This window comes from Sphingomonas sp. 10B4, assembly GCF_035019905.1.
GTDB lineage: Bacteria > Pseudomonadota > Alphaproteobacteria > Sphingomonadales > Sphingomonadaceae > Sphingomonas > Sphingomonas glacialis.
This window is the reverse complement of sequence record NZ_JASJVC010000008.1, coordinates 1-54,607: the sequence shown is the minus strand read 5'-3', so window position 1 is coordinate 54,607 and position 54,607 is coordinate 1. Positions and strand designations below refer to the sequence as shown.

62 protein-coding genes, 1 tRNA gene, 1 pseudogene and 1 riboswitch (1 of these 65 cut by a window edge) are annotated in these 54,607 nt (G+C 66.3%); of the genes and pseudogenes, 34 read left to right on the top strand and 30 right to left on the bottom strand.

Annotated features, from left to right (window positions below):
- On the bottom strand, positions 1-58 hold the 5' portion of the coding sequence (locus QN347_RS04180) for an ABC transporter ATP-binding protein/permease (protein ID WP_322161583.1). It extends 1,766 nt beyond the left edge of the window; 58 of the gene's 1,824 nt are visible here — the first part of the coding sequence; the start codon lies at positions 56-58; its stop codon lies off the left edge, out of view.
- A gap of 94 nt (positions 59-152) precedes the next feature.
- Between QN347_RS04180 and QN347_RS04175 the strand changes: the two genes are divergently transcribed.
- Positions 153-383: a hypothetical protein gene (locus QN347_RS04175; RefSeq protein ID WP_133191303.1), complete on the top strand. Its 231-nt coding sequence runs from the start codon at positions 153-155 to the stop codon at positions 381-383.
- Between the two features lie 81 nt (positions 384-464).
- The gene (locus QN347_RS04170) at positions 465-845 is read left to right on the top strand and encodes a hypothetical protein (RefSeq protein WP_323493972.1); all 381 of its coding nucleotides are present in this window, start codon (positions 465-467) and stop codon (positions 843-845) included.
- Positions 846-852: 7 nt separating this feature from the next.
- Here the strand turns inward: QN347_RS04170 and QN347_RS04165 are convergent, their stop codons facing one another.
- From QN347_RS04165 to crtY, 5 genes are read right to left on the bottom strand one after another with little or no spacing between them, the layout of a single operon-like run.
- Positions 853-1,068, bottom strand: coding sequence for a hypothetical protein (locus QN347_RS04165; RefSeq protein ID WP_322161579.1), 216 nt, complete (start codon positions 1,066-1,068; stop codon positions 853-855).
- Between the two features lie 56 nt (positions 1,069-1,124).
- Entirely contained in the window at positions 1,125-2,105 is a 981-nt protein-coding gene (locus QN347_RS04160) for a phytoene/squalene synthase family protein (RefSeq protein WP_322161577.1), read from the bottom strand.
- The gene (locus tag QN347_RS04155) at positions 2,102-2,683 is read right to left on the bottom strand and encodes a TIGR00730 family Rossman fold protein (protein WP_133191300.1); all 582 of its coding nucleotides are present in this window, start codon (positions 2,681-2,683) and stop codon (positions 2,102-2,104) included. The genes QN347_RS04160 and QN347_RS04155 overlap by 4 nt, the downstream gene beginning before the upstream one ends.
- A gap of 1 nt (position 2,684) precedes the next feature.
- Positions 2,685-4,190, bottom strand: a complete 1,506-nt coding sequence (locus QN347_RS04150; RefSeq protein ID WP_322161574.1) for a phytoene desaturase — start codon at positions 4,188-4,190, stop codon at positions 2,685-2,687.
- Entirely contained in the window at positions 4,187-5,389 is a 1,203-nt protein-coding gene (crtY, locus tag QN347_RS04145; RefSeq protein ID WP_133191298.1) for a lycopene beta-cyclase CrtY, read from the bottom strand. The genes QN347_RS04150 and crtY overlap by 4 nt, the downstream gene beginning before the upstream one ends.
- A gap of 126 nt (positions 5,390-5,515) precedes the next feature.
- On the opposite strand from crtY, the gene QN347_RS04140 reads away from it, so the two are divergent.
- The 6 genes from QN347_RS04140 to thiC all read left to right on the top strand — a co-directional run bounded on the left by QN347_RS04140 (position 5,516) and on the right by thiC (position 12,031).
- Positions 5,516-6,313, top strand: coding sequence for a sterol desaturase family protein (locus QN347_RS04140; protein ID WP_322161572.1), 798 nt, complete (start codon positions 5,516-5,518; stop codon positions 6,311-6,313).
- Positions 6,237-6,674: a DUF2141 domain-containing protein gene (locus tag QN347_RS04135; RefSeq protein WP_322161570.1), complete on the top strand. Its 438-nt coding sequence runs from the start codon at positions 6,237-6,239 to the stop codon at positions 6,672-6,674. The genes QN347_RS04140 and QN347_RS04135 overlap by 77 nt, the downstream gene beginning before the upstream one ends.
- 70 nt (positions 6,675-6,744) lie before the next feature.
- The gene (locus tag QN347_RS04130) at positions 6,745-7,620 is read left to right on the top strand and encodes a MipA/OmpV family protein (protein ID WP_322161569.1); all 876 of its coding nucleotides are present in this window, start codon (positions 6,745-6,747) and stop codon (positions 7,618-7,620) included.
- A 189-nt stretch (positions 7,621-7,809) separates the two neighbouring features.
- Positions 7,810-8,835 (top strand): ferritin-like domain-containing protein, encoded by a 1,026-nt coding sequence (locus tag QN347_RS04125; protein WP_322161568.1) that lies wholly within the window; start codon positions 7,810-7,812, stop codon positions 8,833-8,835.
- Positions 8,836-8,892: 57 nt separating this feature from the next.
- A complete protein-coding gene (locus QN347_RS04120; protein WP_322161567.1) occupies positions 8,893-9,933 on the top strand; it encodes a ferritin-like domain-containing protein in 1,041 nt (346 codons plus the stop codon).
- Positions 9,934-9,963: 30 nt separating this feature from the next.
- Positions 9,964-10,074: riboswitch (TPP riboswitch) on the top strand.
- Positions 10,075-10,114: 40 nt separating this feature from the next.
- A complete protein-coding gene (thiC, locus tag QN347_RS04115; RefSeq protein WP_322161565.1) occupies positions 10,115-12,031 on the top strand; it encodes a phosphomethylpyrimidine synthase ThiC in 1,917 nt (638 codons plus the stop codon).
- Positions 12,032-12,074: 43 nt separating this feature from the next.
- Here the strand turns inward: thiC and QN347_RS04110 are convergent, their stop codons facing one another.
- From QN347_RS04110 to QN347_RS04085, 6 genes are all read right to left on the bottom strand, one after another.
- Positions 12,075-12,902, bottom strand: coding sequence for a ParB/RepB/Spo0J family partition protein (locus QN347_RS04110; RefSeq protein WP_416194514.1), 828 nt, complete (start codon positions 12,900-12,902; stop codon positions 12,075-12,077).
- Positions 12,903-12,970: 68 nt separating this feature from the next.
- On the bottom strand, positions 12,971-13,765 hold the full coding sequence (locus QN347_RS04105; RefSeq protein ID WP_133191285.1) for a ParA family protein: 795 nt from the start codon (positions 13,763-13,765) through the stop codon (positions 12,971-12,973).
- A complete protein-coding gene (locus tag QN347_RS04100; protein ID WP_322161563.1) occupies positions 13,762-14,376 on the bottom strand; it encodes a 16S rRNA (guanine(527)-N(7))-methyltransferase RsmG in 615 nt (204 codons plus the stop codon). Before QN347_RS04100 ends, QN347_RS04105 begins: the two co-directional genes overlap by 4 nt.
- Positions 14,373-16,217: a tRNA uridine-5-carboxymethylaminomethyl(34) synthesis enzyme MnmG gene (mnmG, locus tag QN347_RS04095; RefSeq protein ID WP_322161561.1), complete on the bottom strand. Its 1,845-nt coding sequence runs from the start codon at positions 16,215-16,217 to the stop codon at positions 14,373-14,375. Before mnmG ends, QN347_RS04100 begins: the two co-directional genes overlap by 4 nt.
- Before the next feature lie 61 nt (positions 16,218-16,278).
- Positions 16,279-17,562, bottom strand: a complete 1,284-nt coding sequence (mnmE, locus tag QN347_RS04090; protein ID WP_322161559.1) for a tRNA uridine-5-carboxymethylaminomethyl(34) synthesis GTPase MnmE — start codon at positions 17,560-17,562, stop codon at positions 16,279-16,281.
- Between the two features lie 6 nt (positions 17,563-17,568).
- A complete protein-coding gene (locus QN347_RS04085) occupies positions 17,569-17,793 on the bottom strand; it encodes a DUF6489 family protein (RefSeq protein ID WP_189676511.1) in 225 nt (74 codons plus the stop codon).
- Positions 17,794-17,842: 49 nt separating this feature from the next.
- Here QN347_RS04085 and QN347_RS04080 point away from each other — a divergent pair, with 49 nt between their 5' ends.
- Positions 17,843-18,322: a methylated-DNA--[protein]-cysteine S-methyltransferase gene (locus QN347_RS04080; RefSeq protein ID WP_322161556.1), complete on the top strand. Its 480-nt coding sequence runs from the start codon at positions 17,843-17,845 to the stop codon at positions 18,320-18,322.
- A 117-nt stretch (positions 18,323-18,439) separates the two neighbouring features.
- On the opposite strand, the gene rho is transcribed toward QN347_RS04080, so the two are convergent.
- The 3 genes from rho to hemE all read right to left on the bottom strand — a co-directional run bounded on the left by rho (position 18,440) and on the right by hemE (position 21,423).
- Positions 18,440-19,696, bottom strand: a complete 1,257-nt coding sequence (rho, locus tag QN347_RS04075) for a transcription termination factor Rho (RefSeq protein WP_133191273.1) — start codon at positions 19,694-19,696, stop codon at positions 18,440-18,442.
- A gap of 243 nt (positions 19,697-19,939) precedes the next feature.
- Positions 19,940-20,395 (bottom strand): CopD family protein, encoded by a 456-nt coding sequence (locus QN347_RS04070; protein ID WP_322161553.1) that lies wholly within the window; start codon positions 20,393-20,395, stop codon positions 19,940-19,942.
- Positions 20,392-21,423, bottom strand: coding sequence for a uroporphyrinogen decarboxylase (hemE, locus tag QN347_RS04065; RefSeq protein ID WP_322161552.1), 1,032 nt, complete (start codon positions 21,421-21,423; stop codon positions 20,392-20,394). Before hemE ends, QN347_RS04070 begins: the two co-directional genes overlap by 4 nt.
- Positions 21,424-21,738: 315 nt before the next feature.
- Between hemE and QN347_RS04060 the strand changes: the two genes are divergently transcribed.
- The 11 genes from QN347_RS04060 to QN347_RS04010 all read left to right on the top strand — a co-directional run bounded on the left by QN347_RS04060 (position 21,739) and on the right by QN347_RS04010 (position 28,695).
- On the top strand, positions 21,739-22,566 hold the full coding sequence (locus QN347_RS04060; RefSeq protein WP_133191269.1) for a pyruvate, water dikinase regulatory protein: 828 nt from the start codon (positions 21,739-21,741) through the stop codon (positions 22,564-22,566).
- Entirely contained in the window at positions 22,563-23,159 is a 597-nt protein-coding gene (locus tag QN347_RS04055; RefSeq protein ID WP_189676515.1) for a Maf family protein, read from the top strand. Before QN347_RS04060 ends, QN347_RS04055 begins: the two co-directional genes overlap by 4 nt.
- Positions 23,156-23,968 carry a shikimate dehydrogenase gene (locus tag QN347_RS04050; protein ID WP_322161550.1) on the top strand — a complete coding sequence of 271 codons (813 nt, stop codon included), beginning with the start codon at positions 23,156-23,158 and terminating at the stop codon, positions 23,966-23,968. The genes QN347_RS04055 and QN347_RS04050 overlap by 4 nt, the downstream gene beginning before the upstream one ends.
- Positions 23,965-24,579 carry a dephospho-CoA kinase gene (coaE, locus tag QN347_RS04045; RefSeq protein WP_322161549.1) on the top strand — a complete coding sequence of 205 codons (615 nt, stop codon included), beginning with the start codon at positions 23,965-23,967 and terminating at the stop codon, positions 24,577-24,579. Before QN347_RS04050 ends, coaE begins: the two co-directional genes overlap by 4 nt.
- Before the next feature lie 4 nt (positions 24,580-24,583).
- Complete coding sequence (gene dnaQ / locus QN347_RS04040; protein ID WP_322161548.1) at positions 24,584-25,276, top strand: DNA polymerase III subunit epsilon; 693 nt, start codon at positions 24,584-24,586, stop codon at positions 25,274-25,276.
- Between the two features lie 84 nt (positions 25,277-25,360).
- Positions 25,361-25,948: a ribosome hibernation-promoting factor, HPF/YfiA family gene (hpf, locus tag QN347_RS04035; RefSeq protein WP_322161546.1), complete on the top strand. Its 588-nt coding sequence runs from the start codon at positions 25,361-25,363 to the stop codon at positions 25,946-25,948.
- A 115-nt stretch (positions 25,949-26,063) separates the two neighbouring features.
- Positions 26,064-26,531, top strand: a complete 468-nt coding sequence (locus QN347_RS04030; RefSeq protein WP_322161545.1) for a PTS sugar transporter subunit IIA — start codon at positions 26,064-26,066, stop codon at positions 26,529-26,531.
- A complete protein-coding gene (locus QN347_RS04025) occupies positions 26,521-26,991 on the top strand; it encodes a PaaI family thioesterase (protein WP_189676520.1) in 471 nt (156 codons plus the stop codon). The genes QN347_RS04030 and QN347_RS04025 overlap by 11 nt, the downstream gene beginning before the upstream one ends.
- Complete coding sequence (locus QN347_RS04020; RefSeq protein ID WP_322161543.1) at positions 26,988-27,329, top strand: DUF1491 family protein; 342 nt, start codon at positions 26,988-26,990, stop codon at positions 27,327-27,329. Before QN347_RS04025 ends, QN347_RS04020 begins: the two co-directional genes overlap by 4 nt.
- Positions 27,330-27,481: 152 nt before the next feature.
- Positions 27,482-28,132, top strand: coding sequence for a cell wall hydrolase (locus tag QN347_RS04015; RefSeq protein ID WP_322161542.1), 651 nt, complete (start codon positions 27,482-27,484; stop codon positions 28,130-28,132).
- A gap of 50 nt (positions 28,133-28,182) precedes the next feature.
- A complete protein-coding gene (locus tag QN347_RS04010) occupies positions 28,183-28,695 on the top strand; it encodes an MmcB family DNA repair protein (RefSeq protein ID WP_322161540.1) in 513 nt (170 codons plus the stop codon).
- 34 nt (positions 28,696-28,729) lie between these two features.
- Here QN347_RS04010 and QN347_RS04005 read toward each other — a convergent pair whose 3' ends face one another.
- Positions 28,730-29,347: an ankyrin repeat domain-containing protein gene (locus tag QN347_RS04005; protein ID WP_322161538.1), complete on the bottom strand. Its 618-nt coding sequence runs from the start codon at positions 29,345-29,347 to the stop codon at positions 28,730-28,732.
- Positions 29,348-29,422: 75 nt separating this feature from the next.
- Between QN347_RS04005 and QN347_RS04000 the strand changes: the two genes are divergently transcribed.
- The 3 genes from QN347_RS04000 to QN347_RS03990 are packed head-to-tail and all read left to right on the top strand — an operon-like array spanning position 29,423 to position 31,130.
- Positions 29,423-30,031, top strand: coding sequence for an SCO family protein (locus tag QN347_RS04000; RefSeq protein WP_322161536.1), 609 nt, complete (start codon positions 29,423-29,425; stop codon positions 30,029-30,031).
- On the top strand, positions 30,028-30,459 hold the full coding sequence (locus tag QN347_RS03995; RefSeq protein WP_133191243.1) for a YcgN family cysteine cluster protein: 432 nt from the start codon (positions 30,028-30,030) through the stop codon (positions 30,457-30,459). Before QN347_RS04000 ends, QN347_RS03995 begins: the two co-directional genes overlap by 4 nt.
- Positions 30,456-31,130, top strand: a complete 675-nt coding sequence (locus QN347_RS03990; RefSeq protein WP_322161534.1) for a SprT family zinc-dependent metalloprotease — start codon at positions 30,456-30,458, stop codon at positions 31,128-31,130. The genes QN347_RS03995 and QN347_RS03990 overlap by 4 nt, the downstream gene beginning before the upstream one ends.
- Here QN347_RS03990 and QN347_RS03985 read toward each other — a convergent pair.
- The 6 genes from QN347_RS03985 to QN347_RS03960 all read right to left on the bottom strand — a co-directional run bounded on the left by QN347_RS03985 (position 31,106) and on the right by QN347_RS03960 (position 36,891).
- Positions 31,106-33,298: a PBP1A family penicillin-binding protein gene (locus QN347_RS03985; protein ID WP_322161532.1), complete on the bottom strand. Its 2,193-nt coding sequence runs from the start codon at positions 33,296-33,298 to the stop codon at positions 31,106-31,108. The genes QN347_RS03990 and QN347_RS03985 overlap by 25 nt on opposite strands.
- A gap of 56 nt (positions 33,299-33,354) precedes the next feature.
- Entirely contained in the window at positions 33,355-33,777 is a 423-nt protein-coding gene (gene msrB / locus QN347_RS03980; protein ID WP_189676528.1) for a peptide-methionine (R)-S-oxide reductase MsrB, read from the bottom strand.
- A gap of 16 nt (positions 33,778-33,793) precedes the next feature.
- Positions 33,794-34,912: an NAD(P)/FAD-dependent oxidoreductase gene (locus QN347_RS03975; protein WP_322161531.1), complete on the bottom strand. Its 1,119-nt coding sequence runs from the start codon at positions 34,910-34,912 to the stop codon at positions 33,794-33,796.
- A complete protein-coding gene (locus QN347_RS03970; RefSeq protein WP_322161529.1) occupies positions 34,891-35,577 on the bottom strand; it encodes a methyltransferase domain-containing protein in 687 nt (228 codons plus the stop codon). The genes QN347_RS03975 and QN347_RS03970 overlap by 22 nt, the downstream gene beginning before the upstream one ends.
- Complete coding sequence (locus QN347_RS03965; RefSeq protein WP_322161527.1) at positions 35,574-36,647, bottom strand: type III polyketide synthase; 1,074 nt, start codon at positions 36,645-36,647, stop codon at positions 35,574-35,576. The genes QN347_RS03970 and QN347_RS03965 overlap by 4 nt, the downstream gene beginning before the upstream one ends.
- Positions 36,648-36,804: 157 nt before the next feature.
- Positions 36,805-36,891 (bottom strand) — tRNA-Leu (locus QN347_RS03960).
- 110 nt (positions 36,892-37,001) lie between these two features.
- Here QN347_RS03960 and QN347_RS03955 point away from each other — a divergent pair.
- Positions 37,002-38,360 carry an MATE family efflux transporter gene (locus tag QN347_RS03955; RefSeq protein ID WP_322161525.1) on the top strand — a complete coding sequence of 453 codons (1,359 nt, stop codon included), beginning with the start codon at positions 37,002-37,004 and terminating at the stop codon, positions 38,358-38,360.
- Here the strand turns inward: QN347_RS03955 and QN347_RS03950 are convergent.
- Entirely contained in the window at positions 38,332-39,039 is a 708-nt protein-coding gene (locus tag QN347_RS03950; RefSeq protein WP_322161523.1) for an MJ0042-type zinc finger domain-containing protein, read from the bottom strand. The genes QN347_RS03955 and QN347_RS03950 overlap by 29 nt on opposite strands.
- A 165-nt stretch (positions 39,040-39,204) precedes the next feature.
- On the opposite strand from QN347_RS03950, the gene ftsE reads away from it, so the two are divergent.
- The 4 genes from ftsE to QN347_RS03930 are packed head-to-tail and all read left to right on the top strand — an operon-like array spanning position 39,205 to position 42,042.
- Positions 39,205-39,912, top strand: coding sequence for a cell division ATP-binding protein FtsE (ftsE, locus tag QN347_RS03945; protein ID WP_133191228.1), 708 nt, complete (start codon positions 39,205-39,207; stop codon positions 39,910-39,912).
- Entirely contained in the window at positions 39,909-40,802 is an 894-nt protein-coding gene (locus QN347_RS03940; protein ID WP_322161521.1) for a cell division protein FtsX, read from the top strand. Before ftsE ends, QN347_RS03940 begins: the two co-directional genes overlap by 4 nt.
- On the top strand, positions 40,799-41,335 hold the full coding sequence (locus QN347_RS03935) for a YdcF family protein (RefSeq protein ID WP_322161519.1): 537 nt from the start codon (positions 40,799-40,801) through the stop codon (positions 41,333-41,335). Before QN347_RS03940 ends, QN347_RS03935 begins: the two co-directional genes overlap by 4 nt.
- Positions 41,332-42,042 (top strand): lysophospholipid acyltransferase family protein, encoded by a 711-nt coding sequence (locus QN347_RS03930; protein ID WP_133191222.1) that lies wholly within the window; start codon positions 41,332-41,334, stop codon positions 42,040-42,042. The genes QN347_RS03935 and QN347_RS03930 overlap by 4 nt, the downstream gene beginning before the upstream one ends.
- A gap of 109 nt (positions 42,043-42,151) precedes the next feature.
- Here the strand turns inward: QN347_RS03930 and QN347_RS03925 are convergent, their stop codons facing one another.
- On the bottom strand, positions 42,152-43,060 hold the full coding sequence (locus QN347_RS03925; protein ID WP_165954585.1) for a prephenate/arogenate dehydrogenase family protein: 909 nt from the start codon (positions 43,058-43,060) through the stop codon (positions 42,152-42,154).
- A 96-nt stretch (positions 43,061-43,156) separates the two neighbouring features.
- On the opposite strand from QN347_RS03925, the gene QN347_RS03920 reads away from it, so the two are divergent.
- The 5 genes from QN347_RS03920 to QN347_RS03900 all read left to right on the top strand — a co-directional run bounded on the left by QN347_RS03920 (position 43,157) and on the right by QN347_RS03900 (position 47,355).
- On the top strand, positions 43,157-44,725 hold the full coding sequence (locus QN347_RS03920; protein ID WP_322161516.1) for an NAD(P)/FAD-dependent oxidoreductase: 1,569 nt from the start codon (positions 43,157-43,159) through the stop codon (positions 44,723-44,725).
- 26 nt (positions 44,726-44,751) lie between these two features.
- Entirely contained in the window at positions 44,752-45,885 is a 1,134-nt protein-coding gene (gene metX, locus QN347_RS03915) for a homoserine O-acetyltransferase MetX (RefSeq protein ID WP_322161515.1), read from the top strand.
- A complete protein-coding gene (locus QN347_RS03910; protein WP_322161513.1) occupies positions 45,882-46,307 on the top strand; it encodes a GNAT family N-acetyltransferase in 426 nt (141 codons plus the stop codon). Before metX ends, QN347_RS03910 begins: the two co-directional genes overlap by 4 nt.
- The gene (metW, locus tag QN347_RS03905; RefSeq protein ID WP_322161511.1) at positions 46,304-46,900 is read left to right on the top strand and encodes a methionine biosynthesis protein MetW; all 597 of its coding nucleotides are present in this window, start codon (positions 46,304-46,306) and stop codon (positions 46,898-46,900) included. Before QN347_RS03910 ends, metW begins: the two co-directional genes overlap by 4 nt.
- A gap of 68 nt (positions 46,901-46,968) precedes the next feature.
- Entirely contained in the window at positions 46,969-47,355 is a 387-nt protein-coding gene (locus QN347_RS03900; protein WP_133191210.1) for a response regulator, read from the top strand.
- 37 nt (positions 47,356-47,392) lie between these two features.
- Here the strand turns inward: QN347_RS03900 and QN347_RS03895 are convergent.
- The 6 genes and pseudogenes from QN347_RS03895 to QN347_RS03870 form a co-directional block, all read right to left on the bottom strand.
- A pseudogene (locus tag QN347_RS03895) lies at positions 47,393-48,916 on the bottom strand (PAS domain-containing protein).
- A 32-nt stretch (positions 48,917-48,948) separates the two neighbouring features.
- Positions 48,949-49,524, bottom strand: a complete 576-nt coding sequence (gene ssb / locus QN347_RS03890) for a single-stranded DNA-binding protein (protein ID WP_322161510.1) — start codon at positions 49,522-49,524, stop codon at positions 48,949-48,951.
- 26 nt (positions 49,525-49,550) lie between these two features.
- Positions 49,551-51,413 (bottom strand): ferrous iron transporter B, encoded by a 1,863-nt coding sequence (feoB, locus tag QN347_RS03885; protein WP_133191204.1) that lies wholly within the window; start codon positions 51,411-51,413, stop codon positions 49,551-49,553.
- 1 nt (position 51,414) lies between these two features.
- Entirely contained in the window at positions 51,415-51,681 is a 267-nt protein-coding gene (locus QN347_RS03880) for a FeoA family protein (RefSeq protein WP_133191202.1), read from the bottom strand.
- 87 nt (positions 51,682-51,768) lie between these two features.
- Positions 51,769-52,449: a COQ9 family protein gene (locus QN347_RS03875; RefSeq protein WP_322161508.1), complete on the bottom strand. Its 681-nt coding sequence runs from the start codon at positions 52,447-52,449 to the stop codon at positions 51,769-51,771.
- Between the two features lie 9 nt (positions 52,450-52,458).
- On the bottom strand, positions 52,459-53,352 hold the full coding sequence (locus QN347_RS03870) for a DMT family transporter (RefSeq protein WP_322161507.1): 894 nt from the start codon (positions 53,350-53,352) through the stop codon (positions 52,459-52,461).
- 50 nt (positions 53,353-53,402) lie between these two features.
- Here QN347_RS03870 and QN347_RS03865 point away from each other — a divergent pair, with 50 nt between their 5' ends.
- Positions 53,403-54,491, top strand: a complete 1,089-nt coding sequence (locus QN347_RS03865; protein WP_322161506.1) for an alkene reductase — start codon at positions 53,403-53,405, stop codon at positions 54,489-54,491.
- Positions 54,492-54,607: the final 116 nt, after the last annotated feature.

Below are 54,607 nucleotides of genomic sequence, written 5' to 3'. Positions count from 1 at the left end.
GCGTAGGCAGCATCGGCCGTTCGGGCGTGGTCGAGGTGGTGGCTGTATCGGGGGGCATCTGTCCTTCATGTAGGCGCAGTCAAGCGCGACCGAAAGCGTCTCATGGAACAAGCAAGGCAGTTCGTCGGTTTTTGCTACGAACGGAGACGGTTATGGACCCGCTTTTCTACGTCATGGCGATCATGGGATGCGGCGACGGCAGCTCGGCCTGTCAGCAGGCGCGCGTCGAACAGGTGCAATATCGTTCGATCGGCGAATGCCAGCGCGCAATGCCAGCAGCGCTCGCACGCAACAGCGATGTCGACTACCCCGTAGTGACTGCATCGTGCCGCGCAACGGGCGAGCGCATGGCGCAAACCAAGGCAAGCGTGACACGCGGATGATCGCCATCGCGCGATAGCCTGCTATAGCCCGCACGACAGGGGCGCGCCGTGCGGAAATTGACTGCAATAATCATCGGAAGCTTGGTATCGCTCGCGCTCGTTGCCGCGATCGAGAGCCTTAGCGCGACGCTTTACCCCGTTTCGGGCGACATCGCCGCGGCCGACCGTGCGACGCTCCTCGCGATGATCACCGGAATCCCGCTCCCGGCGAAACTCATCATTGTGGCAGGTTGGCTGATCGCCCCGTTCGCCGGGGTCTGGTTGTGCCTGCGCATCGGGGACTGGCCGATCGGAGGGTGGCTGGTGACAGCCATCTACCTAGCCGCCGCGATCGCCGGGCAAATCAACGTGCCGCACCCTGCGTGGATGGCACTGTGCGCGGTGCTCTTCCCGTTGCTCGGCGCGTGGCTCGCACAGCGTGCTCACCGCAAACCCTATCCCGGTGAGCCCTTGCTCGGATAAACGGGGGTCAGCCCTCCGGGTCGATCGTCCCATTGCCATCCTGGATCGGCAGCGCCCAGCGGATCTGCTCGCGCAGCAACGATTCGAGGTCCTTCGCACCGACAACATGCGCGGTCGCGCGTTTGCGCAACAAGGCGGCGAGCAGCGAAGCGCGGCTGTCGGGCGCTTGTGCGACGCGTCCGCGCGACAGGGCTTTGGCGAACTGGACGGAGAGCGCGGTCATCGAATCAAGGCCTTTATCCAGGCCCGTGACCTAAGCTTGCAGACGTGCAGAACGTCTCACCGAAAGGGGTTAGCGCCGCCTTCAGCGTTGCGCGGACGAGTCCAGAGCGAGCGATCACGCGGCGACGGAGGATAGGCCTGCGCGCGGCGCCGCGCCGCGAAGTATGCCTTGCCGATCATCGCGAGCTTCGCCGCGCTCGACGTCGTCACGCGACCATCCCACGCGCGCGGCCCCAACGCCGCGACACCGCGCGCGATCGCGCCATAGATGTCGGCCGCCGCCAGCACCGCCCAGGCCGAACGAAACGACAGCGCCGGGGTGCCGTGGCGTGCGCTCGCCTCGTAGCCCGCCGCCAGATCCGCAAGCCGCACGCCAAGCACGCCAAGCGCCGCGCGATGTTCGGGGGCAAGCAGCGTGTCGGGGCTCAGGCCCATTTCGTCGAGCCACTCCTGCGGCAAATAGCACCGCCCGGCGCGCGCATCTTCGGCGATGTCGCGCGCGATATTGGCGAGCTGGAACGCCATCCCCAGGTCGCACGCGCGATCGAGCGTGGCTTCGTCGCTTGGCGCGACCCCCATCGCGATCGCCATCATGCACCCGACCGCACCCGCGACATGGTAGCAATATTGGTAGAGATCGGCCTCGCTCCCCGGGCGCCAGCCTTCGGCATCGAGCGCGAAGCCCGCGATCAGATCGTGCGCGAGGGCAGGGGGCAGTGCGGTCTCCGTCGCGAACAGCCGGAGCGCGTCGAACGCCGGATCGCCGACAACCTCGCCCGCGAGCGCAATGTCGGTCTTCGCAGTGATTTCCGCGAGGCGTGCGGGACCATCGTCGACCCCGGTCATGTCATGGCCGTGATCCTGGCCATCGGCGATATCGTCGCACGCGCGGCACCAGGCGTAGAGCAGCCAGGCGCGTTCGCGCGTCGGCCGATCGAACAACTTGCTCGCCGCGGCAAAGCTCTTTGATCCGCGCGCGATCGATTCCTGCGCGGTCGCGACGATCGCATCGCGACTGGGCAAGGCGGTGTTGCTCACAAGTCTTTCGCGCCGATCTTGGTGATCGTCACGATCGGCTCGTGCGCGGCCATCTGGTCGAGCAGTCCGTCGAGCGCGGTGTCGATCAGCAGGATGCCGTGGTGCTGCGGGCGCAGGAAACCGACCTCGCCCATATGGCGATAGAAAGCGACGAGATGGTCGTAATAGCCCGCGATGTTGAGCAGTCCCACGGGCTTGGCGTGATAGCCGATCTGCGCCCAGCTCAGGGCTTCCCACAATTCGTCCATCGTACCGGTGCCGCCGGGCAAATTGACGAACCCGTCGGACAGATCGGTGAACGCCTGTTTGCGCTGGTGCATCGTCTCGACGACGTGGAGCTCGGTCAGCCCGCGATGCGCGACCTCGGCGTCGACCAAAGCCTGCGGGATGATCCCGATCACCTCGCCACCGGCTTCGAGCGCGCTATCGGCGACCGCGCCCATCAGCCCGAGCTTGCCGCCGCCATAGACGACGCCGATGCCGCGCTCGGCGAGCGTCCGCCCGACCTGGCGCGCGCAGTCGATATAGACGGGATCGGCCGGGGTGGCCGATCCGCAATAAATCGCGAGCCGCTTCATTTTATCGTTCGCCTTCCAGCATTAGCGCCGCGGTCGCCTTGGCGCTGCCCACCACGCCGGGAATCCCGGCGCCGGGGTGCGTGCCGGCACCGACGAAATAGAGGTTCGGAATATGATCGTCGCGGTTGTGCACGCGGAACCACGCGCTCTGCGTCAGTAGCGGCTCGAGCGAAAAGGCGCTGCCGAGATGCGCGTTGAGATCGGCCGCAAAGTCGTTCGGCGCATAATGGAATTTGGTGACGATCCGCGAATGGATATCGGGGATCAGCCGTCGCCCGATCTCGTCGAGAATGCGCTTTTCGAGGATCGGCCCGATCTCGTCCCAATCGACCGGGAACTTGCCCATGTGCGGCACCGGCGCGAGCGCATAGAAGGTCGAATGCCCCTCGGGCGCCATCGACGGATCGGTGACGGTAGGGTGGTGGAGATAGAGCGAGAAATCCTCGGGCAGCACGCCGTGATCGTAAATGTCGCTGAGTAGCCCCTTATAGCGCGGCCCGAACAGGATCGTGTGGTGCGGGATCCCCGGCCACGTGCCCGTGATCCCGAAATGGACGACGAACAGCGAGGGCGAATAACGCTTGCGCGCGAGTGCCTTCCTGGTGCGCTGCGCACTGCGCGAGGATTTGAGCAGATCGCGATAGATGTGCATCACGTCGCCATTGCACGCGACCATGTCGGCATCCTGGTGCCAGCCGCTCGCGGTGGTAACGCCGGTCGCGCGGTCGCCGAGCGTCGCGATGTCGACCGCGGCGTCGCCCAGTCGCAGCACGCCGCCGAGCCGTTCGAAATGCGTGACCATCGCGTCGATCAGCTTGCTGGTGCCGCCCATCGCGAACCACACGCCGCCGTCTTTCTCGAGCTTGTGGATCAGCGCGTAGATCGCGGATGTGTTCATCGGGTTGCCGCCGACGAGCAGCGTATGGAACGACAGCGCCTGGCGGAGATGCTCGTCCTTCACGTAGGACGACACGATCGAATAGACCGAACGCCACGCCTGATATTTGGCGAGCGCCGGCGCTGCCTTGATCATTGCGGCGAAGTCGAGAAACGCGACATGGCCGAGCTTGCGATAGCCCTCTTCATAGACGCCGGCCGCATAGTCGAGGAACTTGGCATAGCCCGCGACATCGTCGGGGTTGAGCTTGGCGATCTCGGCATTGAGCGCGGGCTCGTCGTTCGAATAATCGAACACCGTGCCGTCGGGCCAATTGAGCCGGTAGAACGGCATGACGGGCGCGAGCGTCACGTCGTCGGCCATGTCGCGCCCGGTCAGCGCCCACAATTCCTGCAGGCACGGCGGATCTGTGATGACGGTCGGCCCCGCGTCGAACACGAAGCCGTCTTTCTCCCAGACGTAGGCGCGGCCCCCGGCCTTGTCGCGCGCCTCGAGCAGCGTCGTCTCGATCCCCGCCGATTGCAGCCGGATCGCGAGCGCCAGCCCGCCAAACCCGGCGCCGATGACGATCGCGGTCCGCGCCGGTGCGCGCACCGGATGCGAGCTCATGCCTTCACCCCGCCCGGCAGCACGCCGATCGCGCGCAAAGCGCGGCTGATCGGTACCGGCGGCTTGCCGGTCAGGATCCGTGCCTTGTCCATCATCGTCGAGCGTCCTGCATAAAAGCGCCGCACCAGGCGCTGGTCGAGCCGGTAAAAGCGTTCGAGAACACGATAGCGTTCCTCGGGCTCGGCGGCACGAAAGAGCATCTTGTCGAGCATACGGTAGAAGCCGCGCGCCTGCCACGTCCGTTTTGCATAGGCATGCGTCAGCGTATGCAGTCCCTCGCCCGACAGGTCGCGCGCCGTAGCGATCAGCGCGGCGAGCCGTACCGCATCGGGTAGCGAATAGCCGGTCGTCGGGTGAAACAGTCCCGCACGCATCCCGGCCTTGGCGACCTTGTTGCCGCCAGACTGCCAATAGGCCTCGAAATCGCCGCCCATCGTCACTGGCAGGACGCCCGATTCCTCGCGGATGACCGTATGCGTCGCCCAGCCATGCGCCGCGGCATAGGCGCGTACGCGATCGGCGATCGGGTCGGCGTTGTTGCCGCTGCCGGGTTGCGGCCGGTACAGATCGGGGGTGTCGCTGTAATAGGTGTCTTCGATGAACAGCCGGGTCGGCGACAGCGGCAGCGTGTAGACGAAGCGATAGCCGTCGATCTGCTCGACCGTCGCGTCCATCACGATCGGACGCGTGAGCCCGTGCGGCGTATCCAGCTCGAACTCGATCCCGACAAACTTCTGCCAGCCCAGATCGAGCAGCCCGAGATCGCCCGGCCCGCGCGTGTCGATCACGCCCTTGGCCTCAAGCCGGTCGCCGTCGGCGAACACCACTGCGGTCGGTCCCGCCGCGAGCACCTTGCGACCGGTCATCAGCCTGTGTGCCGGCAATTCGGCGCGCAGCGTCGCATCGAGCCGCTCGGATTCGATCGAATAATAGGCGCTGTCGAGCGTCCGGCGGTGCGCCGGAAAGGCAATGTCATAGCTTTTCCAGCCATAACTGACGAGCGGCGCGACGATCCAGCGATCGGCATCGCGCACGTCGCTGGCGAAGAACGACCAGAGATGGTTGCCACCGAAGCGATCGGATCGCTCGACGATCCGTACGTCGAGCTCGGGCCGCTGCTTGGCGAGCGCCAGGGCGATCAACCCACCGGCAAGCCCGCCACCGACGATGGCGATGTCGCAGGAGAGAGTCTCTGGCATAGCCATTGCGATAGCCGAAATGTGGCAAGGTGCAAGCGCGGCGGGCGATCGTGGGACACGCCGCAGACGCTGGCCGGTGCGGCGAATCTCCCTGACTTGCGGGGCCGGCTGCGCTACACCGCAGGAATGTTGCTCGCGATCCTCGCCGCCACGCTCGTCATGTCGCTGATCGTCGGCGTGCGCTATCTGATCGTCTCAGGCGCATTCGCCGCGGCAACGCGCGTCAGGCATCCCGGCCTCTACGACGGCCTTACGCCGCAGATCCGTCGCGAGATTGGCTGGAGCCTTGCCTCGGCGGTGATTTACGGCGTGCCGGCGGGCGTCGTCGCGTGGGGATGGCAGAATCTCGGCTGGACGCGGATCTACACCGATTTGCACAGCTACCCCTTATGGTATGCGCCGGTGTCGGTGCTGCTGTACCTGATCGCGCACGACACATGGTTTTATTGGACGCATCGCTGGATGCACACGCCGCGCGCGTTCAAGCTCGCGCATGCGGTGCATCACGACAGCCGCCCGCCGACAGCGTGGGCGGCGATGGCGTTCCATCCGATCGAGGCGATCACCGGCGCTGTGATAATTCCGCTACTTGTCTTCCTTATTCCCATCAATATTGGCTGCCTCGGCTTGGTCCTCGCGATCATGACGGTTATGGGGGTTACCAATCATATGGGTTGGGAAGTCTTTCCCCGGTTCATGTGGAATGGACCATTGGGGGCATGGCTGATCACCGCCAGCCATCACCAACGGCACCACGATCTCTATCGAGGAAATTATGGTCTCTATTTCCGTTTCTGGGATCGGCTCTGCGGCACCGACAAAGGTGTCGGCGATTTTGTCAAAGCGCATGCGCAGGCTCGCGTGCGTCGGCGGCGCGTCGGCGGTGGTGTTGCTGGCGCTGCCGGGGGCGGTGGCAACGAGTGACCTGTCGGTCGATCTCACCAATCTGCGGTCGCACAAGGGATCGGTCCGCGTCTGCCTGACCGCCGACCCGCAGAACTTCCCCGCGTGCATCGACGATGCTCAGGCCGTGACGCGCTCCATACCCGCGACAGCCGGCAGCTTGCGCTTCGATGGGCTGGCGCACGGCGATTATGCCGTCGCGGTGATCCATGACGAGAACAACAACCGCAAGCTCGACACCTTCGCCGGGATTCCGCGCGAAGGCTTTGGTTTTTCTCGCAATCCCGCATTGAGCTTTGGCCCGCCGCGCTTTGCTGCGGCCCGCTTCACGCTGACAGGTGATGCAGATCGGCAACAGATCAAAATGCGTTATCTGCTCTAGTCTACATTTTCGGACCCAAAGCGTTGCGCGAGCGTTACGGCCCCAAATCCTTAGATTCTGGAGCTACCCCGTGATCGATCGTCGCTTTCTTATATCCGCCGCCACCCTGCTGATCGCCAGTGCGGCCCCGGCGTTTGCCCAAAGCGCGCCGCCCGCCCCGGCGGACAACGACCAGATCGCCGCCGACTTCAACAAGGACTCGGTCACGGTCGGCATCGGTGGCGCCTATCTTCCCGATTATGACGGCTCGAACGAGTATCGCTTCGTGCCGGCGCCCGCCGCGATCGGCTCGGTCAAGGGCTTCAACTTCTCGGTGATCGGCAACCGTGCCAGCATCGATCTGATCCCGAACCGCCCGGGCCAGTCGATCGATCTGCAATTCGGTCCGATCGGCGTGATCAATTTCGACCGCTCGAGCATCAAGAACATCGACGACGTCCGCGTCCGCGCACTCGGCAAGCGCAGCACCGCGCTCGAGCTCGGTGGCTATATCGGCATCGGCAAGACCGGCGTGATCACCAGCCCGTATGACAAGATTTCGGTCTCGGTCAGCTATCGCAAGGGCGTGACCGGCGCGCACAATAGCGGGATCTGGCAGCCGAGCTTCACCTATCTGACGCCACTCAGCCGCAAGGCCGCGGTCGGCATCCTCGCCTCGGCACAGCATGTCGGGCAGGGCTATGCCGACACCTATTTCAGCATCACGCCAACGCAGAGCCTCGCGAGCGGCCTTCCGACGTACGCGGCACGCTCGGGCTGGAAGAACTATTCGGTCGGCGGTTTTGCGACCTATTCGCTGACCGGCAATTTGCTCCACGGCGTCAAGGTCGTCGCCGGCGGTACCTATTCGCGGTCGCTGGGGGACTTCTCCTACGCCCCGATCGTTCGCATCGCCGGCTCGCCCAACCAGTGGCTGGGCGCCGTCGGGCTTGCTTACACCTTCTAACCCCGGCGCAATTCAGCGCAGGTTCAGGATCCGCCGTGGAACACAACTCGTGATTCCACGGCGGGTTTTCGTTTGCGCGCGGATCGTCGGGAATGGCCGACTCTCCAGCTATTCGGGTCTTGCGCCGTCGCGCGCGAGGTGCCACGCCAGCGCCGCACTATAGCGTTTCCAGCAAAAGGGTTCGCCCCAATGACCGACACCGAAGACCAGCTGATCGAGCGCCTCGAAGCCCGCGCCGACCGTCGGAATGAGCGCCGCGAATTCTTCCGCACAGCCCTTGGAGCCGGTGCCGTCGCCGCAGTCGGCGCCGCCGCCGTCGCGGTCGGGACCAGCGCATCGGCGCAGGCGACGTCGGAAACCGACATCCTCAATTTTGCGCTCAACCTCGAATATCTCGAGGCGCAATTCTATTCCTACGCCGTCTTCGGTTCGGGCTTGCCCAACAGCCAGCTCACCCCGGGCAGCGCCAGCACGACGACGCAGGGAACGGTCACGGGTGGCCGCCAGGTCAGCTTCAGCGATCCGCTCGTCGCGCAATATGCGCGCGAAATCGCCGGTGACGAAACGCAGCACGTCGCCTTCCTTCGCAGCCAGCTTGGCACCGTCGCCGTCGCGCAGCCCGCGATCGACATCGGCAGCACCGCCACGAGCGCCTTCACGGTCGCTGCGCGCGCCGCCGGCCTCGCGACCAATGCAAGCGGCGCGGTCGACAACGTCAACGGCACATTCGACCCTTACGCCAACGACCAGAACTTCCTGCTTGCCGCCTTCCTGTTCGAAGATGTCGGCGTCACCGCCTATAAGGGCGCGGCCTCGCTGCTGACGACCAAGGCCTATATCGACGCGGCGGCGGGCATCCTCGCCGCGGAGGCCTATCATGCCTCGATCATCCGCACCGTGCTGTACAGCAAGGGCCTGGCGACGCCGTCGCTGCGCACTGCGGCGGGCGCGATCTCCGACGTTCGCGACAAGCTCGACGGGACCTCGGACGACGATCAGGGCATTGCCTCGGCAGTCGTCGCGAACAGCCAGTTCGCCGCGCTCAACGGCCTGACGGCATCGAACATAGTCCCCACCGGGCTCGACGGCATCGCCTATGGCCGCTCGACCGGGAACGTGCTCAATATCGTCTACCTCAACAGTCTGGCTGTCGCGAAGGGGGGCTTCTTCCCCAATGGACTCAATGGCACCATCGTGACCAGCACCGCGAATTGAGCCGCCCGATACCTTCAGCCTGACGCCTTCCAGCTTGCCCGAACGGGAGTTCCCCCAGTGATCGATAGCGACATCCTCTTGCAGGTTCTCGACGCCGGCGAACGCCGCCGCGCCGAGCGCCGTAATTTCCTGCGCAGCGCGGGCGTCGCTTCGCTGGCCGTTGGCGGCGCATCGCTGCTGTCGGCCTGCGGCGGCAGCGGCTCGACGAGCACCGATCCAGGCGCGACGGCAACCGCAACGCCGACGCCGAGCCCGAGCTCGACCAGCACGCTGCAAGACCAGGACACGCTCAACTTTGCGCTCAACCTCGAATATCTCGAAGCGCAGTTCTACAGCTATGCCGTCACTGGCGCAGGGCTGCCCAACGCGTTGATCGCCAAAGGCGATGGCAACCAGACCGTCCAGGGCACCGTGACGGGCGGCCGCAAGGTCACTTTCACCGATCCGATCGTCCAGCAATATGCGGTCGAGATCGCCGCCGACGAAGTCGCCCATGTCGCCTTCCTGCGTTCGGCACTCGGTGCTGCGGCAGTTGCGATGCCCTCGATCAACATCGATGGTGGCCCCAACGGCGCCTTCTCGGCCGCCGCGCGCGCCGCCGGGATCGCAACCACCAATGGCGTCGTCGATCGCGTCAACGGCACCTTCGACCCTTACGCCAGCGACGAGAACTTCCTGCTCGGTGCGTTCATCTTCGAAGATGTCGGCGTGACCGCATACAAGGGCGCTGCGCAGACGATCAACACGACGTTGCTGCTCGATGCCGCTGCGGGCATCCTCGCGACCGAGGCGTACCACGCCGGCCTGATCCGCACCGTGCTCTATTCGAAGGGCCTCGCCACCCCGAGCCTGCGCGTCAATGCCGGGCTGATCAGCGACGCGCGCGATAGCCTTGATGGTACGAGCGACATCGATCAGGGTATTACCGGCACCGCGACGACGTCGAACCTCGTTCCGGTCGATGCCAATGGGCTCGTCTATGGCCGTACAGCGGGCCAGGTGCTCAACGTCGTCTATCTCAACAAGAACGCCGTGGTCGGCGGGGGCTTCTTCCCCAATGGTCTCAACGGCAACATCCGCACCAGCGCCGCAAACTAGTTGCACGCCGCGCGCGAGCGCCTAGACTGACGCCATTCCCCGGGGGGCTGCTGATCGGCGGCTGAGAGGGGGGCACGAGCCCCCGACCCGCATCAACCTGATCCCGTTAATACGGGCGTAGGGAGGGAGCGGTGGCCGCCCGGAAACCGTCTTTGCTCCTTGCGATTTTGGAGCGAAGAGCATGGCAGATATCCCCGCGCGTACCGAAATCGGCGTAACGACCGGCCCGATCCGTGGCTCGCGCAAGATCTACGTGCCCTCGGCAGCGATTCCCGGGCCAGGCGTCGCGATGCGTGAGATCCTGCTCGAACCATCGTGTGGCGAGCCGCCGCTACGCGTTTACGACACGTCGGGGCCCTATACCGACCCCAAAGCGCGGATCGATATCCACGTCGGCTTGCCGACGCTGCGGCGCGACTGGATTCTCGCACGCGGCGACGTCGAGGAATACACTGCGCGCGAAATTCGCCCCGAAGACAATGGCTTGAGCGGCCCCGATCGTTCGGCTGGCGTACCGCAATATCCCAATGTCGTTAAACGCCCGCTGCGCGCCAAGCCCGGCGCCAATGTCAGCCAGATGCACTATGCGCGACGCGGCATCATCACCCCCGAAATGGAATATGTCGCGATCCGCGAGAATCTCGGGCGCGCTGCCGCCAGGGAAAAGCTGATCCGCGACGGCCAGGACTTCGGCGCATCGATCCCCGATTACGTGACGCCCGAGTTCGTCCGCGACGAAATCGCGCGGGGGCGGGCGATCATCCCCAACAACATCAACCATCCCGAATCCGAACCGATGGCGATCGGGCGCAACTTCCTGGTCAAGATCAACGCCAATATCGGCAACTCCGCCGTTGCGAGCAACGTCGCGGCCGAGGTCGACAAGATGGTCTGGTCGATCCGCTGGGGCGCCGACACGGTGATGGACTTGTCGACCGGTCGCCACATCCACGACACGCGCGAATGGATTCTGCGCAACAGCCCCGTGCCGATCGGCACCGTGCCGATCTACCAGGCGCTCGAAAAGGTCGGCGGCGTTGCCGAGGACCTGACCTGGGAGATCTTCCGCGATACGCTCATCGAACAGGCCGAGCAGGGCGTCGATTACTTCACGATCCATGCCGGCGTGCGGCTTGCCTATATCCCGATGACCGCGAAGCGCGTTACCGGGATCGTCTCGCGCGGCGGATCGATCATGGCGAAATGGTGCCTCGCGCACCACAAGGAGAGCTTCCTCTACGAGCGCTTCGACGAGATCACCGAGATCATGAAGGCGTATGACATCGCCTACTCGCTCGGCGACGGCCTGCGTCCTGGCTCGATTGCCGACGCCAACGACGAAGCGCAGTTCAGCGAGCTCTACACGCTCGGCGAACTCACCCACCGCGCCTGGAAGAGCGACGTCCAAGTGATGATCGAAGGCCCCGGCCATGTGCCGATGCACAAGATCAAAGAGAATATGGAAAAGCAGCTCGAAGTGTGCGGCGAGGCGCCCTTCTATACGCTCGGGCCGCTCACCACCGATATCGCGCCGGGCTACGACCATATCACCAGCGGGATCGGCGCGGCGATGATCGGGTGGTATGGCACCGCGATGCTCTGCTATGTCACGCCGAAGGAGCATCTCGGACTCCCCGATCGCGACGACGTCAAGGTCGGCGTGGTGACCTACAAGCTTGCCGCGCACGCCGCCGATCTCGCCAAGGGCCATCCCGCCGCCAAGATGCGCGACGATGCGGTCAGCCGCGCGCGCTTCGAATTCCGCTGGCGCGACCAGTTCAACCTGTCGCTCGATCCCGATACGGCAGAGCTCTACCACGACGAGACGCTCCCCGCGGAGGGCGCCAAGACAGCGCATTTCTGTTCGATGTGCGGGCCGAAATTCTGCTCGATGAAGATTACGCAGGAAGTGCGCGATTTTGCGGCGAAGCAGAACCAGCCGGCGGACGGCTTCCTCGCCGCAACGCCGCCGGTCGATGCGGCCGACGCCGACCGCGCCGCGTTCGCACGCGGTGTGCAGGCCGAGGCGGGCATGGCTGAAATGAGCGCCACGTTCAAAGCAAAGGGCAGCGAGCTCTACCTGCCCGCGACCGAGTAAGGTGCCCGTCCGGCGGATGCCCCAAGCGTCCGCCGGACGCGTATTAGATACGCTCTCCGGTCAGCCGCTGGCACACCATGTCGAGCTGGTCGAGCGTCGAATAGGACAGCGTCAGCGTGCCCCCCTTGGCGCTGTGCGCGACACGCACCGACAAGCCCAGCAGATCGGCCAGCTGATGCTCGAGCGCCGCGAGATCGGGATCGCGCCCCTCGCTGTCGCGCTGGCCGCGCGGCGCGGGCTTGGCAGCGCGCGCCATACGTTCGGTATCGCGCACCGAGAGACCGCGTGCCACGACCTGGTCCGCCAGCGTCTCGACATCGGGCGCACCGATCAGCGCGCGCGCATGCCCCATCGTCAGCGCGCCGTTGACGACGCGTTCCTGCACCGGGGTTGGCAATTCGAGCAGACGCAGCAGATTGGCGATGTGGCTGCGCGACTTGTTGACCAGCTTGCCTAGCGCTTCCTGCGTGTGACCGAAATCCTCGATCAAGCGATGATACGCTTCGGCCTCTTCGATCGCATTGAGGTCTTGCCGCTGGATATTCTCGACGAGCGCGACTTCGAGCGTCTCGGTATCGTCGAACGCCCGCACGATGACCGGCACCTCGTGCAGCCGCGCACGCTGCGCAGCCCGCCAGCGGCGTTCGCCCGCGACGATCTGATAGCCGGTGCCGTGCGGCCGCACGACGATTGGCTGCAACACGCCGCGCAGCGCGATCGATTGCGCGAGTTCCTCGAGTGCGGCTTCGTCGAAGTGCCGCCGCGGCTGGCCCGGATGCGGCGTCAGCGAGCCGACGGGAAGCGAGCGCACACCCGGCGAGGCATTCTCCTTGCCCTCGCCGACGGGCTCTTCGCGCGCCAAATCCCCCATCAAGGCGTTGAGGCCGCGGCCCAATCCCGAACGCGGCTTCGGGCGTGCAATCGGAGGCGTCGAGTCGGTCATGCGGCCCTTGCAGGTTGCGGGGTATCGAAGGCGGGAAGGCGCGCGATCAGCTCACGCGCGAGCGCGATATAGGCTTCCGAGCCGGGGCAGCGATAATCGTAGATCAATGCCGGCAAGCCGTGGCTCGGCGCCTCGGACAAACGCACGTTGCGCGGAATCACCGTGTCGAACACCACGCGACCCAGCACCGCGCGAACGTCGTTCGAGACTTGATCGGTCAGCCGATTGCGACGGTCGTGCATCGTCAGGGCGACACCCATGATCGACAGCGCGGGGTTGAAGCGCTCGCGGATCCGTTCGACTGTGCTCAACAGCTGGCTGAGCCCTTCGAGCGCGAAGAATTCGCACTGCAGCGGCACGAGCAGCGAATTCGACGCGACCATCGCATTGAGCGTCAGCAGACCGAGCGACGGCGGACAATCGATCAGTACGACGTCCCAGCGATGATCCGAGCGGGCGAGGGCGCGCGACAGGCGATGCGTGCGCTCCTCATATTCGACCAGCTCGATTTCTGCACCCGACAGGTCGACCGTCGCGGGTACGATGTCGAGCTTGGGGACGCACGTCGGCATCGCGGCAACGTCGATCGATGTCTCGCCGAGCAGGATGTCGTAGGTCGAATGATGCCGATCGGCGCGCGCGATGCCGAGCCCGGTTGAACAATTGCCTTGCGGATCGAGATCGAGCAGCAACACCCGCAGCCCAGTCGCAGCAAGCGCGGTGCCGAGGTTGATCGCGGTCGTCGTCTTTCCGACACCGCCCTTCTGGTTCGCGACGGCAATGACGTTCATCGGCGTGTCACCCCTGATGCAAGAACGATCAGCGAGTCGGGATCGGTGATACTGTGTTCCACGTGAAACACCCCGTCCCATGCTAGCTGCGCGGCGGTGACATCTGCCAGCGCCGTCCGCCCTTTTGGCAGAATCCAGCACGTTGCGGAAGATGCGCACTTCGCACCCCACGCGAAAAGACTGTCCAACGATGCGACGGCGCGCGCCGAAATAATCCTTGCATCGACAAGGACATCCTCGATCCGCGCGCACTCTACCGTAACGCGCTCGCCGACCCCCATCGCCTCAGCCGCTTGCACCAGAAAGTCCGCGCGGCGGCGACGCGGCTCGACCAGCCAGACCGGTCTATCGGTGAGTGCTGCGACCACAAGTCCTGGGAAACCGGCACCGCTCCCGATGTCGAGCCATACCCCGTCATCCTTGGGGGCGAGCATAAGCAGCTGTGCGGAATCGACAATGTGGCGCGTCCACATCGCGCCCAGCGTCGACGGTGCAATCAGATTCTGCTGTGCGCTTTCGGCGGTGACGATCTCGACGAGCTGTCGCATCGTTGCGAGCCCGTCAGCGCCAAAGTGCTGCGAGACCCAGTCCCGCGCTTCGTCCTCGGTCACGCTGCCTTCTTTCGGATCTGCAGGAGGATCGCCGTCAGCGCCGCCGGAGAGAGGCCACGAATACGACCCGCCGCTGCGAGCGTCGCGGGGCGGGCGGTTTCGAGCCGTTCGATCATCTCGCTCGATAGCCCAGGCACGGTCGAGAAGTGCAAGCCATCGGGAACGGCGATCGTGTCATGCGACCGCATCGCCGCTACCTCGTTCTCCTGCCGCGCAAGATAGGGGGCGTAGCGCGCGTCCTCAGTCGCTTCGGCGAGCAGATCGGCGTCCATCCGTTCGATGAGGTCTGGGGCCACCATCTCGAGTGTCACGCCCGCCACGCGCAGCCATGCGGCGCCCGATCGGCGTTCGGGATCGCTGCCGATCACGGCTCCGCGCGCCATGAGCATTTCGCTTGGCACCGTCTGGTCGAGCACCTGTTCGATTTCGCCACGGCGCTCGATCCGATCCGCAAGCCGCTCGATCCGCGCGGGCAACAAACATCCAAGCTCAGCCGCTATCGGGCTCAAGCGTGTCTCGGCATTGTCGGCGCGCAATCGCAGCCGATATTCGGCGCGAGCGGTGAGCATGCGATAGGGTTCGGTAATGCCTTGCAGCACCAAGTCGTCGATCATCACACCGAGATACGACGATGCTCGGTCGAGCACGATCTCGGGCCGCTCGAGCGCGCGCGCCGCTGCATTGAGCCCCGCCATCAACCCCTGGCCGGCGGCTTCTTCATATCCAGTCGTGCCATTGATTTGCCCGCAGCAATACAAACCTTCGAGCGCGCGGACCTCCAGCGTGGCAGCCAGCGCGCGCGGGTCGATATGGTCATATTCGACAGCGTATCCCGGCGTGAGCATCGTCGTCGCCTCGAGCCCGGGGATTGAGCGAAGCATCGCCGCCTGGATGTCGACGGGCAGCGATGTCGAAATGCCGTTGGGATAGATCGTTGGATCATCGAGACCCTCGGGTTCGAGGAAGATCTGATGGCCGTCGCGGTCTCCGAAGCGGTGGATCTTGTCCTCGATCGACGGACAGTAGCGCGGGCCTGCGCCGGCGATTGCGCCGCCGAACAGCGGCGATCGGTCGAGCCCGGAGCGAATGATCTCATGCGTCTGCGGCGTCGTCCGCGTGATCGCGCAGTGAAGCTGGGGCAGGGGGCGATGCGTCGAAACGGGTGACATCGTCCAAGGCTCGGCGTCGCTTTCCTGCTGCGCCAGCCGCGCCCAGTCGATCGTGCGGCCATCGAGTCGCGGCGGCGTCCCGGTCTTGAGGCGCGCCATCGGGAGGTTGGCAGCGCGGAGCTGCTGCGCGAGCAGGGACGCGCCTGCTTCCCCGACACGCCCGCCTTCGGACCGTTCCTCACCACAGAACATCCGGCCGCCGAGGAAGGTGCCCGTAGCGAGCACGACCGCGCGGGTATGAAGCACCGTACCATCGGCCAAGCGAACACCTGCGACGCTCCCGCTCTCGCTCAGCAGGAGACCGGCGACTTCCCCACCGATAATCTCCAACCCTACTTGCTGTGCTAGCATCGCGTTGATCGCTGCCGCGTAGCGGCGTCGGTCCGCCTGCACGCGTGGGCCCTGAACGGCTGCGCCCTTGCTGCGGTTGAGCATGCGGTAGTGGATACCCGCCGCATCGGTCGCGCGCGCCATCAGGCCGTCGAACGCATCGACCTCGCGGACAAGATGCCCCTTGCCGAGACCCCCGATCGCGGGGTTGCACGACATCGCGCCCACTTTCGCAGGGTCGAAGGTGATCAATGCGGTCCGTGCGCCGCGGCGCGCCGCTGCGGCGGCGGCCTCGGTGCCGGCGTGCCCGCCACCCACTACGATGACGTCGAAATCGTTCATGGGCTTCGCGCTAAATGGCTCGCCGCGATCTGTCAAAGCCGACCGTGTTCCACGTGGAACATCACTTACCGATGCAGAAGCGCGAGAAGATCGCGTCGAGCACGTCCTCGGTTCCGGTGCGCCCCGTGATCGCGTTGAGCGACCGCATCGCGCAGCGCACCTCCTCTGCAACGATCAACAAATCGCTTTGTCCCGCCCGGCGGAGATGTTGCTCGCTTTCGCGCAGCAACGACCGTTGACGATCATTTGTCGCAATCGCATCGGCGACCGGAAGAAGCGCTTGCGCCTCCGCGGCGAGCCGCGCCCACAAGTCGGCTATGCCAGCCCCGCTCTCGGCCGAAACAACGAGCTCAGCGAAAGGGGGAGGGGACGAGCGCGACGACAGGTCTGCACGCGCGTGTACCGCGATATGCGTCGGATCGGCGGGCGGGGTGTCGCCCAGCCACAGCACGATATCCGCCGAGCCCATCGCCGCCTCGGCCCGCGCGATGCCGATCTCTTCGACGATGTCGTTGGGCGTATCCGTCAGACCGGCTGTATCGGTCAGCAGATAGGCGATCCCCCCACGCGTGACCGCGGCCTCGATCCGGTCGCGCGTCGTCCCCGACAATGGCGAGACGATCGCCACGTCGCGCGCCGCGAGCACATTGAGGAGCGTCGATTTCCCACTATTGGGGGGCCCGGCTATCACCACGCGTACGCCGTCGTGCAAACGCTCGACCGGCGGCGTTGCGAGCAGCGCAGCCATCGCATCGGCAATGCCTGCGATGTTGGTCGTGATAGCCTCGACCGCTTCGTCGGGCACGTCATCTTCGTCGGAGAAATCGAGCTGCGCTTCGATGCTCGCAGCCACTGTCACCAACCGGTCCGACCAGTCTTCGATAACGGTGCGCAATCCGCCTTCCGCAATCCGAAGCGCTGCACGACGCTGCGTCTCGGTCTCGGCGCTGAGCAGATCGCCGAGACCTTCGGCTTCGGTCAGATCGAGCACGCCGTTGGTCAACGCACGGCGCGTGAATTCCCCCGGCTCGGCGGCGCGCAGACCCGGTTGCGCAGCCAGGACATCGCCAACCGCCGCCACCACCGCACGCCCGCCGTGAAGATGGAGTTCGACCAGATCCTCACCCGTCGCGGTACGCGGAGCCGGAAAGGTCAGGACCAGCGCACGATCGAGCAATCGCCGGTCGGCAGGATCGCGCAAGGCGCGCACGCCCGCCACGCGCGGCGACGGCAAGGTCCCGGCGAGCGCCGCTGCAACCGCCATCGCCGACGGCCCGCTGATCCGCATGATCGCGATCGCCGCCGGCGGCGGGCCGCTCGAGCAGGCAAAGATCGTGTCGTCCACCACGGCTTATTTCGCTGCGCGCTCGAACATCGTCCGCCACAATCCCATGCTTGCATCGCTGACCGGCGCCCAGCTTCGCATCATGTTCTCGATCAGGTCGGGCGAAACGACGCCATCCATCGAATCGGTCATCATCGACAGATACTTATCGTGGATCGGCGTGAGATCCGGGAGCCCCATGAAAGCACGCGCCTCTTGGGGGGTACAATCGATCTCGACGTTGATCTTCATTACGGCGTCTCCGCTTGAGCCGGCACGAGCCCGGCGGCATAGTCTGCTCATGTATGCGCGCGATATGGCCCGGATCGCAACGCCCGTCGGCGTGATCACGATCAGCGGCGATGACCGCGAACTCCATGCGATCACGCTCGGCGGGGAGGCACCGCTTGTGGCCGGGGCGACCGCACCAGTACGTGCCGCCGCCGAGCAACTGACCGCATGGTTTGCGGGAACACTGACGACCTTCGATCTGGCTTTGTCAGCCGCAGCGTCCGAACGCGGTGCGGCACTGCGTACCGCGATGGTCGCGATCCCCTATGGCGATAAGGTGAGCTACGGAGCGCTCGCCAAGCGTGCTGGGTCGAGTGCGCGGGCGATCGGGCAAGCCTGCGCGCGCAATCCGTTCCCGATCGTGGTGCCATGCCACCGCGTGCTCAATGCCTCGGGATCGCTCGGCGCGTATTCGGCGGGGGAGGGGCCGATCACCAAGCAATGGCTGCTCGCGTTCGAGCGGCGCGGTCGGCGGGATCTGCTGCTTTAGGGATTTGGTTCGCGGGGCGGGCATGGGCAAAGCCCATGCCGTCGGTCGGGTGCGGAATTGCGCCCGCCGGCCGAGCCGGTGCGAGTCCGGCGGCAGCATGCCGCCGGCCGCACTCGGCTATTGATTCATGCTGTCGAAGAAATCTTCGTTGGTCTTCGAATTCTTCATCTTGTCGAGCAGGAACTCCATCGAGTCGATCGTGCCCATCTGCATGAGGATGCGACGCAGCACCCACATCTTCGACAGCTTGCTTTGATCGACCAGCAGCTCTTCCTTGCGCGTGCCCGACTTGCCGACGTCGAGCGCCGGGAAGATCCGCTTGTCGGCGACCTTGCGATCGAGCACGATTTCAGAGTTACCCGTGCCCTTGAATTCCTCGAAGATCACTTCGTCCATGCGGCTGCCGGTATCGATCAGCGCGGTCGCGATGATCGAGAGCGAGCCGCCCTCCTCGATGTTGCGCGCGGCACCAAAGAAGCGCTTCGGCCGCTGCAGCGCATTGGCGTCGACACCACCGGTCAGCACCTTGCCCGACGACGGCACGACGGTGTTGTAGGCACGGCCGAGACGCGTGATCGAGTCGAGCAGGATCACGACGTCCTTCTTGTGCTCGACCAGGCGCTTGGCCTTTTCGATCACCATTTCAGCGACTTGCACGTGGCGCGTCGCGGGTTCGTCAAAAGTCGAGGAGACGACCTCGCCCTTCACCGAACGCTGCATGTCGGTCACTTCCTCGGGGCGCTCGTCGATCAGCAGGACGATCAGGAACACCTCGGGGTGGTTGTCGGTGATCGCCTTGGCGATGTTCTGCAGCATCACCGTCTTGCCGACGCGCGGCGGCGCGACGATCAGCGTGCGCTGGCCCTTGCCCTGCGGCGAGATGATGTCGATGACTCGCGCCGACTTGTCCTTGACGGTCGGGTCGGCGGGATCGAGCGTGAGCTTCTCATCGGGATAGAGTGGCGTGAGATTGTCGAAATTGACGCGATGACGAACCGCGTCGGGATTGTCGAAATTGACCGCGGTCAGCTTGGTCAGCGCGAAATAGCGTTCGCCATCCTTCGGCCCGCGGATCTCGCCTTCGACCGTGTCGCCAGTGCGCAGGCCGAACTTACGGACCTGGTTGGGCGAGATGTAGATGTCGTCAGGGCCGGCGAGATAATTCGCCTCGGGGCTGCGCAGGAAGCCGAAACCGTCGGGCAGCACTTCGATCGTGCCGAGCCCCATGATTTCCTCGCCCTCTTCGGCCTGAACCTTGAGGATCGCGAACATCAGATCCTGCTTGCGCAGCGTCGACGCGCTCTCGATGCCGAGCTCCTCGGCCATCGCGACCAGTTCGGCCGGCTTTTTGTTCTTGAGGTCTTTGAGATGCATGGAGGGCGTCCGGGGCATGAAGATGCGAGGGGGGAGCTTCGGTCGGCGACAGATACGCGACGATGCTAGAGGAAGGATGCCGCGACCGAGCGGGTGGACCCGCCGCATCGTGACACGGCGTTGGAGATACGATCCGGCGCGCGGCGCGTCAAGGCTTGGCGGTTTTTGCGCAAGTGCTGAAGAGCGCGATTATCGGTCGCCCTCCGCACGCGTCGCGTCCCACGCGCAGAGGGCTTCAGGACCTCAGAACGGCTGGACGATCGCGAGGATGACGATGAACGTCACCAGCACCGCCGGCACTTCGTTGATCAGCCGCAGCTGCCGCCCGGTGAGCGTCGGCTTGCCCGCCGCCAGCTTCTTCGAATAGCCGACCGCCCAACCGTGATACCCGCTGAGGATCACCACCAGCAGCAGCTTGAGATGCAGCCAGCCGAGCCCACTCGCGCCCGAGAACAGACCGAGATTGGCGCCGAGCGTCAAGCCGAGCACCCAGACGACGACCATCGCAGGCGTCAGGATGATCTTGCGGATCTTGGCTTCGCGCTCGATCCATTGCGCCGCCTCGGGCGAGCCGATCGCGGCTTCCTGATGATACACCAGATAGCGCGGCAGCATGAACAGCCCCGCCATCCAGAAGATGACGAAGATCAGATGCGCTGCCTTCATCCACGGATAGGCATTGCCGAGCATCCCGATCATCGCGCGCTCCGGACATAGGCGAGCAACTGCTCGACATGCGGGATCGGCGTATCCTGCAGGATGCCGTGGCCGAGATTGAAGATGTGCGGCCGATCGGCGAACGCGGTGAGGATGCGCGACGCGGCCTGTTCCATCGCCGCTCCCCCGGCGATCAGGACGAGCGGATCGAGATTGCCCTGCACCGGCATCCCCTGCGGAAGCGTCCGCGCGGCCCATTCGGGGTCGATCGTTTCGTCGAGCCCGAGCGCATCGACCCCGGTCTCGCGCGCATAAGCAGGAAGCTTCTCGCCCGCGCCCTTGGGAAAGCCGATCACCGGGACGCCGGGGTGGCGCTCATGCAGCGCCGCGACGATCGCGGCATTGGGCGCGATCACCCAACGTTCGAATTGCGCGGGGCTGAGGCTGCCGGCCCAGCTGTCGAACAGCTGCACCGCCTCGACGCCGGCCTCGATCTGGCGTGACAGATATTCGATCGTGCAATCGGCGATCGCGGTGATGATCCGACCAAAAGCGGCAGGGTCGCCATACGCAAAACGCCGCGTCTCGCCCTGATCCTTGCTGCCATGTCCTGCGACCATATAGGTGGCGACGGTCCACGGGCTTCCGGCAAAGCCGAGGAAGGTGGTCTGTGGCGGCAACTGCGCTGCGACCAGGCGCACAGTCGCATACACCGGATCAAGCCGCTCAGGCGCCGCCTGAAGGCTTTCCAGCGCATGATCGACGAGCGGGGGCGTCAGCGCCGGTCCTTCGCCGACACCGAAGCTCAGACCCTGTCCCAGCGCCGAGGGGACCATCAGGATGTCCGAGAACAGGATCGCCCCGTCGAAGCCGAAGCGCCGGATCGGCTGGATCGTCACCTCGGCTGCCGCTTCACTGTCATTGACCAAAGCGAGGAACCCGCCCTTCTCGGCCCGGAGCGCGCGATATTCGGGGAGATAGCGTCCCGCCTGGCGCATCAGCCAGATTGGCGGGGTGGAGGCACGCTCACCCTTGAGCGTGGCGAGCAGCGGCTTGTTTTGCGTCAGCACGATCGGTCTTTCCTCACCCTACTTCTATAAGAATCTAGAATCTTAAAAGGTTGAAGTGGTTGTTGGCACGTTGATAACGGGGCTTATGCCGCCATCCCCAAAATGCCAACAGATTGACGCGGCGCAATCGACGCGCACGCCTTGAGTCGGCGTGCTCGTCCCCATTATCCACAGGCTGTGGGGGGAACCATGGGGTGTTTGCGCGATTGTGGATAGCATCAGGGTTATGCACGGCGGTCGCTCGGCTTTGCGGACGGGCAAAGTTGCGCTAGCGCTTGCCCCCATGTTGTCCACAGTTTCGCCCCGCACCCGTCTCTGATGCGCCTGCATCTCCATCTCCTGTCCGATTCGACCGGCGAAACGCTCGAGAACATCGCCAAGGCCGCGCTCGCGCAATATGACGATGTCGAGACGATCCGGCATTTCTGGCCGATGGTGCGGACGGAGGCGCATCTCGAGCGCATTTTGCAGGAAATCTCGCAAAATCCCGGGTTGGTGCTGTTCACTCTGGTGAACAGCGAGACGCGGCGCACGCTCGAGACGCGCTGTCGTACGCTCGGGCTCCCCGCGGTCGCGCCGCTCGACGCGGTGACGGGCGCGCTGTCGGGCTTGCTTGGTCAGGCGGCGAAGGCCCGCCCGGGGCGGCAGCACGTGCTCGACGCCGCGTATTTCGCGCGAGTCGATGCGATTCAGTTCACGATCGCGCATGACGACGGGATCCTGGCCGAGGAGTGGGAAGAGGCGGACATCCTGCTCGCAGGCGTGTCGCGGTCTTCGAAGACGCCGACGTCGATCTATCTCGCCAATCGCGGCTTCAAGACCGCGAACATCCCGATCGTCGTCGAAAGCCCGCCGCCCGAAAATCTCTTCACGTTGAAGAACCCGATCATCGTCGGCCTTACGACGAGCGCCGATCGGCTGATCCAGGTGCGCCGCAACCGGTTGCTGTCGCTGAATGAAACGACCACCACCGCTTATGTCGACCAAGAAGCGGTGACGCGCGAAGTCGCCTATGCGCGGCGGATGTTCGCCGACAATGGCTGGCCGGTGATCGACGTCACGCGGCGCTCGATCGAGGAAACCGCAGCGGCGATCATTGCGCTCGTCGGCGAACGCCGCGGCGAAACACGAGGTGAAGCATGAAGCTCCTGCTGGCCTCGCAAAGCGCCTCGCGGCGCGCCATGCTGACCGCGGCAAATGTCCCGTTCGTCGCGGTCTCGGCCGGCGTCGATGAGGAATCGGCAAAGGCGGCGTTGCTCGGCGAAGGGCTCGCCGCGCGCGACATGGCCGATGCCTTGGCCGAACTGAAGGCGATCAAGGTTTCGTCGGGTGAGGGGCAAGCGCTTGTGCTCGGTTGCGATTCGGTCGTCGCGCTCGAGGATGGGTCGATGCTCGACAAACCGCGCGACCGGGCCGAGGCGGGCGCGCATCTGCGCCGGCTGTCGGGCAAGCGTCACGAACTCGTCAGCGCCGCGGTGATGGCCGAAGGCGGCCGTCCGGTGTGGCGCGTCGTCGATCGCGCGCGGATGCACGTGCGCCCGCTGTCCGAGGCGTTCATCGAGACCTATCTCGACCTCGAATGGCCCGAGATCTCCGGCTGTGTCGGTTGCTATCGGATCGAGGGCCCGGGCGCGCAATTGTTCAGCCGGATCGAGGGGAGCCAGTTCACCGTGCTCGGCCTGCCTTTGCTGCCGGTGCTCGATTATCTGCGGGTTCGGGGAGTGATGGCGTCATGATGCTGGCCGAAGTGATCGGCGATCCGATCGCGCATTCCAAATCGCCGTTGATCCACGGCTTCTGGATCGAACGCCTCGCGCTCGATGCCGAATATCACCTCTGTCAGGTCGCTGCCGACGGGCTGGCAGCGTATTTCGAGGCGCGCAGTGCCGATCCCGCCTGGCGCGGCTGCAACGTGACGATCCCGCACAAGATCGCGGTGTTCGACCATGTTCCCGATCCCGGTGGCGTCCGCGCGACGATCGGCGCGGCCAATACCGTGTTCCGCGGTGAAGACGGCAAGGTGATCCTGACCAACACCGATGCCGCCGGCTTCTATGCGCCGATCAACCAGCTCGATCTTACCGGCGCGCCGGTCGTGGTGATCGGGGCAGGGGGGGCGGCACGCGCGGTGTTGTTCGCGCTCGCGCGGCTCGACGTCGGTCCGGTGACGATCCTCAACCGCAACGTGCTCAAGGCCGCGGCGTTGCTGTCGTCGTTCGGGCTCAAGGGCAAGGCGCTGCCGCTCGATGCGACGCTCCCGGCCGCGGCCTTGTTGGTCAATGCGAGCGCACTCGGGATGGTCGGGCAACCCCCGCTCGAGCTCGATCTGGCGCCGTTGCCCGAGGATGCAGTGGTGTATGACGTCGTTTATGCACCGCTCGAAACGCGCCTGCTGGCGGCGGCGCGCGACCGCGAGCTCGAGACGGTCGACGGACTCGATATGCTGATCGGCCAGGCCGCGCTCGCGTTCGAGCTGTTCTTTGGCGTCGCCCCACCGCGCGACGAGGCGAGCGACGACGAGCTCCGCGCGCTGCTGACCGCATGACCGCCAAGCGGCCGATCACGATCGGGCTGACCGGGTCGATCGGCATGGGCAAATCGACCGTTGCCGCGATGTTCGCCGACGCCGGCGTGCCGGTGTTCGACGCCGACGCCGCGGTGCACGTGCTGCAAGGGCCGGGTGGCCGCACCGTCGCCGCGATCGAGTCTGCCTTTCCCGGCGTGACCGGGCCGAATGGCGTCGATCGCGCTGCGCTCGGCGCCAAGGTGCTCGGCGACCCGGCGGCACTCGCGCGGCTCGAAGCGATCGTCCATCCGGCGGTCGGCGAGGAGCGCGCGGCCTTCCTGGCGGCGCATGCGAGCGCGCCGATCGTGCTGTTCGACGTTCCCTTGCTGTTCGAAACGGGTGGCGAGTCGCGCGTCGAACGCGTTGTCGTCGTGTCCGCCCCGCCCGAAATTCAACGTGCGCGGGTGCTCGCCCGCACCGGAATGACGCCCGAAAAGCTCGACGCGATTCTCGCCAGGCAGTTGCCGGACGGCGATAAAGTCGCGCGTGCCGACTTCGTCGTGCCGACGGGCGGGTCGATCGATGCGACGCGGCGTGCGGTTAGCGCCATCATCGCTTGCCTCGAAGGGCGCGAGACCCCACTATCCTAGACTTATGCGCGAGATCGTTTTCGATACCGAGACCACAGGCTTCAGTTTTTCCGATGGCGACCGCATGGTCGAGATCGGCTGTCTCGAGATGGTCAACAAGGTCGAGACCGGGCGCACCTTCCACGCCTATTTTCACCCCGAGCGCACGATGCCGCCCGAGGCGCAGCGCGTCCACGGGCTGAGCGACGCGTTCCTCGCCGACAAGCCGCTATTCCCGCAGCTGGTCGAGGATTTGCTGGATTTCATCGGCGACAGCCCGCTCGTCGCGCACAATGCGAGCTTCGATTTCGGCTTTCTCAACGGCGAACTGCAGCGCTGCGGCCGCGCGACGGTTGGGCTGCACCGGATGGTCGATACCGTCGCGATGGCGCGGATGCGCCACCCCGGCGCCAAGCACAGCCTCGATGCGCTGTGTAACCGCTACGGCATCGATCGTAGCCATCGCACCGTCCACGGCGCGTTGCTCGACGCGCAATTGCTCTCGCAAGTCTATGTCGAGCTCACCGGCGGTCGACAGATCGGCCTTGGCCTGGTCAGCGACGTGATCGAGGAGATGGCGCCGACGCAGTCGACCGTGCCGACGACGGTGCGTCCGGCGCGTATCTTCGCAGCCGCCGAGAGCGAACTCGCCCGGCATGCGGCGTTCCTCAAAACCGTGGTCAATCCGTTGTGGGGGAGCGATCCGGCACTGTCTTGAGTTTAAGGGGGTCGAGGCGCCCGACAGGCGTCGTCTACCGCCGATGATCGTCAAAGCGACATCGGCCAGCTAAGGAGAATGCTCATGGATATTCGGGTTTCCGGCCATCAGGTCGAAACGGGCGAGGCGCTCAGGACCCATGTCGACGAGCGACTCCAGGGCATAGCCACCAAATATTTCGCGCGCGCCATCTCGGCGCAGGTCACCTTCGGCAAGGGGCCGCACGACAATCGCTTCACCGCCGACATCGTCGCGCACGTGATGCAGGGGTTGATCCTCAAGGCACATGGCGATGCCGCGGATGCGCATCTCGCCTTCGACGCTGCCGCCGCCAAGGTTGAGAAGCAGCTGCGGCGCTACATGCGCCGCCTCAAGGATCGCAATGCTGGGGTGGCGAGTGCAGCGGCGGCACAAGCGGCCGATGCCGACAATGCCGGCTATACGCTGTTCCAGGAGAGCACCACTGAGGAGGAGGTCGAGGACTTCCCGCTGATCGTCGCCGAAACGCGCGTCGACGTGCCCGATGCCTCGGTGTCCGATGCCGTGATGATGCTCGACCTGCGCAACACCGCGGCCTTGCTGTTCCGCAACAGCGTATCGGGCACCTACAACATGGTCTATCGCCGTGGCGACGGGACGATCGGCTGGGTCGAGCCGCACCGCGAAGCGTAAGGCCATCGGCGGCCCTGCGCCGATGTCCTAGCATAAGGCTCGTGCTTTCGCCGATGACCGATCGGCGCTATGGGCTCGCTCAAAGCCTCCGCTTTGGGCGGGCCCAAGGACTAACATGACCGATCTGCACGATATTCTCGCGTCCGACGCCGTGCTCGAACGCGTCAGCGCCGGCACGCGCAAGGCGCTGTTCCAGCAGCTCGCAGCGACCGCGGCGAGCGTATACGGGGTAGATGCCAGCGCGGTGGCCGAAGTGGTCGGGACGCGCGAGAAGCTCGGTTCGACCGGGTTCGGCGGGGGCGTTGCGACGCCGCACGGCAAGTTGCCCGGGCTGGACCACGTCTGCGGCGTTTTCGCCCGGCTCGCCCAGCCGATCGATTTCGACTCGGTTGACGACATGCCCGTCGACATCGTCTTCATGCTGCTGTCGCCACCCGATGCCGGTGCGACTCATCTCAAGGCGCTGGCGCGCGTGTCGCGCGCGCTGCGCGATCAGGCGTTCGTCGCGAAATTGCGTGGCGCAGGGTCGCGCGATGCGCTTGTTGCGTTGCTGTCCGCCGATCAGACGTGCGATGCCGCTTAACGACGGCCCGGCCCCGGCGGGAGAACAGGCGCATTTCCGTGCGCTCGAATCGCTCTATGCCGCGGCACCGATCAATCGCTTGTTCGAGTCGACGCTTGAAATCCCCGAAGCCGGGCTCGCGCGGATCCATTTCACGATCGACGAGCGCTTCTTCCACGCCGCGGGCGCCGCGCACGGCACGAGCTATTTCAAGATGCTCGACGACGCTGCGTTCTACGCCGCGAACAGCCTTGTGACCGATCGCTTCCTGCTGACCACCGCGTACAATCTGCTGCTGACCAAGCCGCTCCGCGCGGGGCCGGTGATTGCAGAGGGCCGTTGGGTATCGGGGCATCGGCGTGTGTTCGTCGCCGAGGCGCGCTTGATCGATGCTAGCGGCGATGAAGCCGCGCGTGGCACGGGCACCTTCATGCGCTCGCAGATCGCGCTTGCCGGATTGCCAGGGTACCGCCCTGCATGAGCGACACGCTGGCGAGCGGAATTCTGGTGTCGGCCCTGCTCAAACGCGTCAACGATGCTGGTGGGATGGGGATGGTGCGGGCCAGGGGTGACGCAGATTCCGGCGCGATCCTGATGATTTTGAACGATGGTCCGGGGCGCTCACGGCTGGTCGAGCGCGGACGGGACTCGCTCGGCAAACGGGCGCTCATTGCTGCGGGGCCAAGCGGCGCGAGCGATCCGATGACGTGCGATACCTATTGGCGACGCCGACGCGAGCGGGATCCCGACCTGTGGGTTATCGAACTGGATATCCCGTCGGCAGAACGATTCGCCGCAGAAACGATCCTCGACGATTGACCGAGCGGCCCCGCGCAGGGATAGGCAAAGCTCTAGTCAGGGCGTTGTGTCGTGCCGGGTGCGATCCGGAATGATTACGCAGTCGGGGGGCTGTCCGGAAGGGCGACGTATGTCGACCCTATCCGTGCACCAACCGCATTTTAGTCGTCTTCATGTCGTTTTCGAATCGCGTCGCATCCATCGTGACGCTGACCTTTACCGTCGCTGCTCTCATCGGCTTCGGAACGCCTGGGTTCGCCCAGGAAATCAATCGTGCTATCAACGTGCCGTCCGCGCTTTCGGTTCCGCAGACGCCCCAGATGATCCCGGCGATCGCCACGACCCAGTCGGCTGATCCCGTAACCGCTCCTTCGCAAGAGTCCGACGCAGAGCAGGATGGCGATACCGTTGCTTACGGTACGCTCGATGCCGCTGTCGCTGCGCAGCCTGGCCCCGAAGCGATGAACGACGAACTTCAGTGCATGGCCGGCGCGATCTATTTCGAGGCGAAGGGCGAACCACTGAGCGGCCAGCTCGCTGTCGCCGAGGTGATCCTCAACCGTTCGAAGTCGGGGCGCTTCCCCAAGGGTGTGTGTTCGGTCGTGACCCAGAAGGGTCAGTTCTCTTTCGTTCGCGGTGGCCATGTCCCCGAGATCGCCCCGAACAAGCAGTATCGCACCGCCGTCGCGGTCGCGCGTGTCGCGCTCGCCGACGCGTGGGACAGCCCCGCGTCGGACGCGATGTACTTTCACGCGCGCCGCGCTGCGCCGGGCTGGCACCGCGTTCAGGTCGCTGCGATCGGCAACCATCTTTTCTACCGCTGAGACGCGCGCGTCCTCTTGGACGCGTTCGTGAAATGTTCTAGGGTCGGGTGATGCTCCTCACGCCCGATCCTTCCGCATTTCCCAGCGGCGCCAGCGCCAAATTTCCCGGCTCGTCGCTCTGCGCAGCCGATGTCGCGCGTGGCACGACCCGGATGCTGCTTCGCCACGATCTGGTCGCGCTGAGCGAGGTGCCGCTCGATGGCAATCGTCGCGCCGATCTGATGGCGATCGATGCGCGCGGCCAGATCGTCATTGTCGAAATCAAGGTCTCGCGCGCCGATCTGCTCGGCGACGGCAAATGGACCGACTATCTCGGATGCTGCGATCGCTATTATTGGGCGGTCCCTGCGGGGTTCGACGCATCGCCACTCGATGGCGCAGCTTTCCTACCCGAGCGCACCGGGATCATCGTCGCCGATCGCTATGATGCCGCGGTGGTCCGCGATGCGCATACCGAGCCGTTGTCGGCAGCGACGCGTAAGCGCGCGACGCTCGCGTTTGGGCGTCGGGCAGGGCGGCGCTTGATCGCGCTTACCGATCCCGAAGCACAGGTCATGCTCTAGGCGACGCCCTACGAGTGTTCCACGTGGAGCAATCTCAGAGCGTTGGCCCCGAAACTGCCTTGCGAACCTTTTTGGGGCTGGCCTCGATCATTTGCGCGATGCTCGGCGAGCGCTTGTCCTGCTGTGCATATTCGCGCGCGGAAAAGCCCTGGAGATGATCGGCCTGGTCGGGATCGGCGCCAAGATCGAGCAGAGTGCGCACGAGCGACTGGTCACGACGCTGGACCGCGATGATCAACGGCGTCTCGCCGCGCGCGTCGGCGAGGTTGACGTTGCCCCCGCTCTTGGCGAGCGCATCGACCATTTCCTTGCGCCCGAGCCGGGTCGCCAGCAGCATCGCGGTCTCGCCCTTGTCGTCGCGGAGATTGGCGTCGGCACCCTTCGACAGCAGATACGAAACATAGGCCATGTCGCCGCGCCGGACGACGATGTGGAGCGCGCCTTCGCCGGTCGAGCGATCGCGCGTGTTGACCAAGGTCACGCCAGGCTTCTCGAGCGCGGCGATCACTTCATCGTTCTTCGCGTCTTTCACCGACTGGAGGAACTTGTATCCGGCCGACTGACCGATCTGCGCCATGGCGGGCGTGGAAACCAGCGCTAGCGGCGTGGCCGCGAGCAATGCGAAGGCGAGCGATGCAGTACGAAGGGTCATCGAAAAGGTCCTGGCTAGGTCGAGCGATGCGATCGGGAAAAGCTCAAAAGCTTGCGCCGATCGGACTAACAGATCATGGCTGGCGATGCCATGAACCAGATTGCCCGCACGCTGTGCGCGCTGTTGCTGACCGCATCGACGGTCGGCTGTAGCGGCTCTCCCGCCCCGACCCGCGCCCCGCTCGACGGGGTCAAGATCGGTGTCCCGTTCCAACTGATCGATCAGGACGGAAAGCCGCGCAGCGATCGCGACTTTGCCGGTCGCTATCGCGTCCTGTATTTCGGTTACACCTTCTGCCCCGATGTGTGCCCGACCGATCTCCAGACGATCGGCGCGGGGCTGCGTGCGTTCGAGGCGCAGGACGCGAAGCGCGCGGCAACGGTCGTGCCGATCTTCGTCTCGGTCGATCCGAAGCGGGATACGCCCGCCGTGCTCAAACCGTATGTCGCGGCGTTCCATTCGCGAATGGTTGGGCTGACCGGCTCGCCCGAAACCATCGCGGCGGTCGCCAAGGGGTACGGGGTTACGGTCGAACTCGAGAAACCCAATGCCGAGGGCGCGTATCTCGTCGCGCACAGCCGCTTCGCGGTGCTGATGGATCCGGCTGGCAAGCCGGTGGTTCTCCTGCCCGCGGACAAGACGCCGAACGATGTCGCGGCCGAGCTCGACCGGTGGGTGAAATGAGCGGAAAATTCTGGGAAGAACCGATCGACACGCTCGATCGCGGGCAGTGGGAAGCCTTGTGTGACGGGTGTGGCAAATGCTGCGTCCACAAGCTCGAGGATGAGGAGACGGGCGAGCTGCTGCCGACCAACGTGTCGTGCCGTCTGCTCGATCGCGCGACGGCGCAATGCTCGAACTACAAACATCGCCACGCCTATGTCAGCGAGTGCGTGCGATTGAGCCGCGACAATGTCCGGACGATCGACTGGCTGCCGGCGACCTGCGCCTATCGTTTGCGCGCCGCCGACGAGCCGCTCCACGACTGGCATTATCTCGTGTCGGGCGACCGCGAGTCGGTGCACCGCGCTGGGCAATCGGTGCGCGGTTGGACGATTTCGGAAGATGATGCCGGCGAGCTCGAATATCATCTGGTCGACCGCGAATTGTGAGCAGCGCGATCGAGGTCGTCCGCAACGCGCGAGCGCGGCGCGCGCGGCTGTCGGTCGATAGCGCGACCGGGCGCGTACGCCTGGTCCTGCCGCCGCGCGCGCCGCTCAAGAAGGCGCTCGCCTGGGCGGAGGAAAAGGCCGGGTGGATCGCCGAGCAACGCGCGCGTTTGCCACAAGCGCAGCCGTTCGAACCCGGCGGGACGATCCCGTTCGGCGACGCTTGCCTGACGATCGCCTGGGAGCCGAGCGCATCCCGAACGGTGAAGCGCGTCGGCGATACTTTGCACTGCGGGGGTACGCTCAATGGCGTGTCGCGACGGATCGCGACTTGGCTCAAGCGCGAAGCGCTACGGGTGTTGAGCGCGGAGACCGACGAGTTCGCTGATCGGGCAGGCGTTACCGTCACCAAGGTCGCGGTTGGCGATCCCAAGACGCGCTGGGGAAGCTGCGCTGCGTCGGGGACAATCCGTTACAGCTGGCGGTTGATCCTGATGCCCGATTTCGTCCGCCGATCGACCGTCGCGCACGAAGTCGCGCACCGGCTCCATATGGACCATAGCGCGCGCTTCTACCGTGTGCTCGAAATGCTCGACGAACGCGATCCCGACGAATCGCGCCGCTGGTTGCGCGCCAACGGCGCGGCGCTTCACTGGGTCGGCCGCGAGTCCTGACGCTCGTCGTAGCGGTCGGGCGGCGTCATCGCTGGTCGATCGCGCGGGACACGATTCGGATTGGGGGCAGGGCGGGGGGCATCGCGTCCGAGGACATGGTCGAGCCAGCCCTGATCGAGCCGCTGGGTATCGTCCGGGCGGTTCTGCTCGGTCTGCGGCTGGGTATCTGACCCACGGGTGATGCGCGGATCGGCACTGCGCGGGACGATCGGATTGCCGTCGGCATCGACTTGCGGCTCAGCCGGCGTCGCGCGTCCCGAATCGACTGGATTGCCGTTCTCGTCGACGAACAGGCCGTTATCCGCCTCGCCGAAATACGATTCCTGGTCGGGTTCGAGCTGATATTCGGGCAGCGTCACCTTGGTATCGAACTGTTCGACCGGGCGCGATGCGACCGCGGTCCGCATGAAGGCGGCGAACGCCTTGGCCGGCGCCGTGCCGCCGTGGAGCCCGGCGATCGGCTTAGCATCGTCACGCCCCATCCACACACCGGTGGTGAGGCCGCTCGAGAAGCCGAGGAACCAGCCATCCTTGCTCGACGTCGTCGTCCCGGTCTTGCCCGCGACCGGGCGTCCGATCTGGGCAGCCTTGCCGGTGCCGGTATTGACCGTCGTCTGGAGCAGGTCGGTCATTTCCGCAGCGACATAGGGCGCGACCAGCACATGACTGGTATCGACCGATTGCGCGTAGATCGTCTCGCCCGATGCGGTCACCTTGGTGATGCCGTACGGCGTGACCGCGACGCCCTTGTTGCCGACGCTCGCAAAAGCGCGCGTCATGTCGAGCAAACGGACCTCGGAGGTGCCAAGCACCATCGAGGGATGCGTGTTGACCTTGGTGGTGATGCCGAACCGCCGTGCCATGTCGGCGACGGTCGAGAAGCCGACTTCCTGGCCGAGCTTGGCGGCGACGGTGTTGAGCGAATACGCAAATGCCGTACGCAGGCTCACTGCACCGCTGTTGCGGCGCGAATCGTTGCGAGGGCTCCAGCCATCGATCGTGATCGGCTCGTCGACGATCGAATCCTCAGGCTTATGCCCGGCCTCGAGCGCGGCGAGATAGACGAACAGCTTGAACGCCGATCCGGGCTGCCGGATCGCCTGCGTCGCGCGATTGTAGATCGAGCTGACATAATCCGTCCCGCCGACCATCGCGCGCACCGCCCCATCGCGGTCGATCGCGACGAGCGCACCTTGCGCGCCGCGCGGAGCATTCTGCTGGATCGCCGCATCGGCAGCGCGCTGCATGGTGAGGTCGAGCGTGGTCCATACTTCGAGCGGACGCTGCGTCTCGTCGATCAGCATTTCGAGCTGGGGGAGCGCCCAGTCGGTGAAATAGCGCACGCTGTTCTGCCGCGCCTCGGGGACGAAGGCGACCTTGTCGATCTCGGCCTCGTCGGCTTGCGCCGGCGTGATCACGCCGGTTTCCTGCATCAGCTTGAGCACGACTCCGGCACGACCGCGCGCAGCCGCGATATCGGCGGTCGGAGAGTAATTGGAAGGCGCCTTGACGAGCCCCGCGATCACCGCCGCCTCGGTCAGGCTGAGATGATCGGCGCCGTGCCCGAAGAATTTGCGCGATGCGGCATCGATCCCGTACGCGCCGCCGCCGAAATAGACCTTGTTGAGGTAGAGCTCGAGCACCTCGTCCTTGCTGAACTTGCGTTCGAGCGCGAGCGCGAGGATCCCCTCGCGGACCTTGCGGCCCCATTGCTTGTTCGAATTGAGGAAGATGTTGCGCGCAATCTGCTGCGTGATCGTCGATCCGCCCTGGCGCCAATGCCCGCGCTCGATGCGAACCTGGATCGAGCGCACCATGCCGATCGGGTCGACCCCGATATGCGAGCGGAAGCGACGATCCTCGACCGAAATCATCGCGTCGCGCATCACCTTGGGGATGCGGTCATACGGCAGCCATTCGCCATAGCTCGGCCCCATAGAGACGATCACCGTGCCGTCGGCGGCGTGGACGCGGATCATCTGGCCGTTGGGCGACGATTTCAACGCATCGAAACTCGGCAACTGCCCTTCCGATACATAGACGGTGATCGCGAGCACGATCGCCCCGAGCACCGCGAACCCAGCGCCAAGCTGGAGAACAAAGACGCTCCAACGGCGCCAGGCAGGCGCGCGTTTGGAGCGGGGCGAAGGAGCGGATGAGCGGGCCATGAAGCAGCGTAGCGTTAGGCTTTGCCGGGCACCCCGACAAGCCGTAGCCGGCTAGCTCAGTCCTTCATCTCGTCGCTGCCGGCACTCTCCCGGGCGCGAAAGTCGAGGCTGAGCGAGTTCATGCAATAGCGCAGGCCGGTCGGCGGCGGGCCGTCGGGGAAGACATGGCCGAGATGGCCGTCGCAGCGCGCGCAGCGCGCTTCGGTGCGAACCATGCCGTGGCTGACATCGCTATGCTCGATGACGTGCTCGGGCGAGATCGGCTGGGTGAAGCTCGGCCAGCCCGATCCCGAATCATATTTGTCGGCCGAATCGAACAACGGCAGTGCGCATCCGCCGCAGCGATAGATGCCATCAGCCTTGTTGTTGTCGTAACGGCCGGAAAAGGCGCGCTCCGTGCCGGCTTCGCGCAGCACGTGATAGGCCTCGGGGCTCAACTTCTTGCGCCACTCCGTTTCGGACAGGGTGATGTGATCCATGCGGAGGTTTTTCCAATTAGCTGGGCGTCCGGTCAAGCCGGGAATGGCCGATCCGGGTCAAAGAGGCGATAATCTCGATCAGTCCCGGGATCTGCCGCAGCAGCGGAAGCGCGAACCCGGTGAGGGCGGGGCGCTCGGCGGCGTCGCGGACGAGCCCGGCAAGACGGATCGGTCTGGCGGTGGCGCGCGCAAATCGCTGCTGAAAGCCGGGGGCAGCTGCCGCACCGCCTCCTAGATAGGCATGGCCTGCGCGAATGCCACTGGCGATCGCGATGCCCATGCCCTCGCCGGCGAGCGACGGGATGACGCCAGCTTGGTCGCCGAGCCGGAAAAGCCCAGGCGCGCCGTGGAGCGCGCGCCAGCCATAGGGGACATTGGCGATCGCATCGATCGCTTCGCTGCCGCTGCGATACGCGAAGCGTTCGCCGAGCCGCGGATGGTCGCGCCCGAGCTGGTCGAGCAAGGCGGCGGGGCTGCCCGCTTCGATCAACGCCGAGCGGTGGACCGCGAGGCAGCAATTGGCGCTCCCGTCCTCCTGCCGGACGATGCCGACATAGCCGCGGTCGAACAGATGGAGTTCGATCGACTCGCCGATCAGGGCGTCGAGCCCGGGCGCCGCGGGAATACGCACGCGCAAGCCGAGTACGGGATCGCTGCCACGCGCTGCGGCCGGGCGTGCCGCGCCGCGGACGTCATGCTTGCCGCTGGCGAGGAACAGCGTGTCGGCGGCGAGATCCGCACCGTCGTCGAGCCGTGCCGTCAAGCCATCGACGCCGCGCACGGTCACCCCGCGCTCGACCGCCGAGCCAGCGTCGATCGCGCGCTTCAGCATTACCGTGTCGAGCAAATGCCGCGACACGCCATGCGCCGGGCGTGGGAGGCGTGTCTCGACGACGCGTCTGCCCGAAAGCACGCGCACGGTGGTCACGCGCCCGGGACCGAGCGCGTCCGGGGCAACGCCGAGCCGTGCGAGGGATTCGAGGGTGCGCCAGCTCAGGAAACCGCCGCAGATCGCATCGCCCGTCTCGCGGGTTCGCTCGATGAGCAAATGCGGCGCTCCAGCGCGCGCAAGCACGATCGCGGCGCTCGCGCCCGCGGGGCCGCCGCCGAGGATCAGCGCAGGTGTTCGACGCATAACCGAAACGGGAAGGCGCGATAGACACGCGCGGAGACGCCGGCTTCGGCGAGGATCGGGGGCCATTCCGCCGGGCGATACGAGCGAGCGATCGACAGTGTGCCGTCGTGCCGGACGATTCGGTGCCAGCGCGCGAGCGTGGCGAGCAACGGGAATCCCCGATAGGCGAAGCCGTGGCGGTGGAGATCGTTGACCAGCCAGCCGCGCGCGCTTTCCACCTTCATGAAGCGCAGGAAGGCGATCAGCTGATCGTGGTCCATATGGTGCGCCACGAGGCTCGATACGACGAAGTCCCAGCCTTGCCCGGCAAGATCGGCATAGTTGCCGCTCACGTAACGAATGGGCAGATCGGCCGGCGTATGGGCGGCCGCGGCAAGCGCACTGCGCGGGTTGAGGTCGACACCGACAAGGTCGGCCGCAATTCCGCGCCGCGCTGCCCAGCGCGCGATTCGCCGCAGCATGTCGCCATCGCCGAAGCCGACGTCGAGCAGCTTGAGGTGGGGGCGCCCCTTGGTTCCGCGCCCCAGGAAGTCGAGTGTCGGTCGCGCCGCCATCGTCACGACGTTCACCTTGGCGAGATCGCCGACGACCGCGGCATAGATGTCGGGCGCCAGATCATCGGCGTCCATCAGCTCTTCGGCGATGGCGCGCCGCTCAAGCATCATGCGGCGCTCCGAAAGCCGAACCCTTCGGCGGCGAGGCCGGGGCCGAACGCGAGCGCAACGCCCTCACGAATCGGTGGCCCGGCGAGCAAACGCGCGAGCACGAACATCAAGGTTGCCGACGACATGTTGCCATTGTCGGCGAGCACGCCGCGCGATTCCGTCAGCGCATCGGCAGGCAAGGCGAGGCTCGTCTCGACCGCATCGAGGATCGAGCGACCCCCCGCGTGGATCGCCCAGCCATCGATATCGGCGGGTGCGCGCCCCCCGGTCGCGGCGGCGGCGAAGACCGGGTCGCTCAATCCGGCGGCGATACGCGCCGGGACTTCGCCCGACAGATGCATCGCAAAGCCGCGATCGGTGATGTCCCAGCGAATGAGCTCGGCCGAATCGGGGAGGGTGGTTGCGAAGGGCTGGCCGAGCGCGAGACCTTGCGGCTGGGCGGTGACCAACGCTGCGGCCGCGCCATCACCGAATTGCAGCATTGCGAGCAGGGGCTCGAGCGCAGGCGTGTCCTGAAGATGGAGCGTCGAAAGCTCGACGCAGATGACGAGCACGCGCGCAGCAGGATCCGAGCGCACGATGTGGCGCGCGCTGCGCAAGGCCGCGACAGCGGCGTAGCAGCCCATGAACCCGACCAGAAGTCGTTCGACCGACGGATCGAGCCCAAGTCGCGCGGCAACGATCTGGTCGATCCCGGGGGCCACGAAGCCGGTGCAGCTCGCGACGACCAGGTGGGTAATGCCGTCGAGTGAGACTTGGGCCCGTAGCGCATCGATCGCGGCGAGGCTGAGCGCAGGGGCGTATTGCGCGTAGAGTTGCATGCGTTCTGCAGTGCCGGGCAGCAGATCGCGCGCGTAGAAGCCACCCATATCGACGGGCGACCCGCCATCGTCCCCGATCGGCAGCACTGACCAACGATGCCCGATACCGGCACGCCCCGCCATCCGGTCGAAGATCTTCGCCGAGCGCGAGTCGGGCAAACGCGCACGCGCCCAGTCGATAAAGGCATGATGAATGTCGTGATCCGGAACGGCGGTGCCGATCGCGATGATATGAGCGGTGCTAGGCAAGCGAGGCTTTCACAGGGCCGGCGGTACGTCCGGTTCGGAGACAACGCTACGCCAGTCGGTACGATCCGCAAGAGGCCGTAGAATCCATGGGACTTAGCCGAAAGGATCGACCGCCACGTCACGGTGTCCCGTGCGTGGCAGCGATTTCCAGAAAAAGTGGTGCGGCCGAGAAGACTCGAACTTCCACGGGCTTTCGCCCACAACGACCTCAACGTTGCGCGTCTACCAGTTCCGCCACGGCCGCACGTAACATCGCCGGGCGAACCCGGCAGCTGGTAGGCGAGCGCCCCTAGCAAAGGCTTTCGGGGAGTGCAACGCCTATCGCATCGATTGCGTTCAGAGTAGCAGCGCGGGATGCCGCGCCACCGCCCCCTGCTCGACGAAACGCGCCGCATTCTCGCGCTTGCGTGGCCGGTCATGCTGACGAGCCTCAACTGGACGATTCTGAGCGTGACCGACATTGTGGTCGTCGGGCTGACCGGCACCGATCAGGTCGCAGCCCTTGGCGCGAGCCGTGCGCTGACCTTCGTGACCATCGTCGGCGGGCTCGCCTGGCTGTCGGGAACGCTGGTCTTCTCTGCTCGAGCGGACGGCGCGAAGGATTTGCCCGAGACGGGGGCGACGTTGCGCGCCGGGCTCGTGCTGGCGGTGTTGCTGGGTCTCGGCGGCGCGCTTGGCTTCGGACTGTTCGCCGAGCGGTTGTTGGCGGCGATCGGCGTGGCGCCGGCGCTGGTCGATCCGGCGGCGCGCGTGGTGCGGGTGATGGCGCTCTGCTATCCCACACAACTGGCGATGATCGCGGCAAGTTTCTTTCTCGAAGGCATTGCGCGACCGCGTCGTGTAATGGGCGTCAACCTCGCGGTGCTACCGATCAATGCGCTGCTCGCCTGGGCTTGGTCGGGCGGGCATCTCGGCTTTCCCGCGCTTGGCGCGGTGGGGGCTGCGCTCGCGACGGCCATGGCGTCATCGCTCGGCGCGGCGGCGATGCTGGGCGCGGCGTGGACCGTCCCGCAGGCCCGCGAACGCGGCGTGCGAGATCTTTCGGGCGCGGCGTGGGCGACGGCACTGCGCGGGGCGGGGGGCCTTGCGCGATTTGGGATCGTACCCGCGCTCGCCTCGGGGCTCGAGCTCGCCGGCTTCTCGATCCTGATCGCGCTGTCGACCGATTTCGGTGCGGTAACCGCGCACGCCTTCCAGATCGTCTTTGCGGTCCACAATGTCGTGTTCGGCGTCGCGTTGGGGCTCGGGTCGGCCGCCGGGGTCCGTGCGGGCAATGCGGTTGGCGCGGAGACTCCGGCACTGGCGATTCCGCGCGCGCTGATCGCGATGGCGCTGGCGGCGCTGGCGACAGGCGTGCTGGCGATCCTGATCGTGCTCGGACGCGGCACGATCGTCGCGCTGTTCCCCGCCGCTGCTGGCGTCCACGGTTTGGCGCTGGCGATGCTACCGGTCTGGGCGCCGTTCATCCTGTTCGACGGGGTGCAGGTCGTGATCGTCTACACGCTGCGTTCGCTCGGCGATCAGGTGGTGACGGGGATCAACAGCATCGTCGCCTTTTTCCTCATCACCGGCGGTGCTGGCTGGTTGCTGGTCCACCACGGCGCCGGGCCGATCGGACTGGTCTATGCCTCGGGAATCGGCATGGTCGCCGCGACCGTGCTCCACGGCGCGCGCTTCGCGCTGGTCAGCGCGCGGTTTCGCCGGAAAAGCTGAGCACCAGTTCCTTGGCGTTGACCGGCACGTCGAGCTTGGCGCTGTTGAATTCGAGCTTGCCGCGCGGCGCGAGCGTATTGGCCTCGGGCCGAATCATCCAGCTGAAGACGATGCGGCGTTGCGAATCGCGCAGATCGGCGCGGATGTCGGGCACGGGCTGCGGCGAATCGGTCGGGTTGAGCACGGTGCCGCTGACCGCGAAGATCTCGTTGCCGTTGAAGACATGCTGGTCGATCGGCTTGCTGACGATCTTGAGCGGGGTGCCGGCATTGGGCTGGAACAGGTCGCGCGCGAGCCCGGGGGCGCCCGAATAGACGATGCCGCCGAACGCGGCGAGCATCACGACGCCCGCGGCTAGCGCAGCGACGGTTGCACGCTTTGCCGGGTTACGCCGCGCGCGAAACGGTGGTGCGTGGTCAAAGGCGTCGTAGCTGGGAGCGGCGGGCTCGACCGGTAGAGGCTGCTCGGCGGGCGGCGACGTATCGGCCACCGGCGTTTCGACTGGCGGGGCTTCGACGGCGACGGGCGCTTCGCTGCGCGTGTCCGCAGTCTCGGCGGCAACGCCCTCCTGGAACCAGCTATGCTTGCAGCTGGCACAGCGCACGATGCGCCCATCGGGCCCGATCGCAGTGTCGGGAACGAGGTAACGCGTGTGGCACTCGGTACATTCGAGGATCATGATACGGCTTTGGCCCCGTTGCCGACCGCTGGCAACGTATCGCGAAATCTACGCCTTTCGCAGATCGGCTGCAAGCGCCGCGACGCGTGCCCGCTTGTGGCGGCGTGGCGGATCGTGCGATGCAGGACTGGGGCATACGATCAGAAGCGAGCAACACGCGCCACCATGGCGAATATCGTCCAGTTCGAGAATGTGGGGCTACGCTACGGCACCAGCCAGGAGACGCTGACCGATGTCAGCTTCACCCTGTCGAGTGGCGCGTTCTATTTTCTGACCGGCGCATCGGGCGCGGGCAAGACCTCGCTGCTGCGGTTGCTCTATCTCGCGCAGCGGCCGACGCGTGGCAACATCCGGCTGTTCGGCGAGGATGCGGTGACGCTGCCGCGCGCGCGTCTGCCGGGGTTTCGGCGGCGGATCGGCGTGGTGTTCCAGGACTTCCGGCTCGTGCCGCATCTTTCGGCGTTCGACAATATCGCGCTGCCGTTGCGTGTTTCGGGCGTTCCCGAAAGCGATATCGATGCCCCGGTGCGCGAAATGCTCGACTGGGTGGGCCTCAGCGACCGCATCACCGCCAAGCCGCAAACGCTGTCGGGCGGCGAGCAGCAGCGCGTCGCGATCGCGCGCGCCGTGATCGGCCGGCCCGAAATCCTCGTCGCCGATGAGCCGACCGGCAACGTCGATCCCGACATGGCCGAGCGGTTGCTGCATCTGTTCGATTCGCTCAACCGGCTCGGCACGACCGTCGTCGTTGCAACGCACGATTTCCACCTGCTCGGGCGGATCCAGAACGCGCACATGATGCGGCTCGACAAGGGGCGCTTGCTCGATCCGACCGGGTCGCTGCGCTTCCCGCCGCCCGCGAACGGCGAATGAGCGTCGCGTTGATCGCCTCGACCGCCGACCGACGCTTGCTCGATGAAAGCCACAGTACGCGGGTGATGACGTGGATCATGGCGATCATGCTGTTCCTGACGGTGTTGGCGGCAGCGCTCGGGCTGGGGACGCTCGGCGCGGCGGCGCTGCTCGATCGCCAGCTTGCCGGGCGGCTCACCGTCCAGATCGTCGAGCCGGTCGAGGCCAAGCGGCTCGACCAGGCCGCGCGCGCGCTGGCCGCGCTCAAGGCGACGCGCGACGTGACGCGCGCGGTCGAAGTCGATCATGCCAAGCTTGCGACGCTGCTGCGGCCCTGGCTCGGCAGTGACGCGGCCGACCCCGATCTGCCGATCCCCGCGATGATCGATGTCGACCTGGGTGTGGCGGATGCCGCCGCGGTGGCGCGCGTGCGCGCTGCGGTCCGGCGCGTCGCGCCGTCGGCGCGGATCGATCGGCATGAAAGCTGGATGTCGCCGGTGCGCGATTTCATGGCGATGGTGACGTGGCTGGCCGGCGGACTCGTCCTGCTGATGGCGGCGGCGACCGCGGCGGTGGTGATTCTTGCGGCGCGCGCGGGGCTCGAAACGCACCGTGCGACGATCGAGGTGCTCCATATGCTGGGCTCGACCGACGTCCAGGTCGCACGGCTGTTCCAGCGCCGGATCGCGCTCGATACGCTGGTCGGCGGGTTGCTCGGGACCGCGCTCGCCTTCGTCATGGTCGGCGTGATCGGCTGGCAATTGCGCGCGCTTGGCTCGGATTTGCTCGCGGGCCTGACGCTCGGTGTGCGCGACTGGATCGTGCTCGCCGGATTGCCGATCGCGTTTGCCCTGCTTGCGACCTTCGCCGCGCGCCAGGCGGTGCTCGGTACGCTCGGCAAATATCTATGATCCTGCGTTTCCTCGCCGTGCTGGCCCTGCTCTACGCGATCGGCTTTGCGATCTTCCTCAAGACGATGCCCGCCCCGGTTGACGGGCCCAAGACCGACGCGATCGTCGTGCTGACTGGCGGGGCAGGGCGGATCGACCGCGGGCTGGCCCTGCTCAAGGCGCATGCTGGACAGCGTATGCTGATCAGTGGGGTCGCGCCCGAAGTGAAGCCGGGTGAGCTGGCGCACGAATATCGCGTCAGCCCGGCGCTGTTCCGCTGCTGCATCGATCTCGGCCACGAAGCCGTCGATACGCGCTCGAACGCCGAGGAAACCGCAGATTGGGTGCGCGACCATAAATACACCTCGGTGCGGCTGGTCACGTCGGACTGGCACCTCGCACGCGCCAGGCTTGAGCTCGTGAATGCGCTCGACGGCGATGCGAGCGTGATCGGCGACGGCGTGCCGAGCAGCCCGCGCTATCGGCTGCTGATCGGCGAATACAACAAATTGCTGGTGCGGCGCGTCGCGTTGCTGATCGGGGCCGCCACATGACCGCGTTGCGCAACCTGCTGTTCAAGCTGCTATTCTACGGCGGATCGGTGCCGATTGTGCTGACGACGCCGATCTCGGCACTGATCAGCTGGCGCGCGCTCGTCGCGCACACGCATTTCTGGACGCGCTGGCACGGCTGGACGACGCGCCACATCCTCAGGATCGATCAGCGGATCGAGGGCGGGCGCTTCGGCGATATGGCGTTCGGCGGCGCGCCGGTGCTGTACGCCGCGAAGCACCAGTCGATGTACGAGACGCTCGAGCTCGGGCGGATGCTGCGCAACCCCGCGATCGTGATGAAGCAGGAACTGACCGACATTCCGGTGTGGGGCTGGGCGGCGAAGCGCTATGGCGTCATCGTCGTCGATCGCGAGGCGTCGGCGGGCGCGTTGCGGCGGATGCTGCGCGATGCGCGGGCGGCCTTGGCGGCGAAGCGCTCGATCCTGATCTTTCCCGAAGGCACGCGCGTCGAGCCGGGCGAACAGCCCGAACTGCGCGCAGGGTTCGCCGGGCTGTATCAAATGCTCAAGATCCCGGTGGTGCCGGTGGCGATCGACAGCGGGCTGGTGTGGCCGAAGCATGGGCCGAAGGTGCCGGGAACGGTGACGTTCCGCTTCGGCGACCCGATCCCGCCGGGGCTGCCGCGCGAGGAAGCCGAGCGCCGCGTCCACGCCGCGATCAACGCGCTGGATGTGCCGCGCGGCTGAAGTCCCCGTCATCCCCGCGAAAGCGGGGATCCCGCTGCCTGGCCCGCGCCTAGAAGAAGAAGCGGGCCCCTCGCTTTCGCGAGGGTGACGGCGGGGGGAGTCGAAACCGCTATTCGTGCGTGCGCCCGAAATCGGGCGCTGGGTCGTCCTGCCCCTGTTCGATGATCCCGCGGCGTACCGCGCGCGTCTTGGTGAACAGATCGAACAGCTCGTCGCCCTTGCCCCAGCGAATCGCGCGCTGGAGTGCCGACAGATCCTCCGAGAAGCGCTGCAGCATGTCGAGCACCGCCTCGCGATTGGCGAGGAACACGTCGCGCCACATCGTCGGGTCCGACGCCGCGATGCGCGTGAAATCGCGGAAACCGCCCGCCGAATATTTGATCACTTCGGACTGCGTGACCTCTTCCATGTCCGACGCGGTGCCGACGATCGTATAGGCGATGAGGTGCGGCAAATGGCTGGTGATCGCGAGCACGCGGTCGTGATGATCGGGCGCCATCGTTTCGATCTCGGCGCCCAACCGCCGCCAGAACTCGGCGACGCGCTCGACCGCGAGTGCATCGGTGCCCTCGGGTGGCGTCAGGATGCACCAGCGCTTGTGGAACAGCGTCGCGAATCCCGCTTCGGGCCCGCTGCGCTCGGTCCCCGCGACGGGGTGCGCCGGCACGATCGTCGCGTTCGGTAACGCTGCTGTCAGCGCGCGGACGACTTCGGCCTTGCAGCTGCCGACATCGCTGACGACGGCGTCGGCGGGAAGATCTGCGGCGAAATCGCGCGCGGCGGCTTCCATCGCGCCGACCGGCACGCACAGGATGACGAGATCGGCGTCGATCACCGCAGCCCCGCTGCTGCTCGCGACATCGTCGAACATGTCGAGCCGCTCGGCGGTTGCGCGCACATCGGCGTCGGCGTCGTAGCCGGTCAGCGCGACGCTCGGCATCGCGGCACGCGTGGCGCGCGCGATCGAGGATCCGATCAGGCCGATCCCGATGATGGTGACGCGGGCGAAGGGCAGCATGGCGCGGCGCATGGCGGATCGCTGGCGTCATGGCAAGGTTTGCGCCTCTGGCGTTGTCGCGCGCGCCTGCTAGGAGACGGCGAGCAGGAGACGGGAATGCGGGGTGGCGAGACGGTCTGGCATGCGCTCGAGGCGGCGCGACAGGCCAATCTGAGCGAGGCGGGCATCGCCCCGCCGGTGGCGGGCGATACCGGCCAGACGCGGCGTGCGGTGTTGCTGGCGCTGGGCGCGGCTGGCGCGGCGGCGGCGCTGCCACGTACCGCCTTCGCCGCGCCGGGCGGCGGCCCGGTGGCGATCATCGGCGGCGGGATCGCCGGGCTGACCGCGCTCTGGCACCTGACGCAAGCCGGGATCGATGCGCAGCTCTACGAGGCGCGGACGCGGCTCGGCGGGCGCATGTACACCGCGCGCGAACCCGGCAAGCCGACGGTCGAGGCGGGCGGGCAGCTCGTCAACACCGACCATGCCGACATGCACACCCTCGCGCGCGAATTCGGTCTGTCGCTGCTCGACCGCAAGGGCGCGCCGCATCGCACCGTCATCCTGAGCGACGGCAAGGAAGTCCCCGAGGGCAAGCTAGCCGGTGCCTTGCGCGGGATCGCCGGGCAGATCGACGCCGATTCGGTGCGGCTCGACCAGAATTACGCCAAGGTCGCACTCGAGCTCGATGCGATGAGCTTCACCTCGTATCTCGACAAGCACGCCGCGCTGATGCCCGAGCCGTGGGTCCGCCGCTTGATGGAAGCGACCGCGCGGACCGAATATGGCGCCGAGCCGGGGCAGGCCTCGGCGATCGAGCTGGTCTTCAACCTGCCGTCGATTTCGGGACGGCGGATCGACGTGCTCAGCCGCAGCGACGAACGCTATCTGATCGAGGGCGGCAGCAGCGCGCTCATTGCGGCGATGGCGGCGCGGCTGACCGGGCGCATCACCACCAACCGCCGCGTGACGCGGGTCGACCCGTTCGGCCCCGGCGTGCGGATCGTCTTTTCGGACGGAAAGACCGTCGATGCCGCCAACGTCATCGTCACGACGCCCGCGTCGGTCACGCGGAAGATTGATTTCCGCATTCCGCTGCCGCCGCTGTGGACGCGCTTCATCGCCGAGGTCGGGCTTGGCGTGAACATGAAAGTCCAGGCCGGAATGAGCGCGCGGCCGTGGGACAAGGTGATGGGCCGCGGTGGCGAGATCTGGCAGACCAATCCGCACGGCGGCGTCGCCAGCGGCTGGGACGGCAGCGTGCGCGGGCGCGGCGCGAGCGGCGATGTCTGGACCTGGTTCCTCGGCGGCGCCGAAGTCGCCGCGGCCGATACGCCCGAACCCGCCGCGCTGGCCAAGCGCTTCGCCGGCCAGGCCGAAGCCGGGCTGCCGGGTATCACGGCCGCGACGAGCGCGTTCGCACGGCGCAGCACCTGGCACCGCGATCCGCTGTCGATGGGCGCCTATGTCAATTTCCGCCCCGGCCAGCTGACGCGCTTCGGCCGGCTGATCTGGACCGAGGTCGATGGCATGGCGAAGGCGCCGGTTCCGTCGGGTCCGGTGCTGTTCGCCGGCGAGCATCTGTCGGACGCCTATCCCGGCTATATGAACGGCAGCGCGCAGACCGGGCGGCTGGCGGCGCAGACGATCATCGCAGGGCGCGCGCATGCGCGCCGCTTGAGTTGAGCCCTGCGCGGGCCTAACCGCAGGCCATGAGCGAAGATCCGCGTTTCGGGCTAGCCCGCCATGTCAGCCTGCCGGGGCCGCTCCGGCTCGATGGCGGGGTGCTGCTCTCGCCGGTCGAGATCGCCTACGAGACCTATGGCACGCTCAACGCCGACGCCAGCAACGCGATCCTGCTCTGCCACGCGCTGACGGGCGACCAGCATGTCGCCTCGGCGCATCCTGTGACGGGCAAGCCCGGCTGGTGGGTGCGGATGGTCGGCCCGGGCAAGCCGATCGACCCCGCGCGGCACTTCATCGTCTGCGCGAACGTGCTGGGGAGCTGCATGGGTTCGTCGGGCCCCGCGACGATCAACCCCGCGACCGGCGCGCCGTGGGGGATGGCCTTCCCCGTCATCACGATCCGCGACATGGTGCGCGCGCAAGCGCTGCTGCTCGATCATCTCGGGATCGCGACGCTGCACGCCGTCGTCGGCGGGTCGATGGGGGGGATGCAGGCGGTGAGCTGGCCCGCGACCTTCCCCGACCGTGTCCGCGCCGCGGTGGTGATCGCCTCGACCGCGCGCCACACCGCGCAGAACATCGCGTTCCACGAAGTTGGGCGCCAGGCGGTGATGGCCGATCCGAAATGGCGCGGCGGCGCCTATTACGAAGCGGGCGACCCGCCCGCGGCGGGGCTCGCGGTCGCGCGGATGGCGGCGCACATCACCTATCTGTCCGAGGCTGGCCTCACCGAGAAGTTCGGCCGCCGGCTGCAGGCGCGCCCTGACCGCCCCGACGGCGCGATCAGCTTCGGCTTCGACGCCGATTTCCAGATCGAGAGCTATCTGCGCCATCAAGGGATCAGCTTCGTCGATCGCTTCGACGCCAACTCGTATCTCTACATTACGCGGGCGATGGATTATTTCGATCTCGCAGGCGAGCATGGCGGGCAGCTCGCCAACGCCTTCCGCGCGACCAAGGCACGCTTTTGCCTCGTCAGCTTCGACACCGACTGGTTGTACCCGACCGCCGAATCGCGCGCGATCGTCCATGCGCTGAACGCCGCCGGCGCGCCGGTCAGCTTCGTCGAGCTGTCGAGCCCGTACGGCCACGACGCCTTCCTGCTCGAAGCGCCCGAGATGAATCGTGTCGTCAACGGCTTCCTGAGGGCTGGCGAATGATCACGGTATCCGACGACAAGAGCGAGCTCGACGTGGCACAGATCCACGCCTGGCTGGCCTCGAGTTACTGGTTGCCGGGAATCGCGCGCGATCTGGTCGAGCGGACGATCGCCGGGTCGCACTGTCTCGGCGCGTACCGCGACGGCGTACAGGTCGGCTATGCCCGCGCCATCACCGATCGCGCGACCTTTGCCTGGATCGCCGATGTCTGGATCGACGCGGATGCACGCGGGCAGGGGCTTGGGCGGCGGATGGTGCAATGGTTCGTCGATCATCCCGACTATCAGGGCATCCGTCGGATCGCGCTCGTCACCGCCGACGCGCACGGCGTTTACGAAGCGATCGGCTTCCACGCGCCGCTCCGACCCGAACGCTATATGGAGCGGCTCGACCCCGCCTTCGCCGCGGCGCTGCGCGCATGACCGCGCTCCGCCCCGACCTCGCGATCATCGCCGAGCATGTTGCGCCCGGCACGCGGATCCTCGACGTCGGCTGCGGCGATGGCGCGCTGATGGCGGCGCTGCGCGATACCAAGCGCGTCGATGCGCGTGGGCTCGAGCTCGATGCCGGCAATGTCGCGGCCGCAGTGTCGCGCGGGCTGTCGGTGATCCAGGGCGATGCCGATGTGGATCTCGCCGAATATCCGCAGGCGAGCTTCGACTATGCGATCCTCAGCCAGACGTTGCAGACCGCCAAGCGCCCTGATGTCGTGCTCGATCATCTGCTCCGCGTCGGTCGTCAGGCGTTCGTGTCGTTCCCGAACTTCGCGCATTGGCGCGTGCGGATGTCGCTGCTGTGGGGCGGCCGGATGCCAGTGACGCGGCTCTTGCCGGAGCGCTGGTACGACACGCCCAACATCCATCACGTCACGATCGACGATTTCCGCAGCTTCGTGGCTGAGCGCGGAATCGTCGTCGAAGGGGCTTGGTTCCTGTCGGGCGACAAACGTACCGGAACCGCAGCGGCCAACATCCTGGCCGAACATGCCGTCTTCCTGCTGCGCAAACCGGCATAAGCGCGAGGAACCAAAGCGTCCGACGCGGGGTTACTTGGTTTCGTAACACAACCAAGGTCCGCACGGTCATGCCCGCCACTGCCCTCATCGTCGAAGACGAGATTTTCGTCGCGCTCGACCTCGAGCGGATTCTGATGGACGCGGGCTATGCCGTGAAAGCCATTGCCGCGGATCGTTCGGGCGCGCTCGATGCCGCCGAGGACTGCAGTTTCGCACTGGTCGACATCAATCTCCGCGACGGTCCGACCGGCCCGGAATTGGCGCGAACGCTGGCACACGACTATGGTGTGAAGGTCATCTTCGTCACGGCAAATCCGGGTCAGATCGCCCATCCGAGCGGTGCCGTCGGCTATGTCCGCAAGCCGTTCCGCGCCGATGCGATCCTCGCCGCAGCAGCCGCCGCCACGACAGACTTTGACGTGGTGGAGCACGCGGATTTCATTCCGCTCGTCTGAGCTGTGAGGGCTCGGCCTGCCGGGGCAGCCATGCGCGTCAGTTCCGGCTGAGCGAGCTTTCGGGCAGCGTGATTTCGACTTCCAGCCCGCTGCGCTCCCAGCGCTGCGCCACGGTCCCGGCGAGCTGGCGAACTGCGCTCAATTCGATCAGCTGCGAGCCGAATCCGGTCTTGGCCGGCGCTTGCACCATCGGCCCGCCACGCTCGCGCCACTCGATCACGATCCGGTCCCCGACGCGGCGGCTGTGGACGAGGATCGCACCGTTATCGTTGTACAAGGCGCCATATTTGGTCGCGTTGGTGGCAAGCTCATGGAACAGCAACGCGATCGGCGTGGCCGAACGGTCATCGATCGCGACGTCATCGCCACTGATGGTGATGCGCGACGCAGTGCGCGACTGATAGGGTTCGAACAGCTCGGCGAGCAGGCCCTGGAGGCTCGTCTGATCGGCCACCGGACGCGACTGCGCGCTGTGCGGCCGGACGAAATCATGCGCGCGGCCAAGCGCGATGACGCGCGCGCGCAAATCGTCGGCAACAGTGGCAAAGCCCGGATTTGCGCGGGCCGAAAAGCCGATCAGCCCCGAAATCACCGCGAAGATGTTCTTGATGCGGTGGCTGAGCTCCTGCGCGACGACTTCGCGCTCTTCGCTCGCGAGCTTGGCTTCGTGGATGTCGGTGCACGTGCCGAACCAGCGGACGATCGCCCCGGTATCGTCGAAGATCGGCAGCGCGCGGCCGAGCGTCCAGCGATACTGGCCGTCGTGGCGGCGCAGGCGGTATTCGATCTGGTACGGCTCTCCGGTAGCGAGCGAATGTTGCCACACGGCCCAGGCACGGTCCTGATCGTCGGGATGGAACATGCCCGCCCAACCCTCGCCATCGGTCGATCCGGCGGGGACTCCGGTAAACTCGTACCAGCGCGCATTCTAATAATCGTGGAAGCCGTCGGGCTGAGTCGACCACACCATTTGCGGCATCGTGTCGGCAAGCGTGCGGAAGCGCCCCTCGCTGTCGCCGATCGCCGCGCGCGAGGCGGCAGCCGAGCGACTGTCGCCAAGCCGCCGCAGCACATCCTCGGCAAGCACCTTCAAGCCCTGGCGCTGCAGCGCGGTCAGCCCGGCGCGCGGAACGGTGTCGATCACGCAGAGCGACCCGAGCGGAATGCCGTCGTCGCGCACCAGCGGCACGCCCGCGTAGAATCGGATGCCGAGTCCATCGATGACGAGCGGATTGTCGGCGAACCGCGGATCCTGCGTCGCGTCGGGAATGACCATGATGTCGTCCTCGCGCATCGCATACGCACAGAACGACATTTCGCGCGGTGTTTCAGTCAGATCGAGTCCGGTGCGCGACAAGAAGGTCTGGCGCTCGGCCTCGACGATGCTGACCAGGCCGACCGGAACCTCGCACAACGCCGCGGCGAAATCGGTGATGCGGCGCAAGGCCGCATCGTCGCGGAGCGACTCGATATCGTGTTCGGCAATCGCCGCAGCGCGCACGCGCTCGTCGATCCGCCAGCCGGGTGCAACCGGCAAGGGCGGTTGGGAAGTTTGGGTCATGTCCGACATCAACGCGACAGGTCGCTCCCGGTTCAGAATGGTACGTCGTCGTCCAGATCGTCGGCAAACCCGCCACGCTGGCCACCGCCGCCGGCAGGCGCGCCGCCGCCGCGTGCCCCGCCGCCACCGCTGCGCTGACCGCCGCCGTAGCCGCCACCACCGCCGCCGCCGCCGCCGCCGCCGCCGAAATCGTCATTCCCGCCGAAATCGTCGCGCTGGCCGCCACCACCGCCGCCGCCGCCGCCCGAACCGGGCGCGCCGTCGAGCATCGTCAGCACGCCGTTGAAGCCCTGGAGCACGATCTCGGTCGAATATTTGTCGTTACCGCTGGCATCCTGCCATTTGCGCGTCTTGAGCGCGCCCTCGATATAGACCTTCGAGCCCTTGCGCAGATAGCGCTCGGCGACGCCGCCGAGCGCTTCGTTGAAGATCGCGACCGAATGCCACTCGGTCTGTTCCTTGCGCTCGCCGGTGTTCTTGTCCTTCCACGTCTCCGACGTGGCGATGCGCAAATTCACGACCTTGCCGCCATTCTGGAACGACTTGCTCTCGGGATCGCGCCCGAGATTGCCGACGATGATCACCTTGTTGACGCTGCCGCCCGCCATATCCCTAATCCCGCTGCTGGGGCTCGCTACAGCCCGAATCCGATCGCGGCCCAATAGACCGCTCCTGCAGCGATGTAAGCGAGCGCGAACAAATAGCCAACCATGAAGGCGGGCCACTTCCATCCGTTGGTCTCGCGCCGGGTAACGGCAATCGTCGAGATGCACTGCGGCGCGAACACGAACCACATCAGGAAGGCGAGCGCGGTCGGCAGGCTCCAGCGTTTATGGAGCGTCTGCGCCATCTTGGTTTCGCTCTGCTCGCCCGCGGTGTCGATCGCATAGACCGTGCCGAGCGCCGCCACCGCGACCTCGCGCGCGGCCATTGCCGGAATCAATGCGAGCACGATGTCGCGATTGAAGCCGATCGGACGGAAAGCGGGTTCGATCGTATTGGCGATCCGTCCCGCGACCGAATAATTGACCGCCGAGACAGGGCTGCCCTCGGGCGGTTTGGGAAAGCTCAGCAGCGCCCACAGCACGATCGTCGTGAAGGCGATCGTGGTGCCGGCGCGCTTGAGGAAGATTTCCGCACGGCTCCACAGCCCGATCGCGAGATCGCGCAGCCGCGGCAGCTGGTACTTCGGCATCTCCATCATGAAGCCCGACGATGCGCCCTTGGTCACGGTTCGGCGCAGCACGAAAGCGACGACGAACGCGCCGACCACGCCCATGACGTAGAGCCCGAGCATCACCAGCCCCTGCAGCCCGACGAACGGCAGCACCTTGGTGTCGGGGATCAGCGCGCCGATCACCAGCGTATAGACCGGCAGCCGCGCGGAACATGTCATCAGCGGCGCGACGAGGATCGTCGTGAGCCGGTCCTTCTCGTCCTCGATCGTGCGCGTCGACATGATGCCGGGCACCGCGCAGGCAAAGCTCGACAGCAAGGGGATGAACGCGCGCCCCGACAGCCCCACGCTCGCCATCACGCGGTCCATCAGGAACGCGGCGCGAACCATGTAGCCGCTCGCTTCGAGCACCAGGATGAAGAAGAACATGATCAGGATCTGCGGCAGGAACTTCACCACCGCGCCGACGCCCGCGATGATCCCGTCGGTGATCAGCGAGCGCAGCACCGAATCGGGCATCACGTCCTTGATCTGCGCCGACACACCATCGAATACGCCCGCAATCGCCTCTGCCGGCGCGGCGCCTGCAAAGAACACCGCCTGGAACATCACGAACAGGATGGCGAAGAGCAGCACCAGCCCGAACACCGGATGCAGCGCAACCGCATCGAGCGCATTGCCCCAGCGTCGCGCCGGCGCTTCCGCGACCGTCGCCGCTTGTGCGATCTTCCGCGCGCGGCGTTGCAGCGTGACGATATCCTCGCCGATCGCGTGATTGCTCGGGCGCAGCCGGATCGCCGCGTCGGCATCGACGATCCCGCCGAGCAGGATCTTAAGCTCGTCGAGCCCGCGTCGCCGCACCGCGACGGTCGGTACGACCGGCACGCCGAGTTCGGCCGAGAGCTTCAACGGATCGAGCGTCAGCCCGTCGCGCTCGGCAAGATCGAACATGTTGAGCGCTACCACGACCGGCAGACCGAGCGCGATCAGCTGGAGCGTGAAGCGGAGATGATTGTCGAGGTTCGACGCGTCGACCACCACGACTAGGGCGTCGGGCAGCCGCTCGCCCGCCTGCGTGCCGGTGACGAAGTCGCGCGTCACGCGCTCGTCGGGGCTCGAGGGTTCGAGGCTATAGGCGCCGGGCAGGTCGACCAGATCGACGATGCGGCCATCGGGGAGCGTCAGCTTGCCCGAATGGCGCTCGACGGTGACGCCGGGATAATTGCCGACCTTTTGCCGGGCGCCGGTCAGCGCGTTGAACAGCGCGCTCTTGCCGGCATTCGGATTGCCGACCAGCGCCACCAGCGGCGCAGCGGTCATCTTACTGCGTGACGGGCGAGACGAGGATCGCGCCGGCGACCGCGCGGCGGAGCGCGACGGTCATGCGGCCGATGCGGCACGCGATCGGCCCCTTGCCGAGGCTCGCGCGGTGGAGGACTTCGACACCGACGCCTTCGTCGAAGCCGAGTTCGCGCAAGCGGCGCGCCTCGGGCGTCGAGAGATGCGTCCAGTCGATCGCCGCGACCGTCGCCTGGCGGCGTTGCGGCAGCGACTCGAGGCTGAGCGACTCAGGAGCGGAAAGCTTCATGCTACGCAAGATATCCATCTGCGAGCGATTATCAATAACAACGCCGCAACACCAGCTTTAATTGCGACGCACTCGCAAACAGCGCGATCACACCGCTGGGTAGCGCAGCCGTCCGATGAAGCGCGACAGGCTGGGGCGGAGCTCGGACTTGGTGACGAGCTTTGCCTTGGCGGTTTCGAACCGCAGGATCCCTTCGATCCGCCGCGCCAGGAACGCGCGCGTGTCGGCATAGCCGTCGCTCTGGTCGTCGATAAAGACGGTGACGGTCGCGGCATAGACGCCCGCAAGGATCGCGCGCTTGGTGTAATGATTATAGTCGGTCGCGGTGTCGCCCGCGGCGCGCCAGATGACGTCGGCCGCGTGCCAGCCGAGCTTGACCCCACGTGCGGCGTTCTGCGGCAGCGCCAGGATGGCGAGCGCGCGGCGTAGCGCTTCGCGATCGGGCGCCGTCTCGGCAAGGCGAGCTCCGACCAGCGCGGTGATCTTCTCGCGCACCTTCATCGTGCCGCGCGCTTCGGGCGGAACGCGCACCAGCATGTTGGAGTCGACATGCGCGAACCACGCCGCGATCATGTCGACCGCACCGCCGGGAAAGGCGAGCCGCGCGACGTCGCGATCGACGCCGGCGCCATCGGCGGCCATGTCGCGCGCCGCATCGCCCCAGCCGTCAAAGCCCGCATTGCTGGCGATGGCAGGCGCGAGCGCCGCGCGGATTTCGTCGAGCGTCGCGTCGTCGAGCGAGGCGGTTGGTGCGATCGAGTCTGTCATGCTTGCTATCTAGGCGCGTGGACGCCGACTGACCAGTACGAGTGCGATCGCAACGAGCACCGCGCCGACCAAATCGGGCAGCCCCAGCCGCTCGCCATAGACGATCCAGCCGATCGTCCCTGCGACCACCGGCTGCGTCAGCAAACCGAGCCCGACGGTCAGCGGCGGCAAGCGGCCGAGCGCATAGATCATCAGCCCTTGGCCGATGATCTGGCTGACCAGCGCAAGGCCGATCAGCGGGGTCCAGTCGGTCGGCAGGATCTTTTCCCCCATCGCCAGCGCGAAGCCGAGCAGCGGCAGCACGCTTGCGAGCGTCGACAGCGCCAGCGCGGGAAGCGGCGCCATCGTCGCGCGCGCGCGCGCCATCAGGATGAAATAGCCGGTATAGAGGATGCCCGCGGTCAGGCAGAGCAGGTCGCCCGCGAGATGACGCGGATCGAGCTGGTACGACCGCCCCATCAGCAGCCCCGCGCCGATCGTCGCGAGCCCAAGCGCCACGCCCTGGACCCGCGTCGGCCAAGCGCGCGCGACGAGGAAGCCGTAGAGTGGGAACATCAACGTCGCCGAATTGCCGAACAGCGTGGCATTGGCGAGCGTCGTGCGCAGGATCCCGAGATGCCAGCTGCCGAGATCGGCGGCAAAGCACAGCCCGCCGATCGCGATGATTCCCCACAGTGCGCGCGGCACTTCGCGCGGTCGCCAGCCCGTCGCCAGCGCTGCGCCGGCAAGGATCGGCGCCGCGAGCGTGATCCGCCAGAACGCCGATGCGATCGGCCCGGTATCGGCGAGGCGGACGAACCACGGCCCGAAGGCGAGTGCGGCATTGGCAACGATCAAAGCGAGCAGCGGGAGCACCGCCGTTTCGGCAGCGACAGATTTTCTTTTCGGCGAACGCGGGTGCATGCTGCCCCCTAGCTTCCTATCTGGGGCGCGTCTCAGCAAAAGGACTCCGCATGCCAAGTCTGTTCGATCCCATCCAGCTCGGTGCGATCCACGCCCCCAACCGCATCCTGATGGCCCCGCTGACGCGCGGCCGCGCCACGAAGGCGCATGTGCCGACTGAGATGATGGCCGAATATTACACGCAGCGCGCCAGCGCCGGCCTGATCATCTCGGAAGCCACCGGGATCAGCCAGGAAGGCCTTGGCTGGCCGTTCGCGCCGGGCCTGTGGACCGACGAGCAGGTCGAAGCGTGGAAGCCCGTCACCGATTCGGTCCATGCCGCGGGCGGCCGGATCATCGTCCAGATGTGGCATATGGGGCGCCAGGTGCATTCGTCGGTGATCGGCGGACAGCCGGTTTCGTCGTCGGCCACTGCGACGGCGGGCCAGGCGCACACCTACGAAGGCAAGCAGGATTTCGAGACGGCGCGTCCGCTCGCGCTCGACGAGATTCCGCGCCTGCTCGCCGATTACGAGCTCGCGACAAAGAACGCACTCGCCGCCGGGTTCGACGGCGTCCAGATCCACGGCGCGAACGGCTATCTGATCGACCAGTTCCTGCGCGATAACGCCAATTTCCGCGATGACATCTATGGCGGCTCGATCGAGAATCGCATCCGCCTGATGCGCGAGGTGACCGAGCGCGTCGCTGGCGTCGCAGGGGCCGACCGCACGTCGATCCGCCTGTCGCCCAATGGCGATTCGCAGGGCGTCGACGACAGCAATCCCAAGGCGCTGTTCGTCGCTGCGGCCAAGGCGCTCGACGAGATCGGCATCGCGTTCCTCGAACTGCGCGAGCCCGGCCCCGACGGCACGTTCGGCCGCACCGACGTTCCCAAGCTCTCGCCCGAAATCCGCGAGGCGTTCTCGAACCCGCTCGTGCTGAACTCAGACTATCGCAGCGTCGAAGAGGCGCAGGCGGCGATCGATTCGGGGGTCGCCGATGCGATCGCGTTCGGCCGCACCTTCATCAGCAATCCCGATCTGCCCGAGCGTCTGCGCACCGGTGCGCCGCTCGCCGCGGATAACCCGCGGACGTGGTACAGTCAGGGCGCCGAGGGGTATATCGACTATCCGGCGCTGGAAACCGCCGAAGCCTGAACGAAAGCGTGCGGCGGGGGGGGGGGGGGGGGGGGGGGGGCGCCCCCCCCCCCCCCCCCCCCCCCCCCCCCCCCCCCCCCCCCCCCCCCCCCCCCCCCCCCCCCCCCCCCCCCCCC

Bases quoted from the DNA above. Each gene is read 5' to 3' on its own strand.
- QN347_RS04140 (WP_322161572.1), top strand. From the start codon at position 5,516: ATGTTGCTCGCGATCCTCGCCGCCACGCTCGTCATGTCGCTGATCGTC.
- QN347_RS04175 (WP_133191303.1), top strand. From the start codon at position 153: ATGGACCCGCTTTTCTACGTCATGGCGATCATGGGATGCGGCGACGGC.
- QN347_RS03975 (WP_322161531.1), bottom strand. From the start codon at position 34,912: ATGCGTCGAACACCTGCGCTGATCCTCGGCGGCGGCCCCGCGGGCGCG.
- QN347_RS04030 (WP_322161545.1), top strand. From the start codon at position 26,064: ATGACCGATCTGCACGATATTCTCGCGTCCGACGCCGTGCTCGAACGC.
- QN347_RS03970 (WP_322161529.1), bottom strand. From the start codon at position 35,577: ATGATGCTTGAGCGGCGCGCCATCGCCGAAGAGCTGATGGACGCCGAT.
- msrB (WP_189676528.1), bottom strand. From the start codon at position 33,777: ATGGATCACATCACCCTGTCCGAAACGGAGTGGCGCAAGAAGTTGAGC.
- hpf (WP_322161546.1), top strand. From the start codon at position 25,361: ATGGATATTCGGGTTTCCGGCCATCAGGTCGAAACGGGCGAGGCGCTC.
- QN347_RS04110 (WP_416194514.1), bottom strand. From the start codon at position 12,902: ATGGGGGATTTGGCGCGCGAAGAGCCCGTCGGCGAGGGCAAGGAGAAT.
- crtY (WP_133191298.1), bottom strand. From the start codon at position 5,389: ATGCCAGAGACTCTCTCCTGCGACATCGCCATCGTCGGTGGCGGGCTT.
- mnmG (WP_322161561.1), bottom strand. From the start codon at position 16,217: ATGAACGATTTCGACGTCATCGTAGTGGGTGGCGGGCACGCCGGCACC.
- QN347_RS03880 (WP_133191202.1), bottom strand. From the start codon at position 51,681: ATGAAGCTTTCCGCTCCTGAGTCGCTCAGCCTCGAGTCGCTGCCGCAA.
- QN347_RS04020 (WP_322161543.1), top strand. From the start codon at position 26,988: ATGAGCGACACGCTGGCGAGCGGAATTCTGGTGTCGGCCCTGCTCAAA.
- QN347_RS04025 (WP_189676520.1), top strand. From the start codon at position 26,521: ATGCCGCTTAACGACGGCCCGGCCCCGGCGGGAGAACAGGCGCATTTC.
- QN347_RS04135 (WP_322161570.1), top strand. From the start codon at position 6,237: ATGCGCAGGCTCGCGTGCGTCGGCGGCGCGTCGGCGGTGGTGTTGCTG.
- QN347_RS03985 (WP_322161532.1), bottom strand. From the start codon at position 33,298: ATGGCCCGCTCATCCGCTCCTTCGCCCCGCTCCAAACGCGCGCCTGCC.
- QN347_RS03935 (WP_322161519.1), top strand. From the start codon at position 40,799: ATGATCCTGCGTTTCCTCGCCGTGCTGGCCCTGCTCTACGCGATCGGC.
- feoB (WP_133191204.1), bottom strand. From the start codon at position 51,413: ATGACCGCTGCGCCGCTGGTGGCGCTGGTCGGCAATCCGAATGCCGGC.
- QN347_RS04150 (WP_322161574.1), bottom strand. From the start codon at position 4,190: ATGAGCTCGCATCCGGTGCGCGCACCGGCGCGGACCGCGATCGTCATC.
- QN347_RS04155 (WP_133191300.1), bottom strand. From the start codon at position 2,683: ATGAAGCGGCTCGCGATTTATTGCGGATCGGCCACCCCGGCCGATCCC.
- QN347_RS04000 (WP_322161536.1), top strand. From the start codon at position 29,423: ATGGCTGGCGATGCCATGAACCAGATTGCCCGCACGCTGTGCGCGCTG.
- QN347_RS04055 (WP_189676515.1), top strand. From the start codon at position 22,563: ATGAAGCTCCTGCTGGCCTCGCAAAGCGCCTCGCGGCGCGCCATGCTG.
- dnaQ (WP_322161548.1), top strand. From the start codon at position 24,584: ATGCGCGAGATCGTTTTCGATACCGAGACCACAGGCTTCAGTTTTTCC.
- thiC (WP_322161565.1), top strand. From the start codon at position 10,115: ATGGCAGATATCCCCGCGCGTACCGAAATCGGCGTAACGACCGGCCCG.
- QN347_RS03920 (WP_322161516.1), top strand. From the start codon at position 43,157: ATGCGGGGTGGCGAGACGGTCTGGCATGCGCTCGAGGCGGCGCGACAG.
- QN347_RS04165 (WP_322161579.1), bottom strand. From the start codon at position 1,068: ATGACCGCGCTCTCCGTCCAGTTCGCCAAAGCCCTGTCGCGCGGACGC.
- QN347_RS03995 (WP_133191243.1), top strand. From the start codon at position 30,028: ATGAGCGGAAAATTCTGGGAAGAACCGATCGACACGCTCGATCGCGGG.
- QN347_RS03910 (WP_322161513.1), top strand. From the start codon at position 45,882: ATGATCACGGTATCCGACGACAAGAGCGAGCTCGACGTGGCACAGATC.
- QN347_RS03865 (WP_322161506.1), top strand. From the start codon at position 53,403: ATGCCAAGTCTGTTCGATCCCATCCAGCTCGGTGCGATCCACGCCCCC.
- QN347_RS03950 (WP_322161523.1), bottom strand. From the start codon at position 39,039: ATGATCCTCGAATGTACCGAGTGCCACACGCGTTACCTCGTTCCCGAC.
- rho (WP_133191273.1), bottom strand. From the start codon at position 19,696: ATGCATCTCAAAGACCTCAAGAACAAAAAGCCGGCCGAACTGGTCGCG.
- QN347_RS03870 (WP_322161507.1), bottom strand. From the start codon at position 53,352: ATGCACCCGCGTTCGCCGAAAAGAAAATCTGTCGCTGCCGAAACGGCG.
- QN347_RS04105 (WP_133191285.1), bottom strand. From the start codon at position 13,765: ATGAACGTCATTGCCGTCGCGAACCAGAAGGGCGGTGTCGGAAAGACG.
- QN347_RS03940 (WP_322161521.1), top strand. From the start codon at position 39,909: ATGAGCGTCGCGTTGATCGCCTCGACCGCCGACCGACGCTTGCTCGAT.
- metW (WP_322161511.1), top strand. From the start codon at position 46,304: ATGACCGCGCTCCGCCCCGACCTCGCGATCATCGCCGAGCATGTTGCG.
- QN347_RS04085 (WP_189676511.1), bottom strand. From the start codon at position 17,793: ATGAAGATCAACGTCGAGATCGATTGTACCCCCCAAGAGGCGCGTGCT.
- QN347_RS03955 (WP_322161525.1), top strand. From the start codon at position 37,002: ATGCCGCGCCACCGCCCCCTGCTCGACGAAACGCGCCGCATTCTCGCG.
- QN347_RS04015 (WP_322161542.1), top strand. From the start codon at position 27,482: ATGTCGTTTTCGAATCGCGTCGCATCCATCGTGACGCTGACCTTTACC.
- QN347_RS03875 (WP_322161508.1), bottom strand. From the start codon at position 52,449: ATGACAGACTCGATCGCACCAACCGCCTCGCTCGACGACGCGACGCTC.
- QN347_RS04050 (WP_322161550.1), top strand. From the start codon at position 23,156: ATGATGCTGGCCGAAGTGATCGGCGATCCGATCGCGCATTCCAAATCG.
- coaE (WP_322161549.1), top strand. From the start codon at position 23,965: ATGACCGCCAAGCGGCCGATCACGATCGGGCTGACCGGGTCGATCGGC.
- QN347_RS03925 (WP_165954585.1), bottom strand. From the start codon at position 43,060: ATGCTGCCCTTCGCCCGCGTCACCATCATCGGGATCGGCCTGATCGGA.
- QN347_RS04125 (WP_322161568.1), top strand. From the start codon at position 7,810: ATGACCGACACCGAAGACCAGCTGATCGAGCGCCTCGAAGCCCGCGCC.
- ftsE (WP_133191228.1), top strand. From the start codon at position 39,205: ATGGCGAATATCGTCCAGTTCGAGAATGTGGGGCTACGCTACGGCACC.
- QN347_RS04070 (WP_322161553.1), bottom strand. From the start codon at position 20,395: ATGATCGGGATGCTCGGCAATGCCTATCCGTGGATGAAGGCAGCGCAT.
- metX (WP_322161515.1), top strand. From the start codon at position 44,752: ATGAGCGAAGATCCGCGTTTCGGGCTAGCCCGCCATGTCAGCCTGCCG.
- QN347_RS04010 (WP_322161540.1), top strand. From the start codon at position 28,183: ATGCTCCTCACGCCCGATCCTTCCGCATTTCCCAGCGGCGCCAGCGCC.
- QN347_RS04080 (WP_322161556.1), top strand. From the start codon at position 17,843: ATGTATGCGCGCGATATGGCCCGGATCGCAACGCCCGTCGGCGTGATC.
- QN347_RS03930 (WP_133191222.1), top strand. From the start codon at position 41,332: ATGACCGCGTTGCGCAACCTGCTGTTCAAGCTGCTATTCTACGGCGGA.
- ssb (WP_322161510.1), bottom strand. From the start codon at position 49,524: ATGGCGGGCGGCAGCGTCAACAAGGTGATCATCGTCGGCAATCTCGGG.
- QN347_RS03900 (WP_133191210.1), top strand. From the start codon at position 46,969: ATGCCCGCCACTGCCCTCATCGTCGAAGACGAGATTTTCGTCGCGCTC.
- QN347_RS04005 (WP_322161538.1), bottom strand. From the start codon at position 29,347: ATGACCCTTCGTACTGCATCGCTCGCCTTCGCATTGCTCGCGGCCACG.